Origin of the sequence: Streptomyces sp. NPDC047117 (assembly GCF_040643545.1) — a bacterium.
GTDB lineage: Bacteria > Actinomycetota > Actinomycetes > Streptomycetales > Streptomycetaceae > Streptomyces.
The window spans coordinates 283,426-341,096 of the sequence record NZ_JBEYUN010000008.1 but is presented as its reverse complement, the minus strand read 5'-3'; the positions used below and the strand labels follow the sequence as shown (position 1 = coordinate 341,096).

46 protein-coding genes (2 of these 46 only partly in view) are annotated in these 57,671 nt (G+C 71.9%); 30 read left to right on the top strand and 16 right to left on the bottom strand.

Annotated features, from left to right (window positions below):
- Together metF and ABZ840_RS18265 are read left to right on the top strand one after the other, a co-directional pair.
- Positions 1-445 carry the final stretch of a methylenetetrahydrofolate reductase [NAD(P)H] gene (metF, locus tag ABZ840_RS18270; RefSeq protein WP_361560743.1) on the top strand. Its footprint begins 473 nt before the window's first position, so the window shows 445 of its 918 coding nt (coding positions 474-918); its start codon lies beyond the left edge, outside the window; it ends in the stop codon at positions 443-445.
- Between the two features lie 34 nt (positions 446-479).
- Positions 480-1,517, top strand: coding sequence for a hypothetical protein (locus tag ABZ840_RS18265; protein WP_361560740.1), 1,038 nt, complete (start codon positions 480-482; stop codon positions 1,515-1,517).
- Between the two features lie 115 nt (positions 1,518-1,632).
- On the opposite strand, the gene ABZ840_RS18260 is transcribed toward ABZ840_RS18265, so the two are convergent.
- Positions 1,633-3,174 (bottom strand): NAD(P)/FAD-dependent oxidoreductase, encoded by a 1,542-nt coding sequence (locus ABZ840_RS18260; RefSeq protein WP_361560737.1) that lies wholly within the window; start codon positions 3,172-3,174, stop codon positions 1,633-1,635.
- A gap of 483 nt (positions 3,175-3,657) precedes the next feature.
- Positions 3,658-4,311 (bottom strand): TetR/AcrR family transcriptional regulator, encoded by a 654-nt coding sequence (locus tag ABZ840_RS18255; protein WP_361560734.1) that lies wholly within the window; start codon positions 4,309-4,311, stop codon positions 3,658-3,660.
- On the opposite strand from ABZ840_RS18255, the gene ABZ840_RS18250 reads away from it, so the two are divergent.
- A complete protein-coding gene (locus ABZ840_RS18250) occupies positions 4,310-4,444 on the top strand; it encodes a hypothetical protein (RefSeq protein WP_361560731.1) in 135 nt (44 codons plus the stop codon). The two genes, ABZ840_RS18255 and ABZ840_RS18250, sit on opposite strands and share 2 nt — an antisense overlap.
- Here the strand turns inward: ABZ840_RS18250 and ABZ840_RS18245 are convergent.
- Positions 4,434-6,644, bottom strand: a complete 2,211-nt coding sequence (locus ABZ840_RS18245) for a YhgE/Pip domain-containing protein (RefSeq protein ID WP_361560728.1) — start codon at positions 6,642-6,644, stop codon at positions 4,434-4,436. The genes ABZ840_RS18250 and ABZ840_RS18245 overlap by 11 nt on opposite strands.
- Positions 6,616-7,512: an ATP-binding cassette domain-containing protein gene (locus ABZ840_RS18240; RefSeq protein WP_361560725.1), complete on the bottom strand. Its 897-nt coding sequence runs from the start codon at positions 7,510-7,512 to the stop codon at positions 6,616-6,618. The genes ABZ840_RS18245 and ABZ840_RS18240 overlap by 29 nt, the downstream gene beginning before the upstream one ends.
- A gap of 207 nt (positions 7,513-7,719) precedes the next feature.
- On the opposite strand from ABZ840_RS18240, the gene ABZ840_RS18235 reads away from it, so the two are divergent.
- From ABZ840_RS18235 to ABZ840_RS18225, 3 genes are all read left to right on the top strand, one after another.
- Positions 7,720-8,211 (top strand): SAV_6107 family HEPN domain-containing protein, encoded by a 492-nt coding sequence (locus tag ABZ840_RS18235; protein ID WP_361560722.1) that lies wholly within the window; start codon positions 7,720-7,722, stop codon positions 8,209-8,211.
- Positions 8,212-8,865: 654 nt separating this feature from the next.
- Complete coding sequence (locus ABZ840_RS18230; protein ID WP_361560719.1) at positions 8,866-9,621, top strand: methyltransferase; 756 nt, start codon at positions 8,866-8,868, stop codon at positions 9,619-9,621.
- A gap of 291 nt (positions 9,622-9,912) precedes the next feature.
- The gene (locus ABZ840_RS18225) at positions 9,913-10,332 is read left to right on the top strand and encodes a DUF3040 domain-containing protein (protein ID WP_361560717.1); all 420 of its coding nucleotides are present in this window, start codon (positions 9,913-9,915) and stop codon (positions 10,330-10,332) included.
- A 351-nt stretch (positions 10,333-10,683) separates the two neighbouring features.
- Here ABZ840_RS18225 and ABZ840_RS18220 read toward each other — a convergent pair whose 3' ends face one another.
- The 4 genes from ABZ840_RS18220 to ABZ840_RS18205 form a co-directional block, all read right to left on the bottom strand.
- Positions 10,684-13,230: a DUF3488 and transglutaminase-like domain-containing protein gene (locus ABZ840_RS18220; RefSeq protein ID WP_361560714.1), complete on the bottom strand. Its 2,547-nt coding sequence runs from the start codon at positions 13,228-13,230 to the stop codon at positions 10,684-10,686.
- Positions 13,227-14,843, bottom strand: coding sequence for a DUF58 domain-containing protein (locus tag ABZ840_RS18215; protein ID WP_361560711.1), 1,617 nt, complete (start codon positions 14,841-14,843; stop codon positions 13,227-13,229). Before ABZ840_RS18215 ends, ABZ840_RS18220 begins: the two co-directional genes overlap by 4 nt.
- Positions 14,843-15,841 (bottom strand): MoxR family ATPase, encoded by a 999-nt coding sequence (locus ABZ840_RS18210; RefSeq protein ID WP_361560708.1) that lies wholly within the window; start codon positions 15,839-15,841, stop codon positions 14,843-14,845. The genes ABZ840_RS18215 and ABZ840_RS18210 overlap by 1 nt, the downstream gene beginning before the upstream one ends.
- A gap of 276 nt (positions 15,842-16,117) precedes the next feature.
- Positions 16,118-16,675: a carbonic anhydrase gene (locus ABZ840_RS18205; RefSeq protein WP_361560705.1), complete on the bottom strand. Its 558-nt coding sequence runs from the start codon at positions 16,673-16,675 to the stop codon at positions 16,118-16,120.
- A 367-nt stretch (positions 16,676-17,042) separates the two neighbouring features.
- On the opposite strand from ABZ840_RS18205, the gene rsmH reads away from it, so the two are divergent.
- From rsmH to ABZ840_RS18125, 16 genes are all read left to right on the top strand, one after another.
- Complete coding sequence (rsmH, locus tag ABZ840_RS18200) at positions 17,043-18,005, top strand: 16S rRNA (cytosine(1402)-N(4))-methyltransferase RsmH (RefSeq protein ID WP_361560702.1); 963 nt, start codon at positions 17,043-17,045, stop codon at positions 18,003-18,005.
- Entirely contained in the window at positions 18,002-18,544 is a 543-nt protein-coding gene (locus tag ABZ840_RS18195) for a hypothetical protein (protein WP_361560699.1), read from the top strand. Before rsmH ends, ABZ840_RS18195 begins: the two co-directional genes overlap by 4 nt.
- A 69-nt stretch (positions 18,545-18,613) precedes the next feature.
- Positions 18,614-20,842, top strand: a complete 2,229-nt coding sequence (locus tag ABZ840_RS18190; protein WP_361560696.1) for a penicillin-binding transpeptidase domain-containing protein — start codon at positions 18,614-18,616, stop codon at positions 20,840-20,842.
- Between the two features lie 8 nt (positions 20,843-20,850).
- Positions 20,851-22,551: a UDP-N-acetylmuramoyl-L-alanyl-D-glutamate--2,6-diaminopimelate ligase gene (locus ABZ840_RS18185; protein ID WP_361560693.1), complete on the top strand. Its 1,701-nt coding sequence runs from the start codon at positions 20,851-20,853 to the stop codon at positions 22,549-22,551.
- A gap of 62 nt (positions 22,552-22,613) precedes the next feature.
- A complete protein-coding gene (gene murF / locus ABZ840_RS18180) occupies positions 22,614-24,035 on the top strand; it encodes a UDP-N-acetylmuramoyl-tripeptide--D-alanyl-D-alanine ligase (RefSeq protein WP_361560690.1) in 1,422 nt (473 codons plus the stop codon).
- A gap of 5 nt (positions 24,036-24,040) precedes the next feature.
- A complete protein-coding gene (gene mraY / locus ABZ840_RS18175) occupies positions 24,041-25,105 on the top strand; it encodes a phospho-N-acetylmuramoyl-pentapeptide-transferase (protein ID WP_030616760.1) in 1,065 nt (354 codons plus the stop codon).
- On the top strand, positions 25,087-26,517 hold the full coding sequence (gene murD, locus ABZ840_RS18170; protein WP_361560919.1) for a UDP-N-acetylmuramoyl-L-alanine--D-glutamate ligase: 1,431 nt from the start codon (positions 25,087-25,089) through the stop codon (positions 26,515-26,517). Before mraY ends, murD begins: the two co-directional genes overlap by 19 nt.
- Positions 26,518-26,579: 62 nt before the next feature.
- Positions 26,580-27,872 (top strand): putative lipid II flippase FtsW, encoded by a 1,293-nt coding sequence (gene ftsW, locus ABZ840_RS18165; RefSeq protein WP_361560687.1) that lies wholly within the window; start codon positions 26,580-26,582, stop codon positions 27,870-27,872.
- A 6-nt stretch (positions 27,873-27,878) separates the two neighbouring features.
- The gene (gene murG / locus ABZ840_RS18160) at positions 27,879-28,970 is read left to right on the top strand and encodes an undecaprenyldiphospho-muramoylpentapeptide beta-N-acetylglucosaminyltransferase (protein ID WP_361560684.1); all 1,092 of its coding nucleotides are present in this window, start codon (positions 27,879-27,881) and stop codon (positions 28,968-28,970) included.
- Between the two features lie 22 nt (positions 28,971-28,992).
- Positions 28,993-29,841 carry an FtsQ-type POTRA domain-containing protein gene (locus ABZ840_RS18155; protein ID WP_361560681.1) on the top strand — a complete coding sequence of 283 codons (849 nt, stop codon included), beginning with the start codon at positions 28,993-28,995 and terminating at the stop codon, positions 29,839-29,841.
- Positions 29,842-30,116: 275 nt separating this feature from the next.
- A complete protein-coding gene (gene ftsZ / locus ABZ840_RS18150; protein WP_052865836.1) occupies positions 30,117-31,337 on the top strand; it encodes a cell division protein FtsZ in 1,221 nt (406 codons plus the stop codon).
- A gap of 35 nt (positions 31,338-31,372) precedes the next feature.
- Positions 31,373-32,101, top strand: coding sequence for a peptidoglycan editing factor PgeF (gene pgeF / locus ABZ840_RS18145; protein WP_361560677.1), 729 nt, complete (start codon positions 31,373-31,375; stop codon positions 32,099-32,101).
- A 3-nt stretch (positions 32,102-32,104) separates the two neighbouring features.
- Positions 32,105-32,824 (top strand): YggS family pyridoxal phosphate-dependent enzyme, encoded by a 720-nt coding sequence (locus ABZ840_RS18140; RefSeq protein WP_361560674.1) that lies wholly within the window; start codon positions 32,105-32,107, stop codon positions 32,822-32,824.
- A gap of 124 nt (positions 32,825-32,948) precedes the next feature.
- Entirely contained in the window at positions 32,949-33,578 is a 630-nt protein-coding gene (gene sepF / locus ABZ840_RS18135; RefSeq protein WP_361560671.1) for a cell division protein SepF, read from the top strand.
- 61 nt (positions 33,579-33,639) lie between these two features.
- Positions 33,640-33,936 (top strand): YggT family protein, encoded by a 297-nt coding sequence (locus tag ABZ840_RS18130; protein ID WP_223734728.1) that lies wholly within the window; start codon positions 33,640-33,642, stop codon positions 33,934-33,936.
- Positions 33,937-33,985: 49 nt separating this feature from the next.
- Positions 33,986-35,104: a DivIVA domain-containing protein gene (locus ABZ840_RS18125; protein ID WP_361560668.1), complete on the top strand. Its 1,119-nt coding sequence runs from the start codon at positions 33,986-33,988 to the stop codon at positions 35,102-35,104.
- A 299-nt stretch (positions 35,105-35,403) separates the two neighbouring features.
- Here ABZ840_RS18125 and ileS read toward each other — a convergent pair whose 3' ends face one another.
- Positions 35,404-38,547 (bottom strand): isoleucine--tRNA ligase, encoded by a 3,144-nt coding sequence (ileS, locus tag ABZ840_RS18120; RefSeq protein WP_361560665.1) that lies wholly within the window; start codon positions 38,545-38,547, stop codon positions 35,404-35,406.
- A 604-nt stretch (positions 38,548-39,151) separates the two neighbouring features.
- Between ileS and ABZ840_RS18115 the strand changes: the two genes are divergently transcribed.
- The 4 genes from ABZ840_RS18115 (at position 39,152) to ABZ840_RS18100 (ending at position 43,605) form a co-directional block, all read left to right on the top strand.
- A complete protein-coding gene (locus ABZ840_RS18115; RefSeq protein ID WP_361560662.1) occupies positions 39,152-40,123 on the top strand; it encodes a TraR/DksA family transcriptional regulator in 972 nt (323 codons plus the stop codon).
- A 149-nt stretch (positions 40,124-40,272) separates the two neighbouring features.
- Positions 40,273-40,875, top strand: a complete 603-nt coding sequence (gene lspA, locus ABZ840_RS18110) for a signal peptidase II (protein WP_361560659.1) — start codon at positions 40,273-40,275, stop codon at positions 40,873-40,875.
- 77 nt (positions 40,876-40,952) lie between these two features.
- Entirely contained in the window at positions 40,953-41,894 is a 942-nt protein-coding gene (locus tag ABZ840_RS18105; RefSeq protein WP_361560656.1) for an RluA family pseudouridine synthase, read from the top strand.
- A 118-nt stretch (positions 41,895-42,012) separates the two neighbouring features.
- Positions 42,013-43,605, top strand: a complete 1,593-nt coding sequence (locus tag ABZ840_RS18100; protein ID WP_361560917.1) for a Na+/H+ antiporter — start codon at positions 42,013-42,015, stop codon at positions 43,603-43,605.
- A gap of 42 nt (positions 43,606-43,647) precedes the next feature.
- Here the strand turns inward: ABZ840_RS18100 and ABZ840_RS18095 are convergent, their stop codons facing one another.
- Positions 43,648-44,745, bottom strand: coding sequence for a mechanosensitive ion channel domain-containing protein (locus ABZ840_RS18095; protein WP_361560915.1), 1,098 nt, complete (start codon positions 44,743-44,745; stop codon positions 43,648-43,650).
- Between the two features lie 55 nt (positions 44,746-44,800).
- Between ABZ840_RS18095 and ABZ840_RS18090 the strand changes: the two genes are divergently transcribed.
- A complete protein-coding gene (locus ABZ840_RS18090) occupies positions 44,801-45,430 on the top strand; it encodes a dienelactone hydrolase family protein (protein ID WP_361560653.1) in 630 nt (209 codons plus the stop codon).
- A 39-nt stretch (positions 45,431-45,469) separates the two neighbouring features.
- Here ABZ840_RS18090 and ABZ840_RS18085 read toward each other — a convergent pair whose 3' ends face one another.
- From ABZ840_RS18085 to ABZ840_RS18065, 5 genes are all read right to left on the bottom strand, one after another.
- The gene (locus ABZ840_RS18085; protein ID WP_361560650.1) at positions 45,470-47,122 is read right to left on the bottom strand and encodes an alkaline phosphatase D family protein; all 1,653 of its coding nucleotides are present in this window, start codon (positions 47,120-47,122) and stop codon (positions 45,470-45,472) included.
- A 92-nt stretch (positions 47,123-47,214) separates the two neighbouring features.
- Entirely contained in the window at positions 47,215-48,060 is an 846-nt protein-coding gene (locus tag ABZ840_RS18080; RefSeq protein ID WP_361560647.1) for a thioredoxin domain-containing protein, read from the bottom strand.
- Between the two features lie 128 nt (positions 48,061-48,188).
- On the bottom strand, positions 48,189-49,019 hold the full coding sequence (locus tag ABZ840_RS18075; protein WP_361560644.1) for a thioredoxin domain-containing protein: 831 nt from the start codon (positions 49,017-49,019) through the stop codon (positions 48,189-48,191).
- 97 nt (positions 49,020-49,116) lie between these two features.
- Positions 49,117-49,779 carry a hypothetical protein gene (locus ABZ840_RS18070; RefSeq protein WP_361560913.1) on the bottom strand — a complete coding sequence of 221 codons (663 nt, stop codon included), beginning with the start codon at positions 49,777-49,779 and terminating at the stop codon, positions 49,117-49,119.
- Between the two features lie 82 nt (positions 49,780-49,861).
- Entirely contained in the window at positions 49,862-51,196 is a 1,335-nt protein-coding gene (locus ABZ840_RS18065) for a DUF2252 domain-containing protein (protein WP_361560641.1), read from the bottom strand.
- 234 nt (positions 51,197-51,430) lie between these two features.
- Between ABZ840_RS18065 and dnaE the strand changes: the two genes are divergently transcribed.
- A complete protein-coding gene (gene dnaE / locus ABZ840_RS18060; RefSeq protein WP_361560638.1) occupies positions 51,431-54,973 on the top strand; it encodes a DNA polymerase III subunit alpha in 3,543 nt (1,180 codons plus the stop codon).
- Positions 54,974-55,063: 90 nt separating this feature from the next.
- On the opposite strand, the gene ABZ840_RS18055 is transcribed toward dnaE, so the two are convergent.
- Positions 55,064-55,237: a hypothetical protein gene (locus tag ABZ840_RS18055; RefSeq protein ID WP_361560636.1), complete on the bottom strand. Its 174-nt coding sequence runs from the start codon at positions 55,235-55,237 to the stop codon at positions 55,064-55,066.
- A gap of 275 nt (positions 55,238-55,512) precedes the next feature.
- Between ABZ840_RS18055 and ABZ840_RS18050 the strand changes: the two genes are divergently transcribed.
- Complete coding sequence (locus ABZ840_RS18050; RefSeq protein ID WP_361560633.1) at positions 55,513-56,844, top strand: NYN domain-containing protein; 1,332 nt, start codon at positions 55,513-55,515, stop codon at positions 56,842-56,844.
- A gap of 64 nt (positions 56,845-56,908) precedes the next feature.
- On the top strand, positions 56,909-57,671 hold the 5' portion of the coding sequence (locus ABZ840_RS18045) for an ABC transporter ATP-binding protein (protein ID WP_361560630.1). The gene runs 263 nt beyond the window's last position; 763 of the gene's 1,026 nt are visible here — the first part of the coding sequence; its start codon is at positions 56,909-56,911; its stop codon lies beyond the right edge, outside the window.

Below are 57,671 nucleotides of genomic sequence, written 5' to 3'. Positions count from 1 at the left end.
CGCGGCCTTCCCCGAGATGCACCCGCGCTCCACCGACTGGGACACCGACATCCGGCACTTCGTGGACAAGTGCCGTGCGGGCGCCGACTTCGCGATCACCCAGATGTTCTTCAACGCAGAGGACTATCTGCGCCTTCGTGACCGGGTGGCCGCCGCCGGTTGCGAAACGCCGATCATCCCGGAGATCATGCCCGTCACGAACGTCCGGCAGATCGAACGGTTCGCCCAGCTCAGCAACGCGGCGTTCCCGCCGGAGCTGGCGGATCGCATCCTTGCGGTCAAGGACGATCCGGCGGCTGTACGCTCCATTGGCATCGAGTACGCCACGGAGCTGTGTGCACGCTTGACCGCCGAGGACGTTCCCGGGTTGCACTTCATTACCCTGAACCACTCCACGGCGACGCTGGAAATCTACGAGAATCTGGGTCTGCACCAGCAGACCTGACCACGTGCCCGCAGCGGCGGAAACAGGGGCGTACATGGGCTGGACGATCCTCTACATCGCGTTCGGCATCGTGGCGCTCTGGCTGCTGAGCGAGGTACTGCTCCAGTACAAGGCCCGGCTGCGCTGGCGTCTGCTCGCCTTCACCGGCTTCCTCGGCGTCGTCATCGGCGTGGTCCTGCCGTCGATCGTGGTCATCGCGATCGGCGCCGCGGCCTTCGCGGTGGGCCAGACCTACGTCACGCTCTCCTTCCGCCGCGGCTTCACGATGGGCTGGGCGCTGGCCGCGGGGAGACCGAAGGTCGGCCGCCGCCGGCGCGGCGGTTCCTCGGCCGCGGCAGGCACCGCTCCGGACGCCTCGGCGCCGCAGACCGGCCCGGACCCGGCCGAGGGCTACGACGGCTATGACGGCCCGCAGGAGAACGCGGCGGGCCACGGCGACGACGCCGACGGGGCGCCGGGCGGGTACGACGGTCCCACGGGCCACGCCCCCGACGCCGCGGCGCCGTACGCGGACGCCTATGACGCCCGCCCGGGCGGCTATGCCGATCCGTACGCCGACGCCACCGGGGTCACGCCGGTCTACGCCCCCGAGCCGATGCCCGACGAGACCGGCCAGTACGGCATCTACAGCACCGACGCCCGGCCCGGCCACCCGCAGCACGACCCGTACGGCGGCTACTACGAGCCCGCCGCCGCCCACGACGGCTACGCCGACCCCTACGGCGGCTACGGCGACGGCCACGGTGGCTACACCGACCCGTACGCGCAGCAGGACCCCTACGGCGGCGGCGCCTACGACCCCTATGCACAGGCCGGTCCGTACGCGCCCGCCGACCCCTACGGCGGGCACGACCCGTACGGCCACGGCGGCCAGGTCCCCCCGCAGTACGGCGGGGGCTACGACGACCAGTACTACGGAGCGGGCCCCGACACCCCGCCCGGCGGCGTCTGGGTCCCCCAGCAGCGCGGGGGCGCCGAGCAGCCCCCGCAGCAGCCCGAATACCAGCCGGAGCACCAGGGCTACGGCTACCCGCCCCAGCAGGGGTACGACGGGCAGCAGTACCGCTACTGACGCGCCGGCCGCGGCCCGGTTCGCACGGGCCCGTCGCATGCATGCCGTCGGCTGCCGAGGAACCCGGCCCGCTTGCCGCTGCCCGGCCCCTCGTGCCCGCTGCCGTGCGGCGCCGCTACTGAGAGCCGTGCCAGTCGTCGCCGTGCACGACGAGGCCCGCCACCAGCGCGCCCGACATGCCCGCATGGGCCAGGCCGCCGCCGGGGTGGGACCAGCCGCCCGCGGTGTACAGCCCCGGTATCCGCGTACCGTTGGCGGGGACCAGGGCCCGGCCGTCCAGCCCGGCCAGCGCCGGACCCGGCACCGCGCCGCCCGCCGCGCCCGTCTCGGCGGCGGTGTCCGCCGGCGTCCGTAGCTCGCGCCACAGCATCCGGTCCCGCAACTCCGGCACCGCGGCGCCGGCCGCCGCGACCACCCGGTCCGCGAACCCCTCGGCCACGCCGTCCGCCGTCCAGTCCACCCCGCCGGCCCCGCCCGTCGCGTGCGCGGGGACCGTGACCGTCAGCGTCACCGCCTCGTGGCCGTCGTCGGGCCGCTGGGCCGGGTCGTCGGGGCGCAGCACCGTCACCGTGGGCGACTGCGGCAGCCCGCCGCCCCCGAAGACGGCCGTCAGCTCCGCCTCCCGGTCCGCGGCGTGCACGACCGTACGGTGCGCCGCGTCCGCCGGCCGGCCGCCGCGCAGCGCCAGCAGCACGCTGAACCGCCCGCTCGGGGGCGCCGTCGGCGGGAGCACGTCGCCGGTCCCCCGGACCTGCCCGGCGGCGCCGGGGGAGTCGCCGGTCAGCCGGGCCAGCGTCCACGGGTCGACGCCCGCGACCACCACATCGGCGTCCTCGACGCTCCCGTCGGCCAGCTCCAGCCCGGCAGCCCGGCCGTCCTTGCGCACCAGCCGCCGCACCTCGGCCCCGAAGGTGAACTCCACCTTGCGGGCCAGGCAGCGCTCGTACAGCGCGGTGGCCAGCGCGCGCATGCCGCCGCCGACGTACCACGTGCCGAAGGTCTGCTCCATGTACGGCAGGACCGTGGCGCTCGCGGGGGCCTCGCGCGGGTCGAAGCCGTACGCCAGCGCGTGGCTCTCCAGCAGCGCGACCAGCCGCGGGTCCTTCAGCTCCAGGGCCGCGACCTCGGCGAGGGTGCGCGCCGGGCGCCGCTTGAGCAGGCCCTTGCGGCCCACGGCCGGGTACGGCTCGCGCCCCAGCACCTGCCAGTCGGACCACAGCGGCTCCTCCAGCAGCGGCCGCCGGGTCCGGTCCCAGGCCTCCCGCGCCCGGCCGAGCAGCTCGCTCCAGCGCTCGCCGCCGCCCGCGCCCAGCGCGCGGTCCAGGGCTTCGGTGACCCCGGCCCGCGAGGCGTTCGGCAGGGCGACGTCCGTGCCGTCCGGGAAGACGTGGCGGCTCGCCGGGTCGACCTGCACCAGGTCGACGACGTCCTCCAGCGGCTCCTTGCCGGTCTTGACGAAGAGGTCGCGCTGCACGGCGGGGAGATGCAGCAATCCGGGGCCGGTGTCGAAGCCGAAACCGGCGCGTTCGAACCGCCGCAGCGAGCCCCCGTAGGTCTCGCCGCGCTCCCACACCGTCACCCGGTGGCCCGCGACGGCCAGCCGGGCGGCGGCCGCCATCGCGCCCGTCCCGGCGCCGATCACCGCAATCCGTGCCATGTCCGTGACTTTATCGGCGACCACTGACAACGCCGCCGGGCGGCCTCCCGCGCCGGAGCCCGGACACGAAAGTCCGAGCACGAAAATCCGGGCACGAAAGCCCGGACACAAGAACCCGGTAACGAAAAAACGCGCTGCCCTGGCACGGATCGTTCCCCCTTCGATCCGACCAGGACAGCGCGTCCCCCGTGCTTCCCCCGTCCCCCGTACTCCCCGGGTTTCCCGGGGCCCCCGTGCTTCCCCCGTGTTCCCCGTGGAGCGTGGAGCCCCGTTCCCCCGTGACCCCCCGTGGAGCCCCGTGTCCCCCGCGGCTCCCCCTGCCACGTCGGGGAGGCCGCACCGTTCCGCCGCCCCGTGTCGGCGGTCCCGGTGCCGGCTTCCCCTCCGTGGTCTCCACTCTCCCGTCCGCGCAGGTCGCGGCCCATCCGCGTACCTACTCATCTCCTCCACTGAGTACGGGTACTCAGTGCTGGGTGCTCATCCTCAGGCCGGGCCCGGAGCGGCCACGGGGCCTGCGCCGCCCTCGCCCTGATGACCGCTCACCCGCCCCTGGAGGAGGCGGGAGAGCGCCGCGTGCACGTCGTCGATCGACCGGTCGGGCTGGAAGGACTGCCAGTCCAGCGCGGCCACCAGCACCATCCCGAAGAGCGCGGACGCGGTCAGCGGGATGTCGATCTCCTCGCTCAGCTCGCCGGCGGCCACCGCCTCGCGGATGACCTCGGCGACCACGGAGACGGCCCGCTCCCGCACCATCATCAGTGTGGTGTTCCACGTACGGTTCGTGCGCCACAGCTCGGCCACGTAGAGCTGGGTGAGCGCCGGGTACTGGGAGATGAAGTACAGCCCCGCGTGGATCATCGCGTCCAGCGCGTCGATCCGGGAGCCGCCCCGCTCGGCCACCTCGTCGGCGGCGTTCTGGAGCGAGCCGGCCAGCATCTCCACGCCGTGCCGCAGCAGCTCTTCGAAGAGCACGTTCTTGCTTGCGAAGTTGTAGTAGACCGTGCCCTTCGCCACGCCCGCCCGCTCGGCGATCTCGTCCACCGTGGTGGAGGAGAAACCCTGTTCGGCGATGAGTGTCACCGCGGCCTCGAAGAGCTTGCGCCGGGTCGCCTCACGACGCGTGTTGGAGCTGTCCATGGAGGCGATTGTGCCCGTTGCGGGCGGCACCGCGGCGCCGGCCCTCACGGGACGCGACGCGGAGGTGACCCGCCGGGCCCCGGACGTCGCCGCCCGGGACCCCGACGCCGCGGTGCGCGCGCTCACAGGCTGAGCTCCGGGTGCAGGTCCTTCATCCGTACGACCTGCCGGCCGCGCGCGGTCCACGTGGTGAGCGCGAGCGCGCCCACGGTGAAGAGCGCCAGCACGATGCTGCCCTGCCACACGGGTGTCAGGTCACCGCCCGTGATGAGGCGGCGCAGGCCCCCGACGATGTACGTCATCGGCAGGTACGGGTGGAGCGCGTTGAAGAACCCGGGGCTGGTCTGCACGGGGTACGTGCCGCCCGCGGAGGTCAGCTGGAGCATCAGCAGCGCCAGGACCAGGATCCGGCCCGCCGCGCCGAACTGCGCGTTCAGCCACTGCACGATCGCCGAGAAGCAGGCCGTGGCCAGCACCAGGAACCCGATCGTGCCCGCCGCGTGCATCATCTCCAGGCCCAGCCCGAAGTGGAGCACGGACATCAGGGCGGCGATCTGCAGCACTCCGATGGCGAACACCGGGAGCCAGCCGGACACCGCGGTCCGCCAGGCGCTCGCGCCGGCGGCCAGCGCACGCCGGTTCAGCGGCTGGATCAGCATGTAGGCGACCATCGCGCCGACCCAGAGGGACAGCGGGATGAAGTACGGGGCGAAGCCCGTGCCGTAGTTGGGCGCCTTGTGGGCCGAGTCCGAGGCGAGCTGCACCGGGTCGGACATCACGTTCGTCCGCGAGTCCCGCTGGTCCTTGTCGTAGTCCGGGATCTTCTTGACGCCGTCGTGCAGCCCGTCGGACAGCTTCGCGGAGCCGTCCGAGAGCTTGAACATGCCGCCGTTGAGGGTGTCGGCGCCGTTCTTGAGCTTGCCCACGCCCTCGTCGAGGTCGCCGGCGCCGGTCTGCAGCCTGCCCAGACCGTTGTCCAGGTCGCTGCCGCCCTGCTTGGCGGTGCCGGTGCCCTTGTGCAGGTCGCCCGCTCCGGTGGCCAGCTTGTCGGCTCCGGATGCCACCGTGTGCGCGCCCTTGTTGAGCTGGTTGATCTGCTGGACGGCGGCGTCCAGGTCCTTGCCCAGCGTGGGGCCGTGATCGGCCAGGGTGACGGCCAGCTTGTGCAGCGTGCCCAGGTCCTTGTTGAGCTGGGCGAGGTTCTTCTCGTTCTTGACCAGCCCGCTGACCTCCTCGGCCTTGTCGGCTGCCGCGTCGGACCTGTCGCGCATGTCCTTGAGCGTGGTGCAGGACGGGTCGCGGTCGGTCAGGGACTGCTCGCAGCGCAGCTTGTAGAAGGTCGCCACCTGATTCGCCAGCGCACGGGAGGTCGTGGCGCCGTCGGAAGCGGCCTTCGGGAGCTTGTCGAGGTTGTCCCGTACGGCCTGCGAGCCGTCGGCCACGAGGCGCGCGGCGTCGCCGATCTCCTTGCCGTGCGCGCGCACGAACGGGCCGTACTCCTTGTTCGCCGCGTTGACCTTGTCGGCGAGCTGCTGGGTGCCGTCGGCCACCCGGCCCGCGCCCGTCGAGAGCTTGCCGGCCCCCGTGTCGAGCCTGCCGGCCCCGGAGTCCAGGTCCTTCAGGCCGTTCGCCAGGTCGTGGCTGCCCTTCTTGGCGTCGTCGACGCCGTCGGCCAGGTCGCCGCTGCCCTTCTTGGCGGTGCCCAGACCGTCCTTCAGGTCACCGGTGCCCTTCTTGGCCTTCCCGATGCCGCCGTCCAGCTCGGAGGCGCCGTCGGCCGCCTCCTTCGTCTTGTCGTGCAGGTCGGAGAAGGACACGAAGATCTTGTCGAGGAAGGTGCGCGAGGACTTCGCCGAGGCCGCCGCGCGCACCTCGGAGAAGACCGACCGGGAGATCTGCCCGACGATGTAGTTGTTCGCGTCGTTCGTGCGGACCTTCAGCTCGCCGGTCACCGGGTCGTCGCCGGAGCTGGACGCGATCCGCTTGCTGAAGTCGTCGGGCACGGTCAGCGACAGGTAGTACGCGCCGGACTCCAGCCCCTTGGAGGCGTCGTCGGCGCTGACGGGGTGCCAGTCGAAGGTGTCGCTCTCCTTGAGCCCGTCGACCAGGTCGTCACCGGCGTTGACCTTCTGGCCCTCGGCCGAGGCGCCCCGGTCGGAATTGACCAGCGCGACCGGGATCTTGTCCAGGCGCGAGTACGGGTCCCAGAAGGACCACAGGTAGAGCGCCCCGTAGAGCAGCGGCAGCAACAGCAGGGCCACCAGTGCCGCGCGCGGCAACTTCCCCCTGCCGAACCGCTTCAGCTCAAGCGCGGCCAGCTTCGGCGAGCGCATCCGCCGCCCCCTCCTCGTTCTTCATGTTCTTCTCGGTGCCCGTAGCGGCGTCCGGCTTCTCCGTGCCGCTCTCCGGGGCTTCGGGCGCGTCCGGCCCGGCCGCCGAATCGTTCGGTGCCTGCTCGGCCTGCTCGGCCTGCTCGGCCTGCTCGGTCCGCGGCTTCTCCGGGCGGCGCGCCGTGGAGACCACGACCGCGTCCTCGGGCGCCTGGCTGCACACCGCCAGTACCGTCGTGCCGGCCTCCGCCAGCCCGCGGAGCATCGCCCAGGCCTGCACCCGCTCCTCGTCCGACAGCTTCATGTCGGTGTCGTCCACGGCCAGCAGCCGCGGCGAGCCGATGAGCGCCAGCGCGACGGAGAGCCGCAGTGCCTCCAGCCGCTCCAGGTCCCGTACGGAGGTCCGTACGCCCTTGGGCAGCGTCTCCGGGTCGAGGCCCGCGGCCTCCAGTGCGGTGTCGATCCGGCCCCGGGCCTCGGCCCGGCGCTCACGGCGCGGGCGCAGCAGCGCGCGTACGGGGCCGCCGAAGCGGCGCTCCAGCAGGGCGCGTTCGTGCAGGTGCTCGGCGACCGTGAAGGCCGGGTCGAGCTCGGAGACGCCGGGCACATGGGCCAGCGACGTGACCCCCCGTACGGCGGCCATCTTCTTCGGCAGTGACAGGCCGGCCACGCGGGCCTTGCCCGCCGCGGTCTTCATGCGTCCGGTGAGCGCGAGCAGCAGACACGTACGGCCCGAGCCGGACGGCCCCTCGATTGCGATCAGCGCGCCGGGCTCGGCCGTGATGTCGACGTCCTGGAACGCCCAGCCGCGAGGTCCCCTGACCCCGAGTCCTTGGGCCTTGACCGCCGCCCCGTGCGGGGTGCTGTCCACGTTCCCTCCCTCTTGAACTGACCAGTCAGTTCAAAAAGTATGCCGCACGGTGCCGGGGTGTGCGCAAGTCGGCCGGGGGTTTTCGCGGTGTTTCCGGGGCGTGATCTCGGCTACAGGGGGAAAGTCCAGGTCAGGCCGATTGTCAGTGGCGTGCCTCACGATGGTGTGAGCGGTTCCGAACCGTTATGCGACGACAGGAGGTTCGTCATGGCAACTCGTCCCCATGGGACTGGTTCCGCTGCGTACGGTCCCCCGAGCGATGTCCATCCCGTTCTGCGCCGGACGGGCGCCCCGCCCGCCGCCCTGGAGCTGCTCGCCAAGGCCCAGCGCGGCCTGGAAGAGGCCGCCTCCCTGGAAACCCCCAACGAGCGCTTCGCGACCGCCCACCTCGCCGCCCTGCGCGGCGCGGCCGCCGTCCTCGCCGTACGGGGCCGGCCCGAGCCCACCCTCCGCCGCCGCCAACGCATCCGCAGCGCCTGGGAGGTGCTGCCCGAGGTCGCGCCCGAATTGGCCGAGTGGAGCGCCCTGTTCGAGGCCGGCGCCGAGCGCCGGGCCCGCGCGGAGGCTGGCATACCCGGCGCGGCCGGCCCCCGAGAGGCCGACGACCTCCTCCGCGCCACCGCCCACTTCCTCCGCCTGATAGAACGCCTCCTCGCCCTCCAGCCCCTCCTCCCGCCACCGCGGTCCCGGGCGGGGTGAGGGGCATGATTATCGGAGGCCGCAGCCGCAGCCGCAGCCGCAGCCGAGGCCGAGGCAGTGGCCGGGGCCGGAGTCGGGACCGTGGCCGGGGCTGGGGTCGAGTTCCGGTGCGGGCCTGAGGCGGCGCCCGGCACGGGAAAGGTGGAGCGGGGCCCGCTTCCGGGAGGCGGTTTCCCGGGAAATGCCGGGCGCTTTTCCCGCCCACCGGAGCATGCCGACCGGAAGGGACCGGGGGCAGAGAGCTTTCCGCGCCGTGCGATTCCCGCCGCGCGTTCTCTTTCCCGGTCCGGGGCGGAGGACGACTTCCTCGCGCTCGCCTCGCGTCGGTGGGCGCCGCTTTTCCGCGGCGGCGGCCGAAGGGAATTCCGTCCCGGCCGGTTCTGCCCGGGGCGCTCCCGGCCGCATTGCCTGTCGGGCTCTCCCCGGACACCCCGTGAATCCGGGGGTCGGCCGGAGTGCCGCGGAGCTTTCCGGGGCGCGCAAGCGGGGAAGGCGGCGGGTGCGCGCCGACGCGGGCGGTCCGGAAAGGCCGGGAGCGGGCTTCCGATGGCCCTCCGGAGGGGTTCGGCCGTGCTCGGTCGTGGCGGAGGCGGTGCGACCCCATAGGGTGGGAGGCGCCTCATCAGTACATGTCCTCGCGAGGAGCCACCCGCCGTGTCTGACCCGCTGCGCCCGCGCGCATCCCTTCGTACCGCCGTGGTCTGGGAGGTCCTGAAGGACGCCCTGGAGCGCCGGGCCAAGGCCGCCGGGCATGACGCCCTCGACGTCCTGGACACCGGCGGCGGCACCGGCAACTTCGCCGTGCCCGTCGCCCGCCTCGGCCACCGCGTCACCGTGGTCGACCCCAGCCCGAACGCCCTGTTCGCCCTGGAGCGCCGGGCGGCCGAGGAGGGCGTGGCCGACCGGGTGCGCGCCGTCCAGGGGGACGCGCACGGCCTCTTCGACGTCGTCGAACGCGGCGGCTACGACGCGGTGCTCTGCCACGGCGTCCTGGAGTACGTCGACGACCCCGCCGAGGGCGTCCGCAACGCCGTCGAGGCGCTGCGCCCCGCCGGCACGCTGAGCCTGCTCGCCGCCGGTCTGGGCGGCGCGGTGCTGGCCCGCGCCCTCGCCGGTCACTTCACGGAGGCGCAGCGCGCCCTGAGCGACCCCGCGGGCCGCTGGGGCGACGGCGACCCGGTGCCGCGCCGTTTCACCGCCGAGCAGCTCACCGAGCTGGTCACGGGTACCGGCCTGGAGGTCGGCGCGGTGCACGGCGTACGGGTCTTCGCCGACCTGGTCCCCGGCGTGCTCGTGGACACCGAGCCGGGTGCCATGGACGCCCTCCTCAAGCTGGAGGCGGCGGCCGCGGAGCTGCCCGCTTTCCACTCCGTCGCCACCCAGCTGCACGTACTCGCCGAGCGCGGCTGACGGGCCGCGGCACCCGCACCGGCCGGTCGTTCGCCCCGGGGCGAACACCGGTCGGCAGGTGCAGTCGGCCACAGGGCCCCCGATCAGCCGCTTCGCCCCGTATGATCGGAGGTACAACGTCCGGCATGGCGTGAGGGCGGTTGGGGAATGCAGGGTGCATCACCACCGGCCACCATGGTGGCGCGGACAGTGAATTGGCGTAGAGGGGCGGGTTTCACGGGGGCGATTCCCTGCCTATCCTGAAAGGGTCGCACCCGGTCGCCCCCCGCGACCGACGAGTAGGAGGACTCCGTGCCGCTCTCGGAGCACGAGCAGCGCATGCTCGAGCAAATGGAGCGAGCGCTGTACGCCGAAGATCCGAAGTTCGCGACAGCGCTTGAGGGAAGCGGGCTGCGTACGTACACCCGGCGACGGGTCTACCAAGCGGTCGTGGGCTTCCTGGTAGGTATCGCGCTCCTCATGGCCGGAATGGTCGCACAGCAGATCTGGATCAGCGTGGTGGGCTTCCTCGTGATGCTCGGCTGCGCGGTCCTGGCCGTCACCAGCTGGCGCAAGGCACCCAAGCCGGGTGAGCAGCAGCAGACCGGCGCGGGGGCCGCCCGAGGCGGTGGCGGGGGCGGACAGTCCCGCCGTACGTCCCGGTCGCGGCGCTCGATGATGGACCGCATCGAAGAACGCTGGCAGCGCCGCAGGGACGAACAGGGCCACTGAGCCCCTCCGCCCCCGGTCGGCCGGTGGAGCACGCCCGCGTGCCCTCCCGGCCGCATGCGGTTCCGCGATGCCTGTCGTCCTGCGGTGCGCCCGCCGTCCTCCCGGCGCCCCTTGCCGCCCGCCGCCGTGCCGTCTATGTCCCCGTAGCGTCTCCCTCGCCCGCGCGCCTGCACACCGACGCCGGATTCACTGAACCCGGCAACGCGCCCGGCGCACAGGGCCCCCGGGACACGGGGCCCCGGCGCTCAGGGTTCCGACGGGAGGCCGCAAGTTCTTCGAGGGTGTGGCCCGGCCCCCAGGTATCACTGGGGGCCGGGCCACACCCTTTCCGTATGTCCGCAGGGCCGCGGGCTACAGGGGCGCCGACCTCCCCGGTGCTGCCGTGCGGAGTCGTCCCACGAGGGCGGAGGCGCGGGCGGAGACGGACCACAGGAGGCGGGCCGCGGAGGGCGGGGCGAGGAGGGCGCGCAGCCGCTGGGCCCGGGAGGCGGCGGCGTGCAGGCCGGTGCGGACCCGGCGTACGTCGTCGGCAAGGCCCGGCGTGGCCTCGGGGCGCGGCGCGTAGAGGGCTTGCTCCACCGCGCCGGCGACCCGGTGGGCCGCTTCCGCCGCCGGGCCCGTCAGCTCGCCGACGCGTACGATCCGCTCGGCCGCCTTCCGCGGCGTCAGCGCGTCGTCCGGGACGATGCCGTAGTCCCAACCCGAGTCCACCAGCTCCCGCCAGGGGCCGAGCACGGCCGGGCGGGGGTCGGCGCCTCCGGGCGGGGAACCGGCACCGGCCGACCCGATGGCGGCCACACCTGTCAGCGGCCCGGAGCCGCCTGCGCGGGAATCGCTCGGCCCGGAGGACGGCCGGGACGATCGGGGGAACCCCGCAGCGCTGTGCCCGGGGACCGGGGAGCCCGGGGGAGCGGCGCGGCTCCTGGCGAGGCGGCGGGCGCGGCTGCGGATGCGCCAGAGGAGTGGTATCGCCGGCAGCAGCAGGACCAGCAGTGCGGCGAGCGCGCCGGCCGCCACGGCCCCCGGGGCGGGCCCGTCGTCGGCCGGACCGCCGCCCGACGCCTGGGGCAGCGCCCCGCACTCGGCCACGCGGCGCTGGTCCGGCGGGCAGGTCCCGCCGTCGGTGGACGGCGCGGGCTCCGGCGCGGCGGTCCGGCCCGGCAGCGGCTCGGCGCGGCCCGGGTCCGCCTCGTCCGGGGCGTCCGCGGTGACGGTGTAGTCCGGCACGCTGCCCCGACTGGGCGTCGGCTCGAAGCGCGTCCAGCCGACACCCTCGAAGTACACCTCGGGCCAGGCGTGCGCGTCCTTCAGACCGACCGAATACGAGCCGTCGGCCCGCTTGCCGCCCGGGGTGAAGCCGACCGCGACCCGCGCGGGGATGCCCAGCGTGCGGGCCATCGCCGCCATCGAGAAGGCGAAGTGGACGCAGAAGCCCTGCTTCTGTTGCAGGAAGCGCTCGATGGCGCGGGTCCCGCTGCCGGCCCGGACCTCGGTGTTGTACGTGAAGCCGCCCCGCAGCGCGAACCAGTCCTGCAGCCGGACCGCCTTGGCGTAGTCCGAGCGGGCGCCCCGCGTCACCTGTCGCGCGGTCCGCTCGACCACCGGGGGCAGTGAGTCGGGCACACGGGTGTACTCGCGCCGCAGGGCGGGCCGCGGCCGCGGCGCGTCGGCCAGCTGCCGGGCCGTCGGGCGCACGATCAGGCTCTCCACCTGGTACCGGGCCCCGCGGGTGTTCTGGCCGCGGTCGCCGACCAGGGTGCGGCCCTCCGGCTCGAAGCGCCAGCGGCCGGGGAGGTCGACCCGGGAGGCGGGATAGGGCATGGGGAGCCAGTTCTGCGCGTACCACTGGGCGGCGGACACCGAGGTGTTCACCGCGGTGGTGTCCACGTCCGGGGCCAGCCCCGGCGGGTCGGGCAGCCGGTCCGGTACGTCCACGACCGTGCGCTGCGACGGCTTCCAGGCCGCCCCGTCGAACTGGTCGAGGGCGACGATCCGCAGATACAGATCGCGGGTGTCGGGCGTGGTCGTGCGGTAGTTCAGGACCTCGCGGTCCTCGGGCTGGTTGAGGCTGTCCTGGAGGGACACCAGCGGGTTCACCGCGGAGATCGTGCCGCCGGCGGAGCCGGCCCCGCCGCGGCCGCTCATGTCCAGCAGGCCCCCGCTCAGCGAGGGCAGCACGGCCGGGACGACGAGGGCGATCCCCAGGGCGAGCGCGCCGATCCGGCGGCCCGTACGGATCGGGGCGGGCGCTCCGCCGGGCGGCACGGGGCCGGCGGCGTACGGGCGGCCCGCGGTCGTCGGGCCGCCGCCGAACACCCGGCCCCACCGGGACAGCCGGTCGCGGCCCTCGGCGAGCAGCAGGAGGAGGTACCCGGCGGCCGCCACCAGGAACCACAGCCAGCCCGCGCCGTCCTTGGCCAGCCCGGCGGCGACGGAATACAGCGCGAGCAGCGGGAGGCCTGCGGGCGCCGCGCTGCGGTACGTCACGGCGAGCGCGTCCACGATCAGGCCGATCACCACGACACCGCCGACCAGCAGCAGCCGGATGCCGGTGGTGACCGGGGCCGGGATGGCGTACCGGCCGACGTCGGACGTGCCCTCCTGGAGGAGCTGGCCGAACTCGTGGAAGGCGTCGGGGCCGGGCAGCACCCCGGCGACCGCCTGGCCGCGGGTGAACAGCAGGGTGAGCAGCAGGAGCCCGATCAGGGCCTGGGCCGCGACGGTCAGCGGGCGGGCCAGCGGAACCCGGCGGGCCAGCGCGCCGGCCACGATCACCAGCCCGAGGAGGGTCGCCGCCTGGAACATCCAGCCGATCGGCTCCACCAGCGGCAGCAGCGCGCATGCGGCGCTCAGCGTCGCCACCATCGCGCACACCGCGAGCCGCGCACGGCCGCTCATCGCCCCGCCCCCTTCCCGCCGTCGGCTCGAGGCGCCGCCCCGGGCCCGTACGCCCCACCAGGCCCGTACGCACTGCCTGGCCTGTACGCCTCGCCCGGTTCATATGCCCCGCCCGGCCCGTACGGCCCGGCCGGTCCCTGTCCGCCGTCCGGCCGTCCAGGGGGCCCGTCCGCCGGCCCGTGGGGCGCTGCCGTACCGGGCGGGTTCTGCGGCGGCGTCCGGGGTGTGCGGGCGGGGTCGGCGAGTCGCCACAGGGCGGGGAGCGTGTCCCGCGGTGTCACGGGGAGGGCCGTCCAGCCGGCGTCGCCCAGCAGGCGCAGCCGGTCGGCCAGGGGGAGCGGCGCGGGCGCCGCTTCGGGGCCGGCCGCCGCGGCGCCGCTCCAGGCGTCGCCGTCCAGCACGAAGGCCACCGCCGCCCCGCTGCTCCGGCGCAGCCGCCCCGCCAGCACGGTCTGCTCCTCGTCCAGGTCACCGAGGAAGGCGATCAGCAGGCCCTCGTTGCCGCCGCGCAGCACCTCGTACGCGCGGGACAGGCCGGGCTCCTCGGAGTGGTCGACGACGGCCAGTGTGTCCAGCAGCAGTCCCGCCGCGTCGGCCGCGCCGCCGGAGAAGCCGCCCGCGCCGTCCGTACCCGGCACGGAGCTGCCGGCGTCGGTCAGCAGGCGCACCGAGAAGCCGCGCTCCAGCAGGTGCATCCCGACCGAAGCGGCGCCCGCGACCGCCCACTCGAACGGGGAGTCCGGGCCGGAGCCCCGGTGGGCCGCGCCGCGGGTGTCCAGCAGGATCGTGCAGCGGGCCTGCTGGGGCTGCTCCTCGCGGCGGACCATCAGCTCGCCGTGGCGCGCGGTGGAGCGCCAGTGCACCCGGCGCAGGTCGTCGCCGTGGCGGTACCCGCGGGGGATCACGTCGTCGTCGCCCGCCAGCGCGAGCGCGCGGTGCCGCCCGTCGCCGTACCCGGAGGCCTCCCCGGCCAGCCGCACCGGGGGCAGCGGCTCGACCCGGGGGACCACCGTGAGGACGTCCTGCGCGCTGAAGGAGCGGGTCAGCTCGCACATGCCGAACGGGTCGGACAGGCGCAGCTGGAGCGGCCCGAGGGGATAGCGGCCGCGCAGGTCCGAGCGGACACGGTAGGACAGCTCCCGGTGGCCGCCCGCCTCCACCCGGTCCAGGACGAAGCGCGGCCGCGGGCCCAGGACGTACGGCACGTGGTCCTGGAGCATCAGGACGCCGGTCGGCAGCCGGGAGACGTTCTCGACCCGCAGCCGGACCCGGGTCTCGGAGGCCGCGGAGATCCTCGCGGGGGAGAGGGCGCGGCTGCCCGCCACCCGGTGGCGGGTGCGGTGCAGCACGGCCACGCAGACGAGGGGGAGCGAGGCCAGCAGCAGGCCGACCCGGAGCAGGTCGGCCTGGCCCAGGACGTACGAACAGACCGCCGCGGCGATACCGGCCGCGAGGAACGACCGTCCGCGGGTCGTCAGCCCGCCCAGCGCGGCCCGCAGTCCGCCCCCGGCCGGCAGGCCCGGGGCCGCGGAGCCGCCGTCCTCCGGCGCGCCGGGCGGCCCGTACGCCCGGCCGGCCGGCGGCCCCTCGGTCGCCCCGCTCGCGGCCGGCATCAGTAACTCCGCGAGGCCGGGGGCCACTGGGCCGCGGGGTCGGGCACCGGGGTGTGATGCAGGATCTCCAGGACCACCTGTTCGGCGGAGCGGCGGTTCAGCTGGGCCTGCGCGGTGGGCAGCAGCCGGTGCGCGAGCACCGCGACGGCCAGCGACTGGAGGTCGTCCGGGAGGACGTACTCCCGCCCGGCGAGGGCGGCCGCGGCCTTCGCGGCGCGCAGCAGATGGAGCGTCGCCCGCGGGGAGGCGCCCAGCCGCAGGTCGGGGTGGTTGCGTGTGGCGGAGACCAGCTCGACGGCGTATCGGCGCACCGGGTCCGCGACATGCACCGTCCGCACCGCCTCGACCATCTTCACGATCTCGTGCGCGTGCGCGACCGGCTGGATGTCGTCCAGCGGGGACCTGCCGCCGTGCACGTCCAGCATCTGCAGCTCGGCCTCGGGGCCGGGATAGCCGATGGACACGCGCGCCAGGAAGCGGTCCCGCTGCGCCTCGGGGAGGGGGTAGGTGCCCTCCATCTCCAGGGGGTTCTGCGTGGCGACCACCATGAAGGGGCTCGGCAGGGCATACGTCCGGCCGTCCATGGTGACCTGGCGCTCCTCCATCGCCTCCAGGAGCGCGGACTGGGTCTTGGGAGAGGCGCGGTTGATCTCGTCGCCGATGACGACCTGGGCGAAGACGGCGCCCGGTTTGAACTCGAAGTCGCGCTGCCGCTGGTCGAAGACGCTGACCCCGGTGATGTCCGAGGGCAGCAGGTCGGGGGTGAACTGGATGCGCCGCACCGAGCAGTCGACGGACCGGGCGAGCGCCTTGGCCAGCATGGTCTTGCCGACACCCGGCACGTCCTCGATGAGGAGGTGGCCCTCGGCGAGCAGCACGGTCAGCGCGAGGCGTACGACCTCTGGCTTGCCCTCGATCACGCCCTCCACCGACCGGCGGACACGCTCGGCTGTGGCGGTCAGATCTCTGAGGCTCGCTGGCTCGTCATAGGTCGTCACCCGGCCCTCCTCGGCCCTTTCCCGCGCTCGCGTGGAGCGGGGCTTGCCCTGTTTCCGGGCCGGCGCCTCTTTCCTGGTCCGGCCCACCCCGTGCGGCACCGTGCCCGGCCGGGCCGGACACGACGTCACCTACGCATTCTTGCCGTTGGTGCGGCTTCGCGTCATGGGCTGTGGATAACTCGGAACCGTGGGCACCGGTCACCGGCAGGGGCGATGGCCGGAAAGCATGTTCGCCGACGCGTCGACGACGCGCCGGCGAACGAGGGACCAGTGGGCTCAGCCCTGCGGGTCCACCTCACGGAGCAGACCCGTCGTCACATCGAAGACGAAGCCGCGGATGTCGTCCGTGTGGAGCAGGAACGGCGAGGTACGGAGGCGCTGCACCGACTGGCGTACGTCGACGTCCACGTCCTTGAAGGACTCCACCGCCCAGGCCGGGCGCTGGCCGACCTCGTCGGCGAGTTCCTGGCGGAAGTCCTCGGTCAGGGTCTGCATGCCGCAGCCCGTGTGGTGGATGACCACGACGGAACGGGTGCCCAGCGCGCGCTGGCTGATGGTCAGGGAGCGGATGATGTCATCGGTGATCACACCGCCGGCGTTGCGCAGGGTGTGGAGGTCGCCGACCTCCAGCCCCAGCGCCTCGGGAAGGTTGAGCCGGGCGTCCATGCAGGTCACGACGGTGACCTTCTGGGCGGGCCGGGCGCTCAGCTCCGGGTCGGCGAACTTGTCTGCGTACCGGGCGTTGGCTTCGACGATGTGGTCGATGACCGAACCGCCCGAAGCGGCGCCATGGTCATCGGACGGGGACTGTGCCTGCGACGCGGATATCGACATAGCCATAAAAGTAGTCGCTGCGGAGCCGGAGCACCCCTTGTGAGGGCGGGCATAGCGGGTCAACGGGCCATTCCTGTGAGGTAACCCACAAGAATGACTGGCCTTCCCCTGTACGAGTGAATCCGCGCGCTTCCCAACACCCGGACGACGGCGTTCCGCAGCCCCCCGACGGCGGCTTCAGGACGCGCCCGACCAGTTGGTTGACCGAAGGGATGAGTGGACTAAAGTGACGCGAAGTGGGAGGCGTGAGACTCTCCTTGGATCCCGAAAGTCCCGCGCGCGGGGAACCACGGCCTCCGTCGGCCAACGGCAGGTGGGCACCTTCCCCGAGGGGGCGGTATCCGCCGCCCTCCTCATCGGAAGGCGCATGAACAGCAGCAACACCCGCCACGTCCCTGTCATGCTCCAGCGCTGCCTGGACATGCTCGCCCCGGCGCTCGCCGAGCCCGGTGCGGTCGTCGTCGACTGCACGCTCGGACTGGGGGGACACAGCGAGGCGCTGCTGTCGACGTTCCCCGCCGCGCGCCTGATCGGCCTGGACCGCGACCCCTCGGCCCTGAAGCTCGCGGGGGAGCGCCTGGCCCCCTTCGGGGACCGCGCGACCCTCGTGCACGCCGTCTACGACGAGCTGCCGGAGGTGCTGGCCCGGCTGTCCGTGCCCCGCGTCCAGGGCGTCCTGTTCGACCTGGGCGTCTCCTCGATGCAGCTCGACGAGGCCGACCGCGGCTTCGCGTACGCCCAGGACGCACCGCTGGACATGCGGATGGACCAGACGACCGGCATGAGCGCGGCCGAGGTCCTCAACAGCTACGCACCGGGCGAGCTCGTACGGATCCTGCGCTCCTACGGCGAGGAGAAGCAGGCCAAGCGGATCGTCTCGGCGATCGTGCGGGAGCGCGAGAAGGAGCCGTTCACGAACAGCGCGCGGCTGGTCGAGCTGATCCGGGACGCGCTGCCGCAGGCCGCCAAGCGCACCGGCGGCAACCCCGCCAAGCGGACGTTCCAGGCACTGCGCATCGAGGTCAACGGCGAGCTGTCGGTGCTCGAACGCGCCGTGCCGAACGCGGTGAAGGCGCTCGCCGTCGGCGGCCGGATCGCCGTCCTGTCCTACCACTCGCTCGAAGACCGGCTGGTCAAGCAGGTGTTCGCGACGGGCGCCGCCAACACGGCACCGCCCGGGCTGCCGGTCGTGCCGGAGCAGTACCAGCCGCGGCTGAAGCTGCTGACCCGGGGCGCCGAGCTGCCCACGGAGGCGGAGATCGCGGAGAACCGCAGGGCGGCGCCGGCCCGGCTGCGCGGCGCCGAACGCATCCGGGAGGACAACGCGTGACCGGACCCGGGCGGCTCCGCGGTACGGGGAACGGGCGGCTGGCCGCCCTGTTCCCCTCCGGTGCGAGCACTGCGGCGCGTACGCCGTTCGTGCTGCTGGTCGTGGTGCTGCTCGGGTCCGGCCTGATCACGTTGCTGCTGCTCAACTCCGCCCTGAACCAGGGCTCCTTCGAGCTGAGCAAGCTGGAGAAGCGCACCACCGAGCTGACGGACGAACAGCAGGCCCTCCAGCAGGAGGTGGACGGCTACTCGGCGCCCGGCTCCCTGGAGCAGCGGGCCCGCCGGCTGGGCATGGTGCCCGGCGGCGACCCGGCCTTCCTGAACCCGGACGGCACGGTGCGCGGCGTGCCCTCCGAAGCCACGGGGCAGCCCGTGCCGATGGGGGCCAAGGAGAGCCTCCCGCCGGCCCTCTCCGGGACGCCCACGCCGTCCGGTACGCCGTCGACGGACAAGCCGTCCGGTGAGCCGTCGGACAAGCCGTCCGGGAGCCCGTCCGGCACCGCCTCCCCGAAGCCCGCCCCGACGACTCCCGGCGGGTGAGCCCGTGAGGCAGGACGCCGCGCCCGCGGACGCATCGCTCGCAGACCGGACGGAGACGGAGGGGGAGAGTTGAGCGAACCGAGGGACCCCAGGGACCCCGAGAACCGGCGCGAGCAGCGCGCCCGCCGCGGCCCGGCCCGCCCCGCCGACGCCGGCCCGCGCCGCGTACCGCGCCCCGCACAGGGCGCGTCGGGCCGCGGCGGGTCCCGCCGGTCCGGCGGCCGCTCCGCCGACGGCCGTGCGGCCGGTGAAGAGCGTGGCGTCCCCCGTCCGGCAGAACGGCGCCAGGCCGCCGCCAAGCGCCCCTCGGACGCCCGGCGCGAACCACAGCGTGCCCCGTCCGCGGCCCGTTCCGCGAACGGCCGCCCCGCCCCGCAGAAGCGGCCCGCCGCGCAGCAGCGCCCCGCCGCCAAGAAGCGCCCCGCGGCGCCGCGGCCGCCCCGACCCCGTAACGGGGCGCCGGCCGCCATCCGCCTCGGCAGCCCCCGGCCGCGGCTCCGCCTGGTGGCCGTGGCGCTGACGCTGGTCATGCTGGTCTTCGCGGTACGGCTCTTCCAGGTGCAGGCGGTGAACGCCGACACGTACGCGGCCAAGGCCAACGTCAACCGGTACGTGCCGGTCACCCTCGCCGCCGAGCGGGGCGCGATCACCGACCGGGACGGCGTGGACCTGGCCACCAGTGTGGACGCGTACGACATCACAGCGGACCCCAGCCTGCTGGCGCCCGACAAGATCAAGATCGATGACGCGCCCCAGAAGGCCGCCGCGCTGCTCGCGCCGATCCTCGGCGAGCCCCAGAAGGAACTGGCCGAAAAGCTCTCCAAGTCCCGCTCCCGTTACGTCCTGCTCGCGCACCGCCGGAGCCCCCAGGTCTGGAAGCAGATCAAGGACCTGCGGAACGCGCTGGACGTCAAGGCGCAGGCCGCGCCCAAAAGCCGGCCGCGGCCCAACGTCCTGCTCGGGATCTTCGCCGACGAGCACAGCAAGCGGGTCTACCCGAACAAGGAGCTGGCCTCCGGAGTGCTCGGGTTCATGAACTCCGACGGCAAGGGCGCGGGCGGCCTGGAGGCCATGCTGGACAAGAAGCTGGCGGGCAAGGACGGCAAGCTCGTGTACGCCCAGTCCGGCGGCCGGCGGGTGCCCACGGCCGACACCCAGGAGCACCCCGCGGTGCCCGGTACGGACGTCGAACTGACCCTGAACCGGGACATCCAGTGGGCCGCGCAGCAGGCCATCACCGAGCAGGTCGAGAAGTCCAAGGCGGATCGCGGCTACGTCGTCGTGCAGGACACGAAGACCGGCGAGCTGCTGGCGCTGGCCAACGCCCCCGCGTTCGACCCGAACGACATCTCCCGCTCCGACGCCGACGCGCTCGGCAACGCCGCCCTGAGCGATGCTTTCGAGCCAGGTTCGACCAGCAAGCTGATGTCGCTGGCGGCCGTACTGGAGGAGGGCGCCGCGACCCCCTCCACGCACGTCACCGTCCCGAACCGGCTGCACCGCGGCGACCGGCTCTTCGCCGACGACATCGACCACCCGACCTGGCACCTCACGCTCAACGGCGTGCTCGCCAAGTCCAGCAACATCGGCACCATCCTGTCCGTCGAACAGCTGGGCAAGACCCAGCGCGAGGCCAATCAGGTGCTCCACTCCTACCTGCGGAAGTTCGGCATCGGGCAGCCGACCGGGCTGGGCTTCCCCGGCGAGACCGCGGGCATCCTGGCGAAGCCGCAGGACTGGAGCACCTCGCAGCAGTACACGATCCCCTTCGGGCAGGGCCTCTCGCTCAACGCCGTGCAGGCCGCCTCCGTGTACTCCACCATCGCCAACGGCGGCGAGCGGATCGCGCCCTCGCTCGTCCGCGGCACGAAGGGCCCCGACGGCCGGTACGCCGCCGGGCCCAAGCCGAAGAAGACCCGTGTGGTGAGCCCGAAGACCGCGAAGACGCTCGCCCGGATGCTCGAATCGGTGGTCGACGACCAGGAGGGCACCGGCACCGCCGCGAAGATCCCCGGCTACCGGGTCGGCGGCAAGACCGGCACCTCCAACCGGGTGGATCCGAAGACCGGCCGGTACCACGGCTACACGGCCTCCTTCGCCGGCTTCGCGCCCGCCGACAAGCCCCGCATCACCGTCTACTGCGCCGTACAGAATCCGACCAAGGGCAGCTACTTCGGCGGCCAGGTCTGCGGCCCGATCTACAAGCAGGTCATGCAGTTCGCGCTGAAGACGCTCCAGGTGCCGCCGACCGGTGCCGAGGCGCCGCGGCTGCCGGTCGCCTTCAAGCCGGGCGAATGAGGTGATTCGTGATGACCATCACTCCGGACGTGGGGAACCGCCCGCGACCGCGTCCCTCACTTCGCCCCGAGGCCCATGGGCCCGGTACGCTCACCGCCGTGTCACATGCTGATCAGTCCCCCAATGCCCAGCAGGACGGCCCCGGCAAACACCCCGGCCCGCCCCGCCCCGAGCGCGTCCGCCCGATCCCGCTGGCGGACCTGGCACACCAGCTGGGCACGGCCGTGCCGGCGGCTGAGGCCGCGGTCACCGGCATCACGCACGATTCCCGCGCGGTACGCCCCGGTGACATCTACGCGGCACTGCCGGGCGCCCGCCTCCACGGTGCCGACTTCGCCGCGCAGGCCCGCGAGCTGGGCGCCGCCGCGATCCTGACCGACCCCGCCGGCACCGAACGGGCCGCCGCGACGGGTCTGCCGGTCCTCACGGTCGACAACCCGCGGGCCCGGATGGGCGCGCTGGCCGTGTCGATCTACGGCGACCCGGGCGCCGAGCTGCTGCAGATCGGCATCACGGGCACCTCGGGCAAGACCACCACCGCGTACCTGATCGACGGTGGCCTGCGGGCCGCGGCCGAGAAGTCCGGCGGCGGACTGACGGGCCTGATCGGCACGGTCGAGTCCCGGATCGGTGACGAGCGGCTGAAGTCCGAGCGGACCACGCCCGAAGCCACCGATCTGCAGGCGCTCTTCGCGGTGATGCGCGAGCGCGGCGTGAAGTCGGTCGCCATGGAGGTCTCCAGCCACGCGCTCGTGCTGGGCCGGGTCGACGGCTGCGTGTTCGACGTGGCGGTCTTCAACAACCTCAGCCCGGAACACATGGACTTCCACACGGGCATGGAGGACTACTTCCAGGCCAAGGCGCAGCTGTTCACCAAGGCCCGCTCCCGGGCCGGCGTGGTGAACTTCGACGACGAGTTCGGGCGCCGGCTCATCGAGGGCGAGTCCGAGGTGCCGGTCACCTCGTTCTCCGCCGAGGGCCACCCGGACGCCGACTGGCGCGCCGACGGCGTCGAGGTCGGCACGCTGGGTTCGACGTTCACCGTGCACGGCCCGGACGGCGTGACCGTGCAGGCCGCCTCGCCGATCGCCGGTCCGTTCAACGTCGCCAACGCGCTGGCCGCCATCGTGGCGCTCGTGGCGGCCGGCGTGGACCCGCAGACCGCCGCCGACGGCGTGGCCGCCGTACCGGGCGTCCCCGGCCGCCTGGAGCGGGTGGACGCGGGCCAGGACTACCTCGCGGTGGTCGACTACGCGCACAAGACGGACGCTGTCGAATCGGTCCTGCGCGCGCTGCGCAAGGTCACCGAGGGCAAGATCCACGCGGTGCTGGGCTGCGGTGGCGACCGCGACCGCACCAAGCGCATGCCGATGGGCGCCGCCATCGCCCGCCTCGCCGACACCGCCGTCCTCACCAGCGACAACCCACGCGGTGAGGACCCCCTCGCGATCCTCGCCACCATGCTCGCGGGCGCCGCCGACGTGCCGTCCCACGAGCGCGGCACGGTACTGGTCGAGGAGGACCGGGCCGCCGCCATCGCCGCCGCGGTCGCCCGCGCGGAGCCCGGCGACACCGTCATCGTCGCCGGCAAGGGCCACGAGCAGGGCCAGGACATCGCCGGAGTGGTACGCACCTTCGACGACCGCCAGGTACTGCGCGAGGCCATCGAGAGCTCACTGAAGTCGCAGCACCACGATCACCAGGGATGACACACCGCCATGCGTGCACAACCCCCATCTCGCCATCTCCTGCCCCCGGCCGGAGGTGACCTGTGATCTCCCTGTCCCTCGCCGAGATCGCCGGCATCGTCGGCGGACGGCCGCACGACATACCGGATGACTCGGTCATGGTCACCGGACCCGCCGTGCTCGACTCGCGGGCCGTGACCGACGGCGCGCTGTTCGCCGCGTTCGCCGGCGAGCGGGTCGACGGGCACGACTACGCGGCCCGGGCCGTCGAGTCCGGCGCGGCGGTCGTCCTGGCCGCCCGCCCCGTCGGCGTGCCCGCGATCGTCGTGGACGACGTCGTGGCGGCGCTCGGCGCGCTGGCCCGGGAGGTCGTCCGGCGGCTGGGCGTGGACGTCGTCGCGCTCACAGGGTCGGCGGGCAAGACCAGCACCAAGGACCTCATCGCGCAGCTGCTGCAGCGCAGCGGCCCGACCGTGTGGCCCGAGGGCAACCTCAACAACGAGATCGGCCTGCCGCTGACCGCGCTCCGCGCCGAGCAGGGCACCCGGCACCTCGTCCTGGAGATGGGTGCCCGCGGTGTCGGTCACATCCGTTACCTCACCGAGCTGACCCCGCCGCGCATCGGGCTGGTCCTGAACGTGGGCAGCGCGCACATCGGCGAGTTCGGCGGCCGCGAGAAGATCGCCGAGGCCAAGGGCGAGCTGGTCGAGTCGCTGCCCGACGCGAGCGAGGGCGGCATCGCGATCCTCAACGCCGACGACTCGTACGTACGTGCGATGGAGTCGCGCACCAAGGCCCGCGTGGTCTTCTTCGGAGAGTCCCCCGAAGCCGACATCCGTGCCGAGAACATCCGGCTCACCGACGACGGTCGCCCCGCCTTCACGCTTCGCACACCCTCCGGGTGCAGCGACGTGACCCTGCGGCTGTACGGTGAGCACCACGTGTCGAACGCGCTCGCCGCGGCCGCCGTCGCCCATGAGTCGGGCATGCCCGCTGACGAGATCGCGTCCGCGCTCTCCGAGGCAGGCACGCTCTCCCGCTGGCGCATGGAGGTCACCGAGCGCGCGGACGGCGTGACGGTCGTCAACGACGCCTACAACGCGAACCCCGAGTCCACCCGGGCTGCGCTGCGCGCACTCGTGGCGATGGGCAAGGGGCGGCGTACGTGGGCGGTGCTCGGTCAGATGGCCGAGCTCGGCGAGGAGTCACTCGCCGAGCACGACGCGGTCGGACGGCTCGCCGTCCGGCTCAACGTCAGCAAGCTCGTGGCAGTAGGGGGCCGGGAAGCCGCCTGGCTGCGAATGGGCGCTTATAACGAGGGTTCGTGGGGTGAGGAGTCGGTGCACGTGTCCGACGCGCGGGCGGCGGTCGACCTGCTGCGCAGTGAACTGCAGCCGGGAGACGTGGTGCTGGTGAAGGCGTCCAGGTCGGAGGGGCTGGAGCGGGTCGCGTCCGCATTGCTGGACGAGGGCAACGCCGCTGAGGGCGGGGCCGTCGCCCGATGAACACGATGAAGCAGATCCTCTTCTCCGGAATGATCGGGCTCTTCCTGACCCTGATCGGCACCCCGCTGCTGATCAAGCTGCTGGCCCGCAAGGGCTACGGGCAGTTCATCCGCGACGACGGACCGCGGGACCACCACAGCAAGCGCGGTACCCCCACCATGGGTGGCATCGCCTTCATCCTCGCCACGATCATCGCGTACGCGCTGACCAAAGTGATCACGAGCAGCGACCCCACCTTCTCCGGTGTGCTGGTGCTGTTCCTGATGGCCGGCATGGGCCTGGTGGGCTTCCTCGACGACTACATCAAGATCGTCAAGCAGCGTTCGCTGGGTCTGCGGGCCAAGGCCAAGATGGCGGGCCAGCTGATCGTCGGCATCGCCTTCGCCGTGCTGTCCCTGCAGTTCGCGGACCTGCGCGGACAGACGCCGGCCTCGGACCGGCTCTCCTTCACCCAGGACTTCGGCTGGCAGATCGGCCCCGTGATCTTCGTGATCTGGGCGCTGTTCATGATCCTGGCGATGTCCAACGGCGTGAACCTCACCGACGGCCTCGACGGCCTGGCCACCGGCGCCTCGGTGATGGTCTTCGGCGCGTACACCTTCATCGGCATCTGGCAGTACCAGGAGTCCTGCGCCAACCAGATCACCGCGGGCCCCGGCTGCTACGAGGTGCGCGACCCACTGGACCTCGCGGTCGTCGCCTCGGCCCTGATGGGCGCCTGCTTCGGCTTCCTGTGGTGGAACACCTCGCCCGCGAAGATCTTCATGGGTGACACCGGCTCGCTCGCCCTGGGCGGCGCGCTCGCCGGCCTGGCGATCTGCTCCCGTACGGAGCTGCTGCTCGCCATCCTCGGCGGCCTCTTCGTCCTGATCACCATGTCGGTGGTCATCCAGGTCGGCTCCTTCCGGCTCACCGGCAAGCGGGTCTTCCGGATGGCGCCACTCCAGCACCACTTCGAACTCAAGGGGTGGTCCGAAGTCCTTGTCGTGGTCCGGTTCTGGATCATCCAGGGCATGTGCGTGATCGTCGGCCTCGGCATCTTCTACGGCGGCTGGCAGGCGGCCAAGTGACCGGGCAGGACTTCACCGGACAGCGGATCACTGTCGCCGGCCTGGGCGTGAGCGGCATCAGCGCCGCCCGCGCCCTGGCCGGGCTCGGCGCCCACGTCACCGTCGTGGACGGCGGCGACGGCGAGAAGCAGCAGGCCACCGCGGCCGAGCTGCGGACCGCCGGGATCGAGGTCCGGCTCGGCGACGGCGAGACGCTGCCCGAGGGCACCGACCTCGTCGTCACCTCCCCGGGCTGGAAGCCCACCAGCCCGCTCTTCGCGGCCGCCGCCGAGGCGGGCGTGGACGTCATCGGGGACGTGGAGGTCGCCTGGCGGCTGCGCGGCCCCGACAGCGCCCCCTGGCTCGCCGTCACGGGCACCAACGGCAAGACGACCACCACCCAGATGCTGGCGTCGATCCTGGCCGCCGAGGGGCTGCGCACCGCGGCCGTCGGCAACATCGGGACGCCCATCGTCGACGTGGTGCTCGACGGCGAGTACGACGTGCTCGCCGTCGAGCTCTCCAGCTACCAGCTGCACTGGGCGCCCTCGCTGCGCGCCCACTCCGCGGCCGTGCTGAACCTGGCCCCCGACCACCTCGACTGGCACGGCTCCATGGAGGCGTACGCCGCCGACAAGGGCCGGATCTACGAGGGCAACACCGTCGCCTGCGTCTACAACGTCGCGGACAAGGCCACCGAGGACCTGGTCCGGGAGGCCGACGTCGAGGAGGGCTGCCGGGCGATCGGCTTCACCCTCGGCACCCCCGGTCCCGGTCAGGTCGGCGTCGTCGAGGGCATCCTCGTCGACCGTGCGTTCGTCGAGAACCGGCAGAAGCAGGCTCAGGAGCTGGCCGAAATCTCCGACGTGAACCCGCCGGCGCCGCACAACATCGCCAACGCCCTCGCGGCCGCGGCGCTCGCACGTGCGTTCGGCGTCCAGCCTGCTTCCGTACGCGACGGCCTGCGCAACTTCCACCCCGATGCGCACCGCATCCAGCACGTCGCGGACGTCGACGGCGTCGCGTACGTGGACGACTCCAAGGCCACCAACACCCACGCCACCGAGGCGTCGTTGGCCGCCTACGAGCACATCGTCTGGATCGCCGGCGGGCTCGCCAAGGGCGCGACCTTCGACGAGCTGGTCCAGAAGTCGGCGGAGCGGCTCCGCGGGGCCGTCCTCATCGGCCGGGACCGTGCGCTGATCGCCGAAGCGCTGGCGCGACACGCCCCGGATGTGCCCGTCGTCGACCTCGACCGGACCGACACTGGGGCGATGTCCGAGGCGGTACGGGAGGCCCAGCGGCTGGCCCGGCCGGGCGACACGGTCCTGCTGGCACCGGCCTGCGCCTCGATGGACATGTACCTGAACTACAACAAGCGGGGCGACGCCTTCGCCGAAGCGGTCAGCGGGCTGGCCGCGCGGGACCGGTAGGGCCGGGCGTCCCCGCCCGCGTCCTGGACGCGCGGCGCTGCGCAACTGTGGAGGGGACGAGGATGACGGCCCTACCGGGCAAGCCGAGGCCCGTCGGTCCGGCCGGGCCGCCGGCCTTCTACACGCGCCTGAAGCGGGCCTGGGACCGGCCGCTGACGGCGTACTACATCGTCCTCGGCGGCAGCCTGCTGATCACGGTGCTCGGCCTGGTCATGGTCTACTCCGCCTCGCAGATCAAGGCCCTGCAGTCCGGGCTCGCCCCGGCCTACTTCTTCCGCAAGCAGCTGCTGGCGGCGGTGCTGGGCGGCGGGCTGATGGTGGTGGCCACCAAGCTGCCCGTCCGCGCGCACCGCGCCCTGGCGTACCCGCTGCTGGCCGGCTCCGTGTTCCTGATGTGCCTGGTCCAGGTGCCGGGGATAGGCGTCGCGGTCAACGGCAACCAGAACTGGATCTCGCTGGGCGGCCCCTTCCAGCTCCAGCCCAGCGAGTTCGGCAAGCTGGCCCTGGTCCTGTGGGGCGCCGACCTGCTCGCCCGCAAGCAGGAACGGCGGCTGCTGACGCAGTGGAAGCATCTGCTCGTCCCGCTGATTCCGGCCGCTTTCCTGCTCCTCGGGCTCATCATGCTCGGCGGCGACATGGGCACCGCGATCATTCTCACGGCAATTCTTTTCGGCCTGCTGTGGCTCGCGGGGGCGCCCACCCGGCTCTTCGTCGGCGTGCTGGCCGCGGCCGGCGTCATCGGGGCGCTGCTCATCAAGACCAGCGCCAACCGGATGTCCCGGCTCGCGTGCATCGGCGCGACCGATCCGGGCCCCGGCGACCAGTGCTGGCAGGCCGTGCACGGGATATACGCTCTCGCGTCCGGCGGATTCTTCGGATCCGGTCTCGGCGCGAGTATGGAAAAATGGGGTGAACTCCCTGAACCGCACACCGACTTCATCTTCGCCATCACCGGGGAGGAACTGGGACTGGCGGGGACGCTGTCGGTGCTCGCCCTGTTCGCGGCTCTAGGCTATGCGGGTATCCGCGTGGCCGGACGCACGGAGGATCCCTTCGTACGGTACGCCGCGGGTGGCGTGACCACCTGGATCACGGCCCAGGCCGTGGTCAACATCGGTGCGGTGCTCGGCCTGCTGCCGATCGCCGGTGTCCCGCTCCCGCTGTTCTCCTACGGAGGCTCCGCCCTGCTGCCGACAATGTTCGCCGTCGGACTTCTGATCGCCTTCGCGCGTGACGAGCCCGCGGCGCGGGCGGCGCTGGCCATGCGGCAGCCGGTATTCGCGAGAATGCCGGCTGGGGTGAGACGGAAGACGATGAGACGGCGCGTCAAGAAGCGGCCGTCCGGAGAGCGGTGAATTTCGGTGCATGTCGTACTCGCCGGTGGGGGGACCGCCGGCCACATCGAGCCCGCGCTCGCCCTCGCGGACGCCCTGCGGAGGCAGGACCCGACCGTGGGGATCACGGCACTGGGCACGGAGCGCGGACTTGAGACCCGGCTGGTACCGGAACGCGGTTACGAACTGGGACTGATCCCGGCCGTTCCGCTGCCGCGCAAGCCCACCCCCGAGCTGATCACCGTCCCCGGGCGGCTGCGCGGCACCATCAAGGCCGCCGAGCAGATCCTGGAGCGCACGAAGGCGGACTGCGTCGTCGGCTTCGGCGGTTACGTGGCGCTGCCCGGCTACCTGGCCGCCAAGCGGCTCGGCGTGCCGATCGTCGTGCACGAGGCCAATGCACGGCCGGGCCTGGCCAACAAGATCGGCTCGCGGTACGCCAAGTTCGTCGCCGTCAGCACTCCGGAGAGCAAGCTGCGGGACGCCCGTTACGTCGGCATCCCGCTGCGCCGCACGATCGCGACGCTGGACCGGGCCGCGGTCCGCCCCGAGGCGCGTGCCGCCTTCGGCCTGGACCCGAACCTCCCCACGCTGCTGGTCTCCGGCGGCTCGCAGGGCGCCCGCCGGCTGAACGAGGTCATCCAGGCCGCCGTGCCCGCCTTCCAGCGCGCCGGCATCCAGGTGCTGCACGCGGTCGGTCCGAAGAACGAACTGCCGCAGGTCGACAACATGCCCGGGATGCCGCCGTACGTCCCGGTACCGTACGTGGACCGGATGGACCTCGCGTACGCCGCGGCCGACATGATGCTCTGCCGCGCGGGCGCGATGACCGTCGCCGAGCTGTCCGCCGTCGGGCTGCCCGCCGCGTACGTCCCGCTGCCCATCGGCAACGGCGAGCAGCGGCTGAACGCCCAGCCGGTGGTCAACGCCGGCGGTGGCCTGCTGGTCGACGACGCGCAGCTGTCCCCCGAGTGGGTGCAGGGCAACGTCCTGCCGGTGCTCTCGGACCCGCACCGGCTGTACGAGATGTCCCGCGCGGCCGCCGAATTCGGCCGCAGAGACGCCGACGAACTGCTCGTCGGCATGGTCTACGAAGCGATCGCCTCCCGCCGCGGCTGAGGCGGCCGGAAGGAGAGGGAGCGTGGCCGGACCGACTACCGCCCGTCGTGGTGAGCAGCATCGAGCGCCGGCCGGCCCGCTCGACGACTCCGGAGAAGCGGACGAGCGGCATGGCTCCCGGTTCCGGCGGCTGCGGCTGCCGCGGCCGGGGGCGGGCCGTGCCGGCCGCCCCCGCCGCCGCACCCTCATCGCGGGCACAGTCCTCATAGCGCTGCTGGGCGGCTTCGGTACCTGGGCGCTGTACGGCTCGGACTGGCTCCGGGCCGAGCACGTGCAGGTGCACGGGACCGATGTCCTGACGGAGCGTGAGGTGCGGGCCGCGGCCGAGGTGCCCCTGGGCGCCCCCCTCGCCTCCGTGGACACGGACGGCATCCACGCCCGGCTGGCGGACCGGCTCCGCCGTATCAAGTCGGTCGATGTGGCGCGCTCCTGGCCGGACACGGTCTCCCTGACCGTGACGGAGCGGCAGCCCGTTCTCCTCGTCCAAAAGGGCGGAAAGTTCATTGAAGTGGACGACCGAGGCGTACGGTTCGCCACGGTCGGTACGGCGCCCCGCGATGTACCCCGGCTGGAAATGGACGCGGCGGATTCGCCGAGCCTGCGCCGTTTCGGTATCCCTGCACTGAACCGCGCGGCGGTGAAGGTCGCCACCGCGCTTCCCGATACCGTCAGCAAGGACGTGCGCGTCATCCGTGTACGTTCGTACGACTCGATCACCCTGGAGCTGACCGGCGGACGCCGGGTCGAGTGGGGCAGCGAGGAACGCGGCACAGAAAAGGCCAAGGTACTCGGCGCGCTGCTGAAAGCGGCGCGTGATGCGCGCCACTTCGATGTGAGCGTCCCCAGTGCGCCCGCCGCGTCCGGTAGTTGACGTACGTACGCGCAGGCCAGCACCCTGGATGGCTACCACTACGGGTGATCACATAGGGTGAAAAGAAAAACGGGAGGTTCGGCGTGTTCGTTGAACGTGCGCCGCTTGTCGACTTAGTGTCTCGTTCCAAAGAACCCAGGGAACACAGGCACTGGTAACCCTAAACTTCAACGTTAGGGTTCGGGTCGGCAATACGGACCGTCCCATCGGCATCAGTCGTTGCCCGCAGCACAAGTGAGGCACCGACACGTAACTCGAGGCGAGAGGCCTTCGACGTGGCAGCACCGCAGAACTACCTCGCAGTCATCAAGGTCGTCGGCATCGGCGGCGGTGGCGTGAACGCCATCAACCGGATGATCGAGGTCGGGCTCAAGGGCGTCGAGTTCATCGCGATCAACACCGATGCGCAGGCGTTGCTGATGAGCGACGCCGACGTCAAGCTCGACGTCGGCCGTGAGATGACGCGTGGCCTCGGCGCCGGCGCCAACCCGGACGTGGGCCGCAAGGCGGCCGAAGACCACCGCGAGGAGATCGAGGAGGTCCTCAAGGGGGCCGACATGGTCTTCGTGACCGCGGGCGAGGGCGGCGGCACCGGTACGGGCGGCGCGCCCGTGGTCGCCAACATCGCGCGCTCCCTGGGCGCCCTGACGATCGGTGTGGTCACCCGGCCGTTCACCTTCGAGGGCCGCCGTCGCGCCAACCAGGCCGAGGACGGCATCGCGCAGCTGCGCGAAGAGGTCGACACGCTCATCGTCATCCCGAACGACCGGCTGCTGTCCATCTCGGACCGCCAGGTGAGCGTTCTTGACGCGTTCAAGTCCGCCGACCAGGTACTGCTGTCCGGTGTCCAGGGCATCACCGACCTGATCACCACCCCGGGCCTGATCAACCTCGACTTCGCCGACGTGAAGTCCGTGATGTCCGAGGCCGGCTCGGCCCTCATGGGCATCGGCTCCGCGCGCGGCGACGACCGTGCGGTGGCCGCGGCCGAGATGGCGATCTCCTCGCCGCTGCTGGAGGCGTCCATCGACGGCGCCCGTGGCGTGCTGCTGTCCATCTCCGGCGGCTCCGACCTCGGCCTCTTCGAGATCAACGAGGCGGCCCAGCTGGTCAGCGAGGCGGCACACCCGGAAGCCAACATCATCTTCGGTGCGGTCATCGACGACGCGCTGGGCGACGAGGTCCGCGTGACGGTCATTGCCGCGGGCTTCGACGGCGGTCAGCCGCCGGCCCGCCGCGAGAACGTGATCAGCTCCTCCTCCGGCAAGCGCGAGGAGCCGGCGGCCCCGGCGAGCCGTCCGGCCGCGCCCCCGGAGCCCCGCCCGGCCTTCGGCGGCCTCGGCTCCGTCCCGGTGCGCGACGAGGAGCCGGCCCCGGCCGAGCCCGCGCCGGTCAACGAGGCCCCGGCGCCCCCGGTCACCCCGCAGGTCCCCCCGGCCCGTCCGTACACGGACACCACGGCCGAGGAGCTGGACGTCCCGGACTTCCTGAAGTAGCCGAAGACCCAGCAGTGATAGGACAGCAGCACTCTGTGCTGACGGACGACGCGAGCGGCGCGCACTTCGCCTTCACCGACCGGTGGGGCGGGGTGAGCGCCGCTCCGTATGCCGCGCTCAACCTCGGCGGCGCCGTGGGCGACGACCCGCAGGCGGTACGGACCAATCGTGAGCTGACGGCCAAGTCCCTGGGACTGGATCCGGCCGATGTGGTCTGGATGAACCAGGTGCACGGGCGGGACGTGGCAGTCGTGGACGGACCGTGGCGGGACGGGGCCGACGTGCCCTGTGTGGACGCGGTCGTGACGGCCCGCCGGGGCCTCGCCCTCGCGGTCCTCACCGCCGACTGCACCCCCGTCCTCCTCGCCGACCCGGTCGCCGGAGTGGTGGGAGCCGCGCACGCCGGACGCCCCGGCCTGGTCGCCGGCGTCGTTCCGGCCACCGTCGAGGCGATGACCGCTCTGGGCGCCGATCCCGCGCGGATCACCGCCCGTACCGGCCCCGCGGTCTGCGGCGGCTGCTACGAAGTGCCCGAGGCGATGCGTGCCGACGTGGCCGCCGTGGTGCCCGAGGCGTACGCGACCACCACGTGGGGCACCCCCGCGGTCGACGTGGGGGCCGGAGTGGCCGCCCAACTCGCCCGGTGCGGTGTGCGGATGCGTGAACATTCCCACATCTGCACGCTGGAGTCGGCGGATCATTTCTCCTATCGGCGCGACCGCACGACGGGGCGGCTCGCGAGCTATGTATGGCTGGACGGCTGAGCTGTGACGGACCGTAGAACAGAACTGGCCGAGAACCTGGCCCGGGTGGAGGACCGTATCTCCGCCGCTTGTGCCGAAGCCGGTCGTAATCGTGACGATGTCACCCTGATTGTGGTCACAAAGACATACCCGGCCAGCGATGTCCGTATCCTTTCGGAATTGGGCATCCGGCACGTCGCGGAGAACCGGGACCAGGACGCTGCACCCAAGGCAGAGGCCTGCTCCGATTTGCCCCTTACTTGGCATTTCGTCGGTCAATTGCAGACAAATAAGGTCCGGTCCGTAACTGGTTATGCGGATATCGTGCAGTCCGTGGACCGGGCCAAGCTCGTCACCGCGCTCTCCAAGGAAGCGGTGCGCTCCGGACGCGAGCTGGAGTGCCTGATCCAGGTGGCGCTCGACGCCGAGTCGGACGCGCGCGGCGACCGTGGCGGCGTGGGTCCGGGCGGGGTCGCGGCGCTGGCCGACGCGGTGGCGGCGGCCGAGGGGCTGCGGCTGGGGGGCCTGATGACGGTCGCCCCGCTGGCCGGGCCGTTCGCGGGCCGCCAACGTGCGGCTTTCGACCGGCTGATGGAAATCTCATCCGGCCTGCGCGCGAGTCATCCTGCTGCGAAAATGGTCTCAGCGGGAATGAGTTCGGATCTCGAGGACGCGGTGGCCGCCGGTGCGACACATGTACGCGTCGGCACTGCGGTACTCGGAGTCCGACCACGGCTCGGGTAACGTCGCGAAGCAAGTCGGACCACAGCACAAAATATGGTCATTACCGTCAAAAGACGGGCAGGCCGAGTGGATCCAAGGCGACCGGTGACGGAGCCGATCCACCACAGAGCGGAGGACGCAGAGAATGGCCGGCGCGATGCGCAAGATGGCGGTCTACCTCGGCCTCGTGGAGGACGATGGGTACGACGGCCGGGGCTTCGACCCCGACGACGACTTCGAGCCCGAACTCGACCCGGAGCCCGAGCCCGAGAGGCGGCAGCAGCATCAGCAGCACCAGCCGCCCACCGAGGCACGCCCCGAACGGGACGAACCGGTACGAGTCGTCCAGCCACCGGCGCAGCGCGAGTCCCCGCCGCCGGCCACGGAAAACGGACGACCCGCCCGAATCGCACCCGTGGCGTCCATCACACCCGAACGCCCGAACCTGGAGAAGAACGCACCGGTGATCATGCCCAAGGTTGTGTCCGAGCGGGAGCCCTACCGCATCACTACGCTGCACCCCCGGACCTACAACGAGGCCCGTACCATCGGGGAACACTTCCGTGAGGGCACTCCGGTGATCATGAATCTGACGGAGATGGACGACACGGACGCGAAGCGACTTGTCGACTTTGCGGCCGGGTTGGTGTTTGGTTTGCACGGCAGCATCGAGCGGGTGACACAGAAGGTGTTCCTGCTGTCTCCTGCTAACGTCGATGTCACGGCGGAGGACAAGGCTCGCATCGCAGAGGGCGGGTTCTTCAACCAGAGCTGAGACGCAACACCGGGCACACCGGCCGTAGGGCCACACAGGCAAGGGGAGAGGGAAGCGCGAGATGGGCATCGCACTGCAGGTGATCTACATCGCGCTGTACTGCTTCCTCGTTGTGCTGATCTTCCGGCTGGTGATGGACTATGTCTTCCAGTTCGCCCGTTCATGGCAACCCGGCAAGGCGATGGTGGTCGTACTGGAGGCCACTTACACTGTTACCGATCCGCCACTCAAGCTTCTGCGGCGAGTCATACCGCCGCTGCGTCTCGGGGGCGTGGCGCTCGATCTGTCCTTCTTCGTACTGATGATCATCGTCTACATCCTGATCACCGTCGTGAGCAACGTCGTGAGCAAGTTGTGAACGATACGGTCTTGCCGATTGCCGACGACTACGTTGAGGTGAAGAAGAGATGCCGTTGACCCCCGAGGACGTGCGGAACAAGCAGTTCACGACCGTCCGCCTCCGAGAAGGCTATGACGAGGACGAGGTCGATGCCTTCCTCGATGAGGTCGAAGCAGAACTGACCCGTCTGCTCCGGGAGAACGAGGACCTGCGCGCCAAGCTGGCCGCGGCGACCCGTGCCGCCGCGCAGAACCAGCAGCAGCAGGGGATGCGCAAGCAGCAGCAGGAACAGGACGGCCCGCCGCAGCAGCAGCAGCGGCCCGGTGCCCCTGTGCCCGCCGCCATATCCGGTCCGCAGCCGGTCCCGCCCGGCCAGCAGCAGGGGATGGGCGGACCGCCCCAGCTGCCCGGCGGTGCACCGCAGCTGCCCGCAGGTCCCGGTGGCCACGGCCCCGGTCCGCAGGGTCCGCACGGCGGTCAGATGGGCCCCGGCGGTCCCATGGGCGGCCCGATGGGCGGCCCCGGCGGTGGCCCGCAGCTGCCGCAGCCGGGCCAGGGTGGCCCCGGCGGTGACAGCGCGGCTCGCGTGCTGTCGCTGGCGCAGCAGACCGCCGACCAGGCGATCGCGGAGGCCCGTTCCGAGGCCAACAAGATCGTCGGCGAGGCGCGCAGCCGCGCCGAGGGCCTGGAGCGGGACGCCCGCGCCAAGGCCGACGCGCTGGAGCGGGACGCGCAGGAGAAGCACCGCGTCGCGATGGGCTCCCTGGAGTCCGCCCGCGCCACGCTGGAGCGCAAGGTCGAGGACCTGCGCGGCTTCGAGCGCGAGTACCGCACGCGTCTGAAGTCGTACCTGGAGAGCCAGCTGCGTCAGCTGGAGAACCAGTCCGACGACTCGCTCGCCCCGCCGCGGACCCCGGCTGCCGCTTCGCTGCCGGCGTCCCCGTCGATGGCGTCGGCCGGTGCCGGCTCCATGGGCGGCGGCTCCAGCCACACCATGGGCGGCAACCAGTCCATGGGCGGTCACGGCGGCTCCAACGGCAGCAACGCCCCGTCGTACGGCAGCCAGCAGCAGATGTCGCCGGCCATGACGCAGCCGATGGCGCCGGTGCGGCCGCAGGGTCAGCAGCAGATGCAGCAGGCGCCCTCGCCGATGCGTGGGTTCCTCATCGACGAGGACGACAACTAGGCGCTGTCGCGCCGGGTGACCGACGCGGCGATGTAGTCGGCAATCAGGGCCGGGCCCCTGGGGATCTTCCCCGGGGGCCCGGCCCTTTTCGCCGTTCGGCGTGGGCCCACGTTTTCGCCTTCGGCGTGTGCCGATGTTCGCCGTGGGCGGGCAGGTCGGCGGCGGGCTGCGGCGCCGTTGTGGTTGCTCGCGCAGTTCCCCGCGCCCCCTACGGGGCGCCCGATGCCGACGGCGAGAGACAGAAACACCGAGGCCCCCGGTTCGCTCGAACCGGGGGCCTCGGTATGTCGTTCGTACGGTTATGCCTTGCGCAGGCGGAAGGTCAGCGACAGGGCCTCGTCGGCGAAGGGCTCGCCGTAGGCGTCGTCCGCCTCACCCGCTGCGAAGTCGGTCGCCAGTACCTCGTCGGAGATCAGGGCCGCGTGGTCGGCCAGGGCCGTACGGACCTCCTCGTCCTCCGAGTTCCAGCGCAGCGCGATCCGGTCCGCGACGTCCAGGCCGCTGTTCTTGCGGGCCTCCTGGATCAGGCGGATGGCGTCCCGGGCCAGGCCGGCGCGGCGCAGCTCCGGGGTGATCTCCAGGTCCAGGGCGACCGTGGCGCCGGAGTCGGACGCCACCGACCAGCCCTCGCGCGGGGTTTCGGTGATGATGACCTCGTCCGGTGCCAGGGTGACCGTCTCGCCGTCGACCTCGACCGAGGCCGTGCCCTCGCGGAGGGCCAGCGACAGGGCGGCGGCGTCCGCGTTCGCGATGGCCTTGGCGACCGCCTGGACGCCCTTGCCGAACCGCTTGCCCAGGGCGCGGAAGTTGGCCTTGGCCGTCGTGTCGACCAGCGAGCCGCCCACCTCGGAGAGGGACGCCAGGGAACTGACGTTCAGCTCCTCGGTGATCTGGGCGCGCAGGTCGTCGGAGAGCGTCTCGAAGCCGGACGCGGCGACGAGGGCGCGGGACAGCGGCTGCCGGGTCTTCACGCCGGACTCGGCACGGGTGGCGCGGCCCAGCTCGACCAGCCGGCGGACCAGGACCATCTGCGTGGAGAGCGTCGGGTCGATCGCGGAGCTGTCCGCCACCGGCCAGGACGAGAGGTGCACGGAGTCCGGCGCGTCCGGGGTGACCGGCACGACCAGGTCCTGCCAGACCCGTTCGGTGATGAACGGGGTGAGCGGCGCCATCAGGCGGGTGACCGTCTCGACGACCTCGTGCAGGGTGCGCAGCGCGGCCGCGTCGCCCTGCCAGAAGCGGCGGCGCGAGCGGCGGACGTACCAGTTGGAGAGGTCGTCGACGAAGGCGGACAGCAGCTTGCCGGCGCGCTGGGTGTCGTACGCCTCCAGCGCCTCCGTGACGCCCTCGACCAGCGAGTTCAGCTCGCCGAGCAGCCAGCGGTCCAGGATCGGGCGGTCCGCGGGGGCCGGGTCGGACGCGGTGGGCGCCCAGCCGGTCGTACGGGCGTACAGCGCCTGGAAGGCGACGGTGTTCCAGTACGTCAGGAGCGTCTTGCGGACGACCTCCTGGATCGTGCCGTGACCGACCCGGCGCGCGGCCCAGGGGGAGCCGCCGGCGGCCATGAACCACCGGACCGCGTCCGCGCCGTGCTGGTCCATCAGCGGGATCGGCTGGAGGATGTTGCCCAGGTGCTTGGACATCTTCCGGCCGTCCTCGGCCAGGATGTGGCCCAGGCAGACGACGTTCTCGTAGGACGACTTGTCGAAGACGAGCGTGCCGACGGCCATCAGCGTGTAGAACCAGCCGCGGGTCTGGTCGATGGCCTCGGAGATGAACTGCGCCGGGTACCGCTTCTCGAAGATCTCCTTGTTGCGGTACGGGTAGCCCCACTGCGCGAAGGGCATCGAACCCGAGTCGTACCAGGCGTCGATGACCTCGGGGACGCGTACGGCCTCCGCCGAGCAGCCCTCGTGGGAGCAGGTGAAGGTCACGTCGTCGATGAAGGGGCGGTGCGGGTCCAGGCCCGTTTGGTCGGTGCCGGTCAGCTCCGACAGCTCGGCGAGCGAGCCGACGACGGTGAGGTGGTCCTCCTCGCAGCGCCAGATGGGCAGCGGGGTGCCCCAGTAGCGGTTCCGGGAGAGCGCCCAGTCGATGTTGTTGTTCAGCCAGTCACCGAAGCGGCCGTGCTTGACCGACTCCGGGTACCAGTTGGTCTTCTCGTTCTCCCGCAGCAGGGCGTCCTTGACCGCGGTCGTGCGGATGTACCAGGACGGCTGGGCGTAGTACAGCAGCGCGGTGTGGCAGCGCCAGCAGTGCGGGTAGCTGTGCTCGTACGCGACGTGGCGGAAGAGCAGGCCGCGCGCGTCGAGGTCGGCGACCAGCGCCTCGTCGGCCTTCTTGAAGAACTGCCCGCCGACCAGGGCGAGGTCCTCCTCGAAGGTGCCGTCGGGACGGACCGGGTTCACCACCGGCAGGCCGTAGCCCTTGCAGGTCTTGAGGTCGTCCTCACCGAAGGCGGGCGCCTGGTGGACCAGGCCCGTGCCGTCCTCGGTGGTGACGTACTCGGCGTTGACGACGAAGTTGGCGCCTTCGAGCTCGACCAGGCCGAACGGGCGCTCGTACGCCCAGCGTTCCATCTCGCGGCCGGTGAAGGTCTGCCCCGTCGTCGTCCAGCCCTCGCCCAGCGCCTTCTCGACGAGCTGCTCGGCGACGACCAGCTTCTCGTTGCCGTCGGTGGCGACGACGTAGGTGACGTCGGGGTGCGCGGCGACCGCGGTGTTGGAGACCAGCGTCCACGGCGTGGTCGTCCAGATCAGCAGTGCCGCCTCGCCGGCCAGCGGGCCGGAGGTTAGGGGCAGGCGGACGTAGACCGAGGGGTCGACGACCGTCTCGTACCCCTGGGCCAGCTCGTGGTCCGAGAGGCCGGTGCCGCAGCGGGGGCACCAGGGGGCGACGCGGTGGTCCTGGACCAGCAGGCCCTTGTTGAAGATCTCCTTCAGCGACCACCACACCGACTCGATGTACTCGGGGTTCATCGTGCGGTACGCGTCGTCGAGGTCGACCCAGTAGCCCATCCGGGTGGTCAGCTCGGCGAAGGCGTCGGTGTGGCGGGTCACCGACTCACGGCACTTGGCGTTGAACTCGGCGATGCCGTACGCCTCGATGTCCTTCTTGCCGTTGAAGCCCAGCTCCTTCTCCACGGCGAGCTCCACGGGCAGGCCGTGGCAGTCCCAGCCGGCCTTCCGGCCGACGTGGTAGCCCTGCATGGTGCGGAAGCGCGGGAAGACGTCCTTGAAGACGCGGGCCTCGATGTGGTGCGCGCCCGGCATGCCGTTCGCCGTGGGCGGGCCCTCGTAGAACACCCACTCCGGGCGCCCCTCGGACTGGTCGAGAGTGCGCGCGAAGACCTTCTGCTCCTGCCAGAAGTCGAGCACGGCATGCTCGAGCGCTGGCAGGTCCACCTGCGCGGGCACCTGGTTGTACTGGGGTGTGGAACTCATCGGGGGCTTCCTCCGGCGGACACCGCTTGCGTTCTCCGACCGGAGGGACGAGAGCCGGCTGCTCCCGCGGTACCACCCTCCTTGGCCGAGGCGGAACTCCTCGGCCCCCTCATTGGGGTCGCGATGCCGGGTCTACTGGCACCCAGGGGTCCTGGGGCGTTCTTCCGGCGGCTCCGGGGTGATCTTCACGTCGCGCACACCCCCGGGCTCCCACCGTCCCCGGGTCGCTCTTGGCTGCGTGCGGCGCTACTCGTCCCATCCACGCTTTTCGCTCCGGCCAGTGTACGGGGCGTGGCCCGTTGCGGCCGACCGCTTTTCCCGCTGCGCCGACCGAGGTACCGGCGCCGGGAACCTTGACCCGAATGCCGATACGCAACGCGGCGGAATGCGGCAGGCGTACGACGGTGCCGCGACACCCCCTGTCGGGCGTCCGATGACGCCGGATTACGGGCCGGGGAGCGGGGCACAACGGATGCAGGCCGGGCTCCCGGGGCGGGAGCCGGACGGTGGAGGGCGGTGCGTCCCGTTGCCGCGTGCTCTGAGTCGATTTATCGTTCCGGTCACGATTCGCGAGCATGATCACATACGTGAAGGGATCGCGGCCATGGTGGCGAAAGAGACCGCCGCGCACGACAGCACGGCGGGGTCCGGGCGGGACGTGCCGGACGGCGGGACGTCCGCCGAGAAGGCCGCGGCGGAGCGGACGGCGACCGGCAATCCGCCGGCCGGCGAGGGCGCGGCGGCGGAGCCCGGTACGGGGCCGCCCGTGAGAGAAGCCGGGACGAAGAAGACCGCGACCGGGAACCCTCCGCCGGAGGAGACCGTTTCCGGTGCGGCGCCCGCGAAGCGGACGTCGTCGAAGAAGGCAACGGCGAAGAAGACCGCCGCCAGGAAGACGGCGGCCAGGAAGACGGCGAAGAAGGCCGCCGCGAAGAAGACCGCGGCGGGACGGACAGCGGCAGCGGAGGCCGCGGCGGAGGGCGCCGCGGCCGACACGTCCGCCGGCACGAGCACGGCCAGGAAGGCTGCACCGCCCGAGGGGGCGGTGCCCGCGAAGAAGACGGGAGCCAAGACGGTGGTGGCGAAGAAGACTCCGGGCGGGGCCCCGGCCGCTGCGCTGGACGACAGCGAGCAGACAGCCGGCGGGACGGCCCTGCCCAAGGCGCGTACCGGCCCGGCGTCCGCCGCCGAGCTGCCCGTACGGCCGGGCGAGGACCCGTGGTCGGAGGCCGAGGCCGAGGAGGCCCGGTCGATGCTGCGGGCGGAGCAGGACCGGCTGCGCAACGAGATCCGGTCCTCCGAGGACGCCATCGCGGGGCTGATGCGGGACTCCAGCGACAGCACGGGCGACGAGGCCGACACCGGTTCGAAGAACATCACCCGTGAGCACGAGATGGCGCTGGCCTCGAACGCCCGCGAGATGCTGCTGCAGACCGAGCGGGCGCTGGAGCGGCTGGACGCCGGCACGTACGGCCTCTGCGAGAACTGCGGCAAGGCGATCGGCAAGGCCCGGATGCAGGCGTTCCCGCGGGCCACGCTCTGTGTGGAGTGCAAGCAGAAGACCGAGCGCCGCTAGCGGCCGGGCCGGGGCCTTCGTGCCCCGGCCCCGCGTCCGTACCGCCCCCGGGTACCCGTACTCACCTACGGCCGGCCCCCGTGCCGTACCCTCGAACCTCAGCCAGGCGTGGCCTGGCCGGGGAAACGACGGGCCGAGGGACTTCACAGGTGGCAGAGGCGGAGCGCATCACCGGTACGCCGGAATCCGGGCCGGAGCCCGGGCAGGGGGACGGCGGAGAGGTCGAGCGGGGCGCGGCGGAGGCGGGCGCCACGGCGACGCAGCCCAAGCGGCGGCGGATCACCGCGCTGCTGGTCGTCGCGCTGATCGTGTACCTGCTGGACCTCGGCAGCAAGCTGCTGGTGGTGGCGAAGCTGGAGCACCACGCGCCGGTCCAGGTGATCGGGACGCTGCTCCAGTTCGAGGTGATCCGCAACCGCGGGGCCGCCTTCAGCATGGGCGAGGCGCTGACGATCTTCCTGACCCTGATCGCCGTCGCGGTGATCGTGGTGATCTTCCGGGTCGCCCGCAAGCTCTACAGCCTGCCCTGGGCGATCGCCCTCGGCCTGCTGCTCGGCGGCGCCTTCGGCAACCTCACCGACCGGCTCTTCCGTTCGCCGGGCGTCTTCCAGGGCGCGGTGGTCGACTTCATCGCCCCGGCGCACTTCGCGGTCTTCAACCTCGCCGACTCCGGGATCGTGTGCGGCGGCATCCTGATCGTGCTGCTCTCCTTCCGCGGCCTGGACCCGGACGGGACGCTCCACAAGGACTGACGCCGCGTCCGGGCAGGGTTTTCCACAGGCGGGGGCGGGGCCGACGGGAGCGCCCGCGGGACTGCCATACTCGTGGGGTGAGCACGATTCCCGAGATCCGCACCCTGCCCGTACCGGACGGCCTGGAGGGCGAGCGCGTCGACGCCGCGCTGGCCCGGATGTTCGGCTTTTCCCGTACGAAGGCGGCCGAGCTGGCCGCCGCCGGCAAGGTCCGGGTGGACGGGGCCGAGGTGATGAAGTCCGAGCGGGTGCACGGCGGCGCCTGGCTCGAAGTCGAGATGCCGCAGGCCGCGGCGCCGGTGGAGATCGTCGCCGAGCCCGTGGAGGGCATGGAGATCGTCCATGACGACGACGACATCGTCGTGATCATGAAGCCTGTCGGCGTCGCCGCGCACCCCAGCCCGGGGTGGAACGGCACGACGGTCATCGGCGGCCTGGCCGCCGCCGGGTACCGCATCTCGACCTCCGGCGCCGCCGAGCGCCAGGGCATCGTGCACCGCCTGGACGTCGGCACGTCGGGCCTGATGGTCGTGGCGAAGTCGGAGCGCGCGTACACCTCCCTGAAGCGGCAGTTCAAGGAGCGCGTCCCCGAGAAGCGGTACAACGCGCTCGTCCAGGGCCACCCGGACCCGCTCAGCGGCACGATCGACGCCCCGATCGGCCGTCACCCGCAGCACGACTACAAGTGGGCGGTCACCGCCGACGGCAAGCCGTCCGTGACGCACTACGACCTGGTCGAGGCGTTCCGCGCGGCCAGCCTGTTGGACATCAAGCTGGAGACCGGCCGCACGCACCAGATCCGGGTGCACATGTCCGCGCACCGCCACCCCTGCGTCGGCGACCTGACCTACGGCGCCGACCCCACCCTCGCCAAGCGCCTGGGCGTCTCCCGGCAGTGGCTGCACGCCGTGCGGCTGGGCTTCGAGCACCCGGGCGACGGCCGCTGGGTGGAGTTCGAGAGCGAGTACCCGGAGGACCTCCAGCGGGCCCTGGACCGGGTGCGGGCCGAGAGCGCCTGACCCCCGGCGGCCGGCCGTTGCGGCCGGTCCCCACGGGGTCGCCGACGGGCGTTTCCCGGAGTTCATGGCAGGCTTGATCAGTGATCGACTGATTTCGAAGCTCCGGAGCGTGCCTGCCGTGGACCAGCTGGCCCTGATGTTCGTCCTGCTGCTGGGGGCCGTGCTCATGGTCCCCCTCGGCGACCGGCTGGGACTCCCGTCACCGGTGCTGATGACCCTGGCGGGCGCCGTGCTGGCCCTGCTGCCGTTCGTCCCGAACGTCCAGGTGCCGCCGGAGTTCATCCTCCCGCTGCTGCTGCCGCCCCTGTTGTACGCGGCGGTGCAGCGCACGTCCTGGCGCCAGTTCACCGCCAATATCCGGCCGATCTTCCTGCTCGCGGTGGCGCTGGTCTTCGCGACCACCGCCGCCGTCGCCGCCGTCGCGCACAGCGTCGTCCCCGGCCTGCCGGTGGCCGCCGCCGTGGCGCTCGGCGCGCTGGTGGCGCCGCCGGACCCGGTCGCCGCGACCGCCGTCGCCGGCAAGCTCGGCCTGCCCCGCCGTCTGGTGTCGATCCTGGAGGGCGAGGGCCTCTTCAACGACGTCACCGCGATCGTGCTGTACCACGTGGCACTGGCCGCCGCGGTCTCCGGCGAGTTCTCCGCGCCGTCCGCCGTCGGCCAGCTGCTGCTCTCGGCCGTGGTGGCCATAGCGGTCGGCGTGGTCCTCGGCTGGCTGGCCAACAAGCTGATGGAAGTGGTCGACGACGCGACGCTCCAGGTCGGGCTGACGCTGCTGGTGCCGTTCGTGGCGTACGTGCTCTCCGAGGAGCTGCACGGCTCGGGCGTGCTCTCGGTGCTCACCGCCGCGCTCTTCCTCGCGCACTACGCCGCCGACGCCGACGACGTGATGGGCCGGCTCGCCGGGCACACCTTCTGGGAGGTCGTCGACACGCTCGTCACCGGCGTCGCCTTCGGCCTGATCGGCCTGGAGCTGCACAACATCTTCGGCACCGCCGCCGGGCACTGGCAGCAGCTGCTGGGCGCCTGCGCCGCCGTCATCGGGGTCGTGGTGGGCCTGCGGCTGCTGTGGCTGCTGCCCGCCGCGTGGCTGGCGCAGCGGCTGCACCGGCACCGGATCGCGGAGGAGATCCCGACCAGCTGGCGGGAGACCATCGTCATGTGGTGGTCGGGGATGCGCGGGGTGGCGTCGGTGGCGCTGGCGCTGGCCATCCCGTTCGAGGTCGACGGCGGCGGGCCGTTCCCGGCCCGCGACGAGATCCTCTTCATCGCCTTCGCGGTGGTGCTGGCCACCCTCGTGGTGCAGGGCCTGACGCTGCCCTTCCTGGTCAAGCGGCTGGGGGTGCGGGCCGACACGGACGCCGAGGACGCGCTGGAGCGCGAGCTCGCGGTCCGCGTGGTCAAGGCCTCCAAGCGGCGGCTGAAGGAGATCGTGTCGGAGGAGGAGCTGTCCGACGAGGTCGTCGAGCGGCTGTCCCGGAGCACGTACGAGATGGGCGCCCGCATCTCGCCGGACATCGTGGACGACGAGCGGCGCGAGGGCTACGACAAGCGCATCGCCCGTGTGAAGAAGGTCCAGCGCATCCAGAGCGAGCTGCTGTCCGCCGCGCGCCACGAGGTGCTCGCGGCCCGCAGCGAGCCCGGTTCGGACCCGGAGGTCGTCGACCGGGTGCTGCGCCATCTCGACGTCCGCAGCCTGCGCACGCCGTCCTGAGCGAGCTGGAGAAACGCTACTTCTCCAGGGCCTGGAGAAACGCTACTTCTCCAGCGTGGGCCCGGTCCGCCCCGCGGCGGGCTCCTCCGAAACGGGCTCCTCCAGAACGGGCGCCGCCGCGGTCGAGATGCGCGGCAGCGCGTACGGATGCGCGTCCCGCAGCCAGGTGATCATCTGCTCGCGCACCTCGCAGCGGACCGTCCAGATCGCGTCCGCGTCCCGGGCGGTGACCAGCGCCCGCACCTCGATCGTGCTGGGGGTGGTGTCGGTGACCACCAGGGTCTGTGCCCGGCCGTCCCAGGAGTCGGAGTTCTTCAGGATCTCCTGGAGCTTCTCGCGCATCTCCTCGACGGGCGCGCGGTGGTCGAGCTGGAAGAAGACGGTGCCGGTCATCTGCGCGCCGCCGCGCGACCAGTTCTCGAACGGGCTGCTGGTGAAGTAGGAGACCGGCATGGTGATCCGGCGCTCGTCCCAGGTCCGTACGGTCAGGAAGGTCAGGGTGATCTCCTCGACCGTGCCCCACTCGCCCTCCACCACGACGGTGTCGCCGATCCGCACCATGTCACCGAAGGCGATCTGCAGGCCCGCGAAGAGGTTGCCGAGCGTGGACTGGGCCGCGACACCGGCGACGATGCCCAGTACACCGGCCGAGGCCAGCATCGAGGTGCCGACCGCCCGCATCGCGGGGAAGGTCAGCAGCATCGCGGCGACGGCGACCACCGCGACCACCGCGGTGACCACCCGCTGGATCAGCGTGACCTGCGTACGGACCCGGCGGACCCGGGCGGCGTCGCGGGCGCCCGCCGCGTACCGGGAGTACGAGGACTCCACGATCGCCGCCGAGACGCGTATCGCCAGCCAGGCGGTGGCGGCGATCAGGACCAGCGACAGCAGTTGGCCGATTCCGGCGCTGTGCTCGTCGATGATCTTGAGCTTGGTGCGGTCGAAGGTGCCGCGCAGCAGCGCCGTCAGGAGCACCACCTGGAGCGGGATCCGGCAGCGCCGCAGCAGGCCCCACAAGGGGGTGTCCGGGCGCGCGGCATCGGCCCGGCGCATCGCCAGATCGGCCGCCCATCCCAGGGCGAGCGTGAGGGCGACGGAGCCGCCCACGACGATCAGCGGACGCAGTACGTCCTCCATGGACACGTGATCCCTCCTGGTCGGGGTCCGCTTCCTGTCGACCGTAACTGGCACGATGGGAGGAGTGCGATCCATCGACAGGGAAGTGAAACCAGTGACCGGCTCCGCGGCGACTCAAACCGTCATTCTGTTCCATTCTGTGTACGGGCTGCGGCCGGCCGTACAGGCGGGTGCCGAGCGACTGCGTGCCGCCGGCCACGAAGTGATCGTTCCCGACCTGTTCGACGGGCGCACCGCCGACACCATCGAGGACGGCATCGAGATCAAGGACGAGATCGGCAAGGACGAGCTGCTGCGGCGCGCGGTGGTGGCCGCGGCCCCGTACTCCGACCGCGGCCTGATCTACGCGGGCCTGTCCTTCGGCGGTTCCGTGGCCCAGAACCTGGCGCTGGCCGACGCCAAGGCGCGCGGCCTGCTGCTGCTCCACGGCACCTCCGACATCGCCGACGACGCGGCCGTGGACGACCTGCCGGTGCAGCTGCACGTGGCCGACCCGGACCCCTTCGAGCCGCACGACTGGCTGAACGCCTGGTACCTCCGCATGCAGCGGGCCGGCGCCGACGTCGAGGTCTACCGCTACCCGGGGGCCGGGCACCTCTTCACCGACGACGGGCTGCCGGACCACGACAAGGAGGCCGCCGAGGGCGCCTGGAAGGTCGGGCTGGGCTTCCTCGCGAGCCTCTGAGCCCCGGGGCGCCGCCGGCGGCCGTGCACGGGCTCCCGCTCAGGCCACCGGCCCCTCGGCCCGCTCCATGCGCTGGGTGCCGCTGAGCGTGCGGTACGAGCGCTGCCACGACGACGTGGCGTTCCGGTCCGCCTTGTCGGAGACGGCGAAGTAGTCCATCTGCGTCCGCTCGGCCGTGACGTCCAGGACGCCGTAGCCGTGGCTGTCCATGTCCACCCACTTCACGTGGCGGTTGGCGGCCCGGACCGCCGCGGCGGCGGGCAGCGACAGCGTGTGCGGCGCGACGTGCAGGGTGTCGTCGAGGTTGTCGGAGGTGACCGAGGTGACGACGAATTCGGTGGCCACCGGCGCCTGGCTCGGGTACGTCGCGGCCTTGAGCGGCACGTCGTTGGCCCAGGACATGTGGATGTCGCCGGTGAGGAAGACGGTGTTGCCGATGGACCGGTCGCTCAGGTGCGTCAGCAGCTCGCGCCGGTCGTCGGTGTAGCCGTCCCACTGGTCGGTGCTGATCGCCAGCCCCTCCTTGGGCAGGCCCAGCACCTCGGCGAGCGGCTCCAGCAGATGCGCGGGCACGGACCCGAACGCCACCTGCGAGATCATCACGGAGGTGCCGACCAGCCGCCAGGCCGCCGCGGAGCGTTCCAGGCCCGCCTTCAGCCAGTCCAGCTGCGCCCGCCCGGTGATCGTGCGGCCCGGGTCGTCGACCTCGCCGCTGCCGATCGGCGCCTGCTCGTCGCGGAAGCTGCGCAGGTCCAGCAGGTGCAGATCGGCGAGCGTGCCGAACTGCAGGCGGCGGTAGGTGGTGCCGGCGGTGGACGGGCGTACCGGCATCCACTCGAAGTACGCCTGCTTGGCCGCGGCCATCCGCGCCGCCCAGTCGCCCTCGGTGTCCGGCGTGTGGTTCTCCGCGCCGTCCTTCCGGGCGTTGTCGGCGAACTCGTGGTCGTCCCACATCGCGATCACCGGGTGCGCGGCGTGCATCGCCTGCGCGTCCGGGTCGGTCTTGTGCACGCCGTGCCGGATGCGGTAGTCGGCCAGGCTGATGATCTCGTGGCCGGGGGAGTGCGGGCGGACCACGTACTTCAGGGCCGGGTACTCGCCGGTCTTGTACTCGTAGAGGTAGTCCCCGAGGTGCAGCACCGCGTCCAGGTCGGTGCGGGCCGCGAGATGGCGGTAGGGCGAGAAGTAGCCGGATTCCCAGTTGGCGCAGGAAACCACGCCGAAGCGGACGTTCGTGGCGGCGGTGCCGGCGGCGGGCGCGGTGCGGGTGCGTCCCACGGGGGAGTGGACGCCGAGCGCGGTGAAGCGGAACCAGTAGGTGGTGGCGGGCGAGAGGCCCCGTACGTCCGCCTTGACGGTGTGGTCGGTGGCCGCCGAGGCGGTCGCGGTTCCCCGCGCGACCACCTCGGTGAAGCCCTTGTCGGTGGCCACCTGCCAGCCCACCTCGGCGGCCGCGCCCTTGCCCGAACCGGGCAGGGCGTCGGCGGCGGGGGTGACGCGGGTCCACAGCAGGATGCCGTCGGGCAGCGGGTCGCCGGAGGCGACGCCGTGCTGGAAGGGGGCCACCGCGGCGGCCCTGGCGGTCCGGTCGGCGGCGCGCGCGGTGGCGGCGGTGCCGAGGGGCAGCAGGGCGGCGGTGGCGGCTACGGCCGTGACGGCAGTACGGCGCGAGATCTGGTCATGATCGGTCACGGCCGATCACCCTACTGGCTGGTAAGTGACTTCAGGGGTACGGATTCCATCGAATTCATGAACCCGCGCCCCTGGTCACCGCAGGCGGCGCGTTACTTCTCCGCCGGGCCGAACTCCTTGTCGATCATCTTCTTGAAGTTGGCCTGCGCGAGCTTGTTGTACTGCGCCTGCGTCATCTGCTGCTGGGGGATCGGCGCCATCGTCAGCTTCTTGTCCCCGTGCATGAAGGTCGGGGTGCCCTTGACGCCCTTGCGGCCGAACAGCCCGGCCATCTCCATCGCCCAGCGGTCGTACGTGCCGTCCTTGACCGCCCGCTCGAACTTCGCGTCGCCCTTGAGCTCGGGCACCTGGCCGGCGACCTTCAGCAGTGCGGAGTCCTTGGCGTAGGTGTCGACGCTTTCCTCGGGGTGGTTCTTCAGCGAGTACAGCGCCTCCTTGTAGTGGAGGAACGCCTCGGGGCTCTTGTCCAGCGCGGCGCCCAGCGCGCTCAGCGCGTTCTTGGAGCCCTCGCCGCCGCCCATGTCGTCGATGAAGGCGTACATCGTGAAGCGGGCCTTGTAGCGGCCGTCGTCGATGTCCTTCAGCAGCACCGGGCCGGTGGACTGCTCGAAGGCGGCGCACGCCGGGCAGCGGATGTCCTCGAACACCTCCAGGGTGTCCTTCGCGCTCTTGTCACCGATGACGATCTCGGTGCCGTTCTTGCCCTGGGTGTGCGCGGGCCGCACCAGCTTCGCTTCCTTGGCGGCTTCCCAGCCGGTGGGCTCGTTGGCCTTCATCACGGCGTAGCCGATGCCGCCGGCGATCACCAGGACGCCGAGCACACCGCCCGCCACGACGAGCTGACGGCGGAGCCTCGCGCGCTTCTTCTCCCGCTCCCGTTCCGCGCGTATGCGCTCCCGGGCTGCGGACTTGGCGGCCTGGCTGTTGCGGTTGCTCATGCGGTCCCCTCCATGGCGGGGAGTCTGCCACGGGGGCCGGCCGGCGCGAGGTCAAGATTCGGCAACGGCCGGCGGACGTACGGGACGTATGCCGCCCGTACCTCCGCCGGCCGTCACCGGTGCGTCCGCTACTTCTTGAGGTTCTTCTCCACAAGGGAGTTGAAGACGGCGGCCGTGGACGGCGCGCTCTGTCCGTCGGCGGAGAGCAGCTTGTCGTTCAGCTTGATCGTGGGCGTGCTGCGGACGTCCTTGGCGTTGTTGAACGCGTCCGACATCGTCAGCGCCCAGCGGTCGTACGTGCCGTCCTTCAGGGCCTTCTGGAACGCCTTGTCGCCCTTGAGCTCGGGGACCGTGTCCGCGACCTTGATCAGGTACGCGTCGTCGGCGAACTTGTCCGGGCCGGTCTCCTCGGGGTGGTACTTCTTCGAGTACAGCGCGTACTTGTACTTCAGGAACGCCTCGGGGCTCTTGTCCAGCGCGGCGCCCAGGGCGCTCACCGCGTTCTTGGAGCCGGTGCCCTGGAGGTTGTCGTCCAGGAACGTGCCCAGGTGGAAGGTGGCCTTGTACTTGCCGTCGGCGATGTCCTTCTCGACCGTCTCGCCGACGTTCTGCTCGAAGTTGGCGCAGCCGGGGCAGCGCGGGTCCTCGTACAGCGCGAGGGTGTTCTTCGCACCCTTCTCGCCGATGGTGACGGTGGTGCCGTCGGCGCCGGAGGTGTGGGCCGGCTTGACCAGCTTGGCGTTCTTGGCCTTGGCCCAGGTGTCCTCCGGGCTGCCGTCGCCGCCGCCGGAGTTGGCGACGGCCAGGCCGATGCCGCCGGCGATGGCCAGCACCACGACGATCGCGCCGCCGACCGTCAGCTGACGGCGCACCTTGTCCTTCTTGGCCTGCCGCTCGCGCTCGGCGCGCAGCCGCTCACGCGCTGCCTGCTTGTTGGCCTGGCTGTTGCGGTTGCTCATGATCGGGTTGCTCCTGGGGTCTGCTGTGCCGGGGCGGCGCCGGAGACGGCGTGCCGCGCCCCGTACGGAAAGGGGAGGGGACCGGTGGCTCGCGGCGTCAGGCCGCGAGGGAGCAGGCCGGCGGTCCCCGGCGGACGACGCAGTGCACGAGCAGGGGGAGGGAGCGCGGGGGCGCGGCGACCGCCACGGGCGGTACGGCCCGGCGGCGCGGGGCGCGGCCGGCGCCGAGCACCGCGACCGCGACCAGCAGCGGCCGCAGCGCGAAGACGGCCAGCGAGCCCAGCAGCCGCTCCAGCGCGGCCTCACCGCGCCGCAGCCAGGCGGCGGCCAGCAGCCCGACCGCGACGTGCGCGGCGAGCAGCAGCAGCCAGGTGGCGGCGGGGGCCGGGTGGTGGCCGGTGGCCCGGGCCAGCGGGGTGCCGACGTCGCCGCCGCGGCAGAGCAGGTCCACGCCCAGCGAGCGGAGCGGGCCGGCGACGGGGCCGCCGGCCATGCCGTAGCAGGCGTGCTGGCCGACGCTGAAGACCGTGTCGGCGGCCAGTTCCAGCGGTACCAGCAGGGCCGCGATCGGCCCGAAGCGCCGCTCCCGGCCCGCCAGCGCGTACGCGAGCACGAAGACGACGGCGGCGAGCGCGGCCACCGTCGTCAGCGGCAGCGGCATCCGGGAGAGCAGCACATGGGAGGCGGTGGACAGCGTGACGCACAGCGCCGTGAAGAGCGCCGCACGCAGTGCCCTCAGGTGTGCCGCCGAAATGTCCATCGAAATCGAGTCTGCCATGGGGCGGAGTAAGCGCCGCTTAAGGGGGTTCTGTGAATCGGGGCCCGGGGCCGGGCCCCGGGGATCACAGGCCCGGGATGCGGCCGTTGCGGAAGAGGTCGACGAAGATCTGGTGGTCGCGGCGGGCCCGGGAGCCGTAGCCGTGCGCGAAGTCCACCAGCAGCTCGGCGAAGCCCTCCTCGTCGGCGGCGATGGCCGCGTCGATCGCGCGCTCCGTGGAGAACGGCACGAGCGAGTGGCCGCTCTCGTCGTCCGCCGCCGCGTGCATCGCGGCCGTCGCCCGGCCCAGGTCGGCGACGACCGCCGCGATCTCGTCGATCTCGTCGATGTCGGACCAGTCCAGGTCGACGGCGTACGGCGAGATCTCCGCGACCAGCTGGCCGCTGCCGTCCAGCTCGGTCCAGCCCAGCCACGGGTCGGCGTGCGCCTGCAGCGCGCGCTGGGAGATCACCGTGCGGTGCCCCTCGTGCTGGAAGTAGCCGCGCACCTCGGGGTCGGTGACGTGCCGGGAGACCGCCGGGGTCTGCGCCTGCTTCATGTAGATCACGACGTCGTTCTCCAGGGCGTCGCTGTTGCCCTCCAGCAGGATGTTGTACGAGGGCAGGCCGGCCGAGCCGATGCCGATACCGCGGCGCCCCACGACGTCCTTGACGCGGTAGGAGTCCGGGCGGGCGAGGCTGGACTCCGGCAGCGTCTCCAGATAGCCGTCGAACGCCGCGAGGACCTTGTAGCGGGTCGCCGCGTCCAGCTCGATGGCGCCGCCGCCGGGGGAGAAGCGCCGCTCGAACTCGCGGATCTCCGTCATCGAGTCCAGCAGCGCGAAGCGGGTGAGCGAGCGGGCGTCGCGCAGCGCGTCCAGCAGCGGGCCCTGGGCGGTGTCCAGGGTGAAGGGCTGGACCTCGTCGTCCTTGGCGCCGGCGGCCAGGGCGTGGATGCGCTCCCGGTAGGCGGCGGCGTAGGTGCGCACCAGGTCGGTGATCTGCTCGTCACTGAGCGCCTTGGCGTACCCGATGAGCGCCACGGAGGCGGCGAAGCGCTTGAGGTCCCAGGTGAAGGGGCCGACGTAGGCCTCGTCGAAGTCGTTGACGTTGAAGATCAGCCGGCCGGTGGCGTCCATGTACGTGCCGAAGTTCTCCGCGTGCAGATCGCCGTGGATCCACACCCGGGAGGTCCGCTCGTCCAGGTACGGGCCGGTGTCCTTGCCCTGCTCCAGGTCCTTGTAGAACAGGCAGGCCGTGCCGCGGTAGAAGGCGAACGCGGAGGCGGCCATCTTGCGGAACTTCACCCGGAAGGCCGCGGGGTCGGCGGCCAGCAGCTCCCCGAAGGCGGTGTCGAAGACGGCGAGTATCTCCTCGCCGCGCTGGGCGGCGTCCTGCGCCGGGGCGTGCTGGGTCGACATCGCTTGCTGCCTCCTGGGGCCCGTGCGGGGGCCATCTGCTTTCGGACGGATGTTCCGTGACTGACAACGCGCGAGGCTACCTGCGCGTGCCCGCCCGTCGCCCGACCACCACCCCTCATCGAGGCGCTGACGCGCCGCCGGTCCGATTCCGAACGCCTCGATTGTCAGCTCGGAGTCGTAGACTTCCAGACCGTCCACCCCTCTCCAGCCGACTGCTCCCGGAGGTCTCCCGCCGTGGCCAAGCCGCCGTTCACGCACCTGCACGTTCACACCCAGTACTCGCTGCTGGACGGTGCCGCGCGGCTCAAGGACATGTTCAAGGCCGCCAATGAAATGGGCATGACGCACGTCGCCATGTCCGACCACGGCAACCTCCACGGCGCCTACGACTTCTTCCACTCCGCGCAGAAGGCGGGCGTGACGCCGATCATCGGCATCGAGGCGTACGTCGCCCCGGAGTCCCGGCGGACCAAGCGCAAGATCCAGTGGGGCCAGCCGCACCAGAAGCGTGACGACGTCTCCGGTTCCGGTGGTTACACCCACAAGACGATCTGGGCGGCGAACAAGACCGGTCTGCACAACCTCTTCAAGCTCACCTCCGACGCCTACGCCGAGGGCTGGCTGCAGAAGTGGCCGCGGATGGACAAGGAGACCATCTCCCAGTGGTCCGAGGGCCTGGTCGCGTCCACCGGCTGCCCCTCCGGTGAGCTGCAGACCCGGCTCCGCCTGGGGCAGTACGAAGAGGCGAAGAAGGCGGCGGCCGAGTACCAGGACATCTTCGGCAAGGACCGGTACTTCCTGGAGCTGATGGACCACGGCATCGAGATCGAGCGCCGGGTCCGCGAGGACCTGCTGAAGATCGGCAAGGAGCTGGGGATTCCCCCGCTGGTCACCAACGACTCGCACTACACCTACTCGCACGAGGCGAGCGCGCACGACGCCCTGCTGTGCATCCAGACCGGTAAGAACCTGTCGGATCCGGACCGCTTCCGCTTCGACGGGACCGGTTACTACCTCAAGTCCACGGAGGAGATGTACGCCATCGACTCCTCCGAGGCATGGCAGGAGGGCTGCGACAACACCCGGCTGATCGCCGACATGATCGACACCACCGGGATGTTCGAGAAGCGTGACCTGATGCCGAAGTTCGACATCCCCGAGGGCTACACCGAGGTCACCTGGTTCAAGGAGGAGGTCCGGCGGGGCATGGCCCGCCGCTTCCCCGGCGGCGTCCCCGAGGACCGGCAGCGGCAGGCCGAGTACGAGATGGACATCATCCTGCAGATGGGGTTCCCGGGATACTTCCTGGTCGTCGCGGACTTCATCATGTGGGCGAAGAACAACGGCATCGCGGTGGGCCCGGGCCGTGGCTCCGCGGCCGGTTCGATCGTCGCGTACGCCATGGGCATCACCGACCTCGACCCGATCGAGCACGGGCTGATCTTCGAGCGGTTCCTGAACCCCGAGCGTGTCTCCATGCCCGATGTCGACATCGACTTCGACGAGCGTCGGCGCGTCGAGGTGATCCGGTACGTCACCGAGAAGTACGGCGCCGACAAGGTCGCCATGATCGGCACGTACGGCAAGATCAAGGCGAAGAACGCGATCAAGGACTCGGCCCGTGTGCTGGGCTACCCGTACGCGATGGGTGACCGGCTCACCAAGGCCATGCCCGCCGACGTCCTCGGCAAGGGCATCGACCTGGACGGCATCACCAACCCGGAGCACCCTCGCTACAGCGAGGCCGGCGAGATCCGGTCGATGTACGAGAACGAACCGGACGTGAAGAAGGTCATCGACACCGCCAAGGGTGTGGAGGGCCTGGTCCGGCAGATGGGTGTGCACGCGGCCGGCGTGATCATGTCCAGCGAGCCGATCGTGGACCACGCCCCGCTGTGGACGCGGCACACCGACGGCGTGACCATCACGCAGTGGGACTACCCGCAGTGCGAGTCGCTCGGCCTGCTGAAGATGGACTTCCTGGGCCTGCGCAACCTCACCATCATGGACGACGCCCGGAAGATGGTGGAGGCCAACAAGGGCGTCTCGCTGGACCTCCTGGAGATCCCGCTCGACGACCCGAAGACGTATGAGCTGCTCTGCCGCGGTGACACGCTCGGCGTCTTCCAGTTCGACGGCGGCCCGATGCGGTCGCTGCTGCGCCAGATGCAGCCCGACAACTTCGAGGACATTTCCGCCGTCTCGGCCCTGTACCGGCCGGGCCCGATGGGCATGAACTCCCACACCAACTACGCGGAGCGCAAGAACGGCCGCCAGGAGATCACGCCGATCCACCCGGAGCTGGAGGAGCCGCTCAAGGAGGTCCTGGGCCTCACCTACGGCCTGATCGTCTACCAGGAGCAGGTCCAGAAGGCCGCCCAGATCGTCGCCGGGTACTCCCTCGGCGAGGCGGACGTCCTCCGCCGCGTGATGGGCAAGAAGAAGCCCGAGGAGCTGGAGAAGAACTTCGTCCTCTTCCAGGCGGGCGCCCGGAAGAACGGCTTCTCCGACCAGGCGATCCAGGCGCTGTGGGACGTGCTGGTCCCGTTCGCCGGCTACGCGTTCAACAAGGCGCACTCCTCCGCGTACGGCCTGGTCACGTACTGGACCGCCTACCTCAAGGCGAACTACCCGGCCGAGTACATGTCCGCGCTGCTCACCTCGGTGCGCGACGACAAGGACAAGTCGGCGGTCTACCTGAACGAGTGCCGCAAGATGGGCATCAAGGTCCTGCCGCCGAACGTCAACGAGTCCGAGGCGAACTTCGCCGCCCAGGGCGACGACGTGATCCTCTTCGGCCTCTCCGCCGTCCGCAACGTCGGCACGAACGTCGTCGAGGCGATCATCCGCAGCCGCAAGGCCAAGGGGAAGTTCTCCTCCTTCCCCGACTACCTCGACAAGGTCGAGGCCGTGGTCTGCAACAAGCGCACCACCGAGTCGCTGATCAAGGCCGGCGCCTTCGACGAGATGGGCCACACCCGCAAGGGCCTCACCGCGCACTACGAGACGATGATCGACAACGTCGTGCAGGTGAAGCGCAAGGAGGCCGAGGGACAGTTCGACCTCTTCGGCGGGATGGGCGACGAGGCGGACGACGGCGGCCCCGGCTTCGGCCTGGACGTGGAGTTCTCCGACGTGGAGTGGGACAAGACCTACCTGCTCGCGCAGGAGCGCGAAATGCTGGGTCTGTACGTCTCCGACCACCCGCTGTTCGGCCTGGAGCACGTCCTGTCCGACAAGGCGGACGCGGCGATCGCGCAGCTCACCGGCGGCGACTACTCCGACGGCTCGATCGTCACCATCGGCGGCATCATCTCGGGCCTCCAGCGCAAGATGACCAAGCAGGGCAACGCCTGGGCCATCGCCACGGTCGAGGACCTGGCCGGCTCCATCGACTGCATGTTCTTCCCGGCCACCTACCAGCTGGTCTCCACCCAGCTCGTCGAGGACGCGATCGTCTTCGTCAAGGGTCGCCTGGACAAGCGCGAGGACGTCCCGCGCCTGGTCGCGATGGAGATGATGATCCCCGACCTCACGGACGCCGGGACGAACGCGCCGCTGACGATCACCATCCCGACGCTCAAGGTCACCCCGCCGCTGGTCGAGAAGCTCGGTGACGTGCTGAACCAGCACCGCGGCTCCACGGAGGTGCGGATCAAGCTCCAGGGCACCCGGAAGACCACCGTGCTCCGCCTGGACAAGCACCGCGTCACCGCCGACCCCTCGCTCTTCGGCGACCTGAAGGTGCTGCTCGGCGCCTCCTGCCTGACCGGCTGAGCGGCCGGCGGACCGTACGCACGGGGCGCGCCCGGGAGCTTTCCCGGGCGCGCCCCTTTGCTGTCGCGCTACCGCCGCACCGCGGCCGCGTCAGTTGTGCCCGAAGCGGCGCTCCCGGTGCTTGCGGGCGACGTCGCCCGGGGTCGCCTCGACGGCCGATTTCGCCTGCGCCTCCATCGCCGACTGCTGCGACTGCTGCTGTCCGCGCTCGGCCTGGGCGGCGCCGGACTTCTGACTGCGGTCACGGTTCTTGTTCTTGGCCATGTCCGTGCCTCCTGAAGGGGAATCCTGGAATCGGGGCCGAAGCCAGAGTTACACGCCGGGCAAAAGGCTGCATTTCGGGCAATTCTCTTGGGTGAGGCGGAGTGTCGGCGGCGGGATCCGGGCGCCGGCGGCGTAAAGCGCCACGCCGATGATCGAGTTCCGGCAGATAACCCCCGCCCGGTCGGGCAGACTCGAAGAAAGCCGAAGACACCTCAGCCATCAGGCCGAGCCGGGGGGCGACCGGACTGCAGGACCTCAAGGGAAGAGGGTGCAACGTGGATCGCTGCGTCGTCCTGGTGGACGCCGGATACTTGCTCGGCGCCGCCGCGAGCCTGCTGGCCGGCGAGCCCGCCCGGTCCCGGATCACCGTCGACCACGCCGCCCTCATCCAGGGCCTGCGGGAGCGCGCGGAGGCCGACACCGAACGGCAGCTGCTGCGCATCTACTGGTTCGACGGCGCCCCCGACCGGGTGCCGCAGCCCGAGCACCGCAGGCTCCGCGTGATGCCCCGGGTCACCGTACGGCTGGGCGCCCTGACCCGCAGCGACGGCCGCTGGGCACAGAAGGGCGTGGACGCCGCCATGCACGCCGAGCTGACCGAGCTGGCCCGTAACCGCGCCTGTTCCGACATCGTCCTGGTCACCGGCGACGGCGATCTGCTGCCCGGCCTGATGTCCGCCAAGGAGCACGGCGTCGCCGTCCACCTCTGGGCCGTCCAGGCCGCCGACGGCGACTACAACCAGTCCGAGGACCTGGTCGCCGAGGCCGACGAACGCCGGGTACTGGACCGCGCCTGGATCACCCGCGCCGTCCGCGCCAAGGACATCAGCGGGGTCTGCCCGCCCGCCTCCGTACCGCGCACCGAGATCGCCGCGATCCTCTCCGCGCCGCTCCCGGAGTCCGCCGTCGCCGCGGCCGCTGCCGCCTCCGCTGCCGACCGGGACCCCGGCGACCGCCCCGAACGCAACGGCACCGCCCGCCCCGGCCCCATCCCGCGCTCCGGCGCGCCCGACGGCGCGGCGGCCGCCGCCCCGGCCGGCGCCGACGGTGCCTGCGTGGCGGACCGGACCGAGGAGGCGACGGCGGCCGGCGCGGCCGGCCGGGGCGTGCCCACCCCCAAGGACCTGGCGGGCCTCGGCAAGAACCACACCACGCCGCCCGCCGGCACGCCGGTGCCCGCCGCCGCGACGCTGCGCTGGTCCTCCGACAAGGGCTGGATGGAACGGACCGGCGGGCCGGTCGGCGAGCCCCCGGAGACCGCCTCGCTGCCCACCCTCGCCCAGCTGACCAGCCCCGAGCAGCGCTGGGCCGACCGTGAGGAGGACATCACCGCGGTCGGCGGCGATCCCTTCGAGGTCGGCCAGGTCTTCGCCCGCCGCTGGACCGAACGGCTCAGCGACACCGCGCACCTCCAGCAGCTCTCCACGGAGTACCCGCGCATCCCGCACCGCATCGACGGCGAGCTGCTGCGCTACGCCGCCCGGTTCGGGCTGCTGGCGCACAAGGACGACCAGATCGACGAGCACGACCGGTACGCCATCCGGGCCGGGTTCTGGCGCGAGGTCGACCTGCGGACGGCCGCCGAGCACGCCCCCGCGGCCGACTGACCGGGCCGCCCGCCGGACGCCCCGCGGACGGCGGGCCCGCGGCGGGCGCGTACCCTCGTTCCTCGTGAGGACGGGCACACAGACGGGCACACGACGGGCCGCCGACGGCGGGACCGTGGTGGCCGTGCGGGATCTGGTCAAGACGTATCCCGCGGTGCGCGGGCGCCGCGGCGCCCCCGACGTACCCGCCGTACGGGCCAGCGACGGCATCGCGCTGGACATCGGGCGCGGCGAGATCTTCGGCCTGCTGGGGCCCAACGGCGCCGGCAAGTCCACCCTGGTACGCCAGCTCACGGGCCTGTTGCGGCCGGACTCCGGCAGCGTGACCGTGCTGGGCCACGACATCGTGCGCCACCCCGAACGCGCCGCCCGGCTGCTGGGCTACCTCGGCCAGGAGACCACCGCGCTCGACGAGATGACCGTCGCGCTCGCCGTGGAGACCACCGCGCGGCTGCGCGGGCTGGAGACCCGGGCCGCGCGTGCCGAGCGGGACGCCGTCCTCGACGAGCTGGACCTCGGCGGCATCGCCGGGCGACCGCTGAAGAAGCTCTCCGGCGGACAGCGGCGGCTGGCCTGCTTCGCCACCGTCCTCGTGGGCGAGCGCCCGCTGCTCGTCCTGGACGAGCCGACGACCGGCATGGACCCGCTCGCGCGGCGCGCCGTGTGGGCGGCCGTCGACCGGCGGCGCGCCGAGCGCGGGGCCACCGTCCTGCTCGTCACCCACAACGTCATCGAGGCGGAGACCGTGCTGGACCGGGTTGCGGTGATCGACCGCGGCCGGGTCATCGCCTGCGACACGCCCGGCGGGCTGAAAGAACTGGTGGGCC

Bases quoted from the DNA above. Each gene is read 5' to 3' on its own strand.
- ABZ840_RS18265 (WP_361560740.1), top strand. From the start codon at position 480: ATGGGCTGGACGATCCTCTACATCGCGTTCGGCATCGTGGCGCTCTGG.
- ABZ840_RS18260 (WP_361560737.1), bottom strand. From the start codon at position 3,174: ATGGCACGGATTGCGGTGATCGGCGCCGGGACGGGCGCGATGGCGGCC.
- ABZ840_RS18250 (WP_361560731.1), top strand. From the start codon at position 4,310: ATGGAGGCGATTGTGCCCGTTGCGGGCGGCACCGCGGCGCCGGCCCTC.
- ABZ840_RS18255 (WP_361560734.1), bottom strand. From the start codon at position 4,311: ATGGACAGCTCCAACACGCGTCGTGAGGCGACCCGGCGCAAGCTCTTC.
- ABZ840_RS18245 (WP_361560728.1), bottom strand. From the start codon at position 6,644: ATGCGCTCGCCGAAGCTGGCCGCGCTTGAGCTGAAGCGGTTCGGCAGG.
- ABZ840_RS18235 (WP_361560722.1), top strand. From the start codon at position 7,720: ATGGCAACTCGTCCCCATGGGACTGGTTCCGCTGCGTACGGTCCCCCG.
- ABZ840_RS18220 (WP_361560714.1), bottom strand. From the start codon at position 13,230: ATGAGCGGCCGTGCGCGGCTCGCGGTGTGCGCGATGGTGGCGACGCTG.
- ABZ840_RS18215 (WP_361560711.1), bottom strand. From the start codon at position 14,843: ATGCCGGCCGCGAGCGGGGCGACCGAGGGGCCGCCGGCCGGCCGGGCG.
- ABZ840_RS18205 (WP_361560705.1), bottom strand. From the start codon at position 16,675: ATGTCGATATCCGCGTCGCAGGCACAGTCCCCGTCCGATGACCATGGC.
- rsmH (WP_361560702.1), top strand. From the start codon at position 17,043: ATGAACAGCAGCAACACCCGCCACGTCCCTGTCATGCTCCAGCGCTGC.
- mraY (WP_030616760.1), top strand. From the start codon at position 24,041: ATGAAGCAGATCCTCTTCTCCGGAATGATCGGGCTCTTCCTGACCCTG.
- ftsW (WP_361560687.1), top strand. From the start codon at position 26,580: ATGACGGCCCTACCGGGCAAGCCGAGGCCCGTCGGTCCGGCCGGGCCG.
- sepF (WP_361560671.1), top strand. From the start codon at position 32,949: ATGGCCGGCGCGATGCGCAAGATGGCGGTCTACCTCGGCCTCGTGGAG.
- ABZ840_RS18130 (WP_223734728.1), top strand. From the start codon at position 33,640: ATGGGCATCGCACTGCAGGTGATCTACATCGCGCTGTACTGCTTCCTC.
- ABZ840_RS18125 (WP_361560668.1), top strand. From the start codon at position 33,986: ATGCCGTTGACCCCCGAGGACGTGCGGAACAAGCAGTTCACGACCGTC.
- ileS (WP_361560665.1), bottom strand. From the start codon at position 38,547: ATGAGTTCCACACCCCAGTACAACCAGGTGCCCGCGCAGGTGGACCTG.
- ABZ840_RS18115 (WP_361560662.1), top strand. From the start codon at position 39,152: ATGGTGGCGAAAGAGACCGCCGCGCACGACAGCACGGCGGGGTCCGGG.
- ABZ840_RS18095 (WP_361560915.1), bottom strand. From the start codon at position 44,745: ATGGAGGACGTACTGCGTCCGCTGATCGTCGTGGGCGGCTCCGTCGCC.
- ABZ840_RS18090 (WP_361560653.1), top strand. From the start codon at position 44,801: ATGGGAGGAGTGCGATCCATCGACAGGGAAGTGAAACCAGTGACCGGC.
- ABZ840_RS18080 (WP_361560647.1), bottom strand. From the start codon at position 48,060: ATGAGCAACCGCAACAGCCAGGCCGCCAAGTCCGCAGCCCGGGAGCGC.
- ABZ840_RS18075 (WP_361560644.1), bottom strand. From the start codon at position 49,019: ATGAGCAACCGCAACAGCCAGGCCAACAAGCAGGCAGCGCGTGAGCGG.
- ABZ840_RS18070 (WP_361560913.1), bottom strand. From the start codon at position 49,779: ATGGACATTTCGGCGGCACACCTGAGGGCACTGCGTGCGGCGCTCTTC.
- ABZ840_RS18065 (WP_361560641.1), bottom strand. From the start codon at position 51,196: ATGTCGACCCAGCACGCCCCGGCGCAGGACGCCGCCCAGCGCGGCGAG.
- ABZ840_RS18055 (WP_361560636.1), bottom strand. From the start codon at position 55,237: ATGGCCAAGAACAAGAACCGTGACCGCAGTCAGAAGTCCGGCGCCGCC.